Consider the following 54,866-nt stretch of genomic DNA (forward strand, 5'->3'; position numbering starts at 1 on the left):
AGCTTTTGTTGAACTCATCACTTCTTGTAATTTTGCTTTTTGTTCACTACGCTGATCTTCCATTTGCATACGTAAAGCTGTGAAATTCTCATCACTTGATTGAACTGATACATTGCCCTCTTTTTTACTTGTTTCTTTTTTTGCATTTTCTTTTTTGTCTGTTTCTTTATTTGTTGTTTCCTTGCTTGTATTTTCTTTTTTCGGAGTTTCTTTAGGCGCTTCGTTTGTTACTGCTTTATCAGTACCTTGTTTTTCTTGTCCAATCTTTTCACCTGTTGCCGGCGATGCTGTATTCATTTTGTCAGGAGTTGTCACGTAATACACAGATAGTACAACAACTAAACTTAACATCGTTAATAACCAAACTGTTTGTTTTTTTAACACTTTATTTCCTCCCTATCAATTTTTCGGTGAAACTGAAACGCGATGGGCCGGTACATCTAGCAGCCTTATCACAGCTTCTTTTACCATTGCTTTAACTTGTATATTATCCACTCCCTTTGCTACGACAAGAACACCACGTACTTTCGGCTTCTCTGTTCGTAAAACAACAGGAGTTTCTTTATCCCCTTCACGTATAATGACAGTCTTTTCATCAAGAGACTCGTCCTCTACTTCTCTCTTACCGCCTGTTTTATCTGTTTCACCTGTTGTTTGTGAGCGTTTCACTGTATTTTTTTCTAAAATTTTTTCTTCAGATGAATCTAAATTCACTTTAATCGTTACGTCTTTTACTCCTGCTATTTCTTCTAAAGCAGTTTTTAATTCTTGTTCATACGCTTTTTCATATTTTTCTACATTTGACATATTATCATTATTTTTTTGTCCAAAAGTTGGTACATCTTTTTCCTGGTTTTGAGTTTTTTGTTCTTTAAATACAGGTACTTCTTCTTTTTTACTTGAAAAAAAACTACTAGAAAACATAAGCAAAATTCCAAGTATGAGTAGGACAAGTAAGAACTTAGGTGTTACCTTTCTTCCCTTCTCATTACTTTCTTTTTCATCTCCATTCAATAAGTTTCGAAAAAATGAGAACTTCGAATTTTTATCTTTATTGTCCATTTACTCTACCTGTCCTCCCTTCCATTTGAACTTGGATTTGTTTATTCTCTAGTTGCCACCTGCTTGAAAAGAAGTCTTTCATTTCTACATTCGTTTCCTCTACTTTTTTCGGTGGTTCTTTCGTGTTAATTTCAACTGGTTTTACTGTTTCGATTGCATCATTTTTACTACGTTCTTTTTCTTTTAACGTCACAACAACAGATTGAATATCTTTCGCTGACTTTACTTCCGCTGTGCTTTCCGCTGCGACTATTTGTATTTCAGAGACTGACATACCATACTGTTTCTCAAACTCTTTTCCTACTTCTTTTTTCATTTTGGTAGCCATCTCTTCTAAACTATATGCACGTGTTAGAGCTTGTATTTCTTTTTTCTTCGAATCTATTGAATTTTTTACAGATCCTTCTGCTACGTACTTTTCTTCATTAAAATTTGCAATTACTTCATTTACATCTGTCTGCAATAGTTTAAAAAGGGGTGTTAAAATTAATACGACTAACAAAAGACTTACAACGAATTTAACGTATTTTTGCAAATTCGAATTTGGAAGAATAAGATGAAGCATTGTCGCTAAGAGCAAAAAAACGATAATATTTCTGATCCACTCTGTAACAAATTGCATACTCTTCACCTCCTACCGCATCATAAGTGTAATATTCCCCGCAGCAATAATAATTGTAATACTTAAAAAGAACATAAATGATACGATAGCTAAGCAAGCAAATACGTAAATGATGCTTCGTCCAATAATGTCTAAGCATTGAATAATTGCTCCGCCGCCAACCGGTTGCAATACTGCTGCTGCGAATTTATAAATAAATGCGATACAGAAAATTTGAATCGCTGGAAAAGCAACAATTAAACATAAAATGACGAGCCCAATAATTCCGACTGTGTTTTTCAATAATCCTGATGCGCTAATAACAGTATCTGCCGCTTCTGTAAACATCCTTCCGACTACTGGAATGAAGTTCCCTGTTACAAATTTAGCAGTTTTCACAGCTATTCCATCAGCAACGGCTGTTGCTGTTCCTTGTACAGATAATACTCCTAAAAAAATCGTTAAGAAAATACCGATAATCCCAACGCTAACGTTTTGCAGAAGCTTGGACAATTTCGTCACTTTATATTGATCACTCATTGTACTTACAATACTTAATATCGTTGCCAGTAATAAAAGCGGTAGAACGATATAATTCATAAGAAGCCCGCTTGTATTCATTAAGAAAATGATAATCGGATGAAAGAAAGATACAGATACAACCCCGCCACCAGTCGCTATAAGCGCCAATAAAATTGGCAATAGCGCTAATATGAAATCTACCATTGTTTGTATCGTTTCTCTTGCATATGTCATAACGACATAAAAACTATTTAAAGCAAAAATAATAAGTACCATATATACAACAGCATCAGCAATTTTACTTACACTACTTTTTGAAAAAGCGGATTGCAGTGATTGCAACAATGCACTAAAGATTGTGAGCATAATGAGTGTGCCAAGCAGTTTTCCATTAGCTGCAAGCTCATGAAATAAATATTTTAATAACCCTATCATCCACTCTTTTAGAGAGAATTCTTTTTCTCCCTTTACAAACTCCATAAAACTCCCTTTTTGACTCTCTGGCAAATAGCCTCCATATTTTGTAACAAGCCCGTCCCAAAATTGCTTCACATCTTCAATTCCGAGCTTATCCAATTGTTGATCAACGACGTTTGTTTCTACAGGAGAAGCTTGTACAACAACCGGTAAAGAAAAGAAAAGGAAGCAAGCAAATAGCAGCTTAGCTCCAAACCTCCTCAACATTCACTCCCCCTTATCCCGTCGGTAAAAATCCGAGAATAGTTTCAATTACAACCGTCAAAATAGGAATTGCCATAACGAGAATTAAGATTTTCCCAGCAAGTTCAATTTTCGAAGCGATGGCACCTTGACCAGCATCTTTTGTAATTTGAGCTCCAAACTCGGCAATATAAGCAATTCCAATAATCTTTAGTAACGTTTCCACGTAGACGTTACTAACTTTCGCTTCACTCGCTACTCTCTCAATCATTTGTAAAATAGAATGAATTTGATCGATTAAAATAAGAAACATCACGCTACCTACGAACACAATAAATAAAGATGTAATACTAGATTTATGCTGGTTCAAAACAGCAGCTAAAAACGTAGCAACGAGGCCTAATCCGACAATTTGTATAATTTCGATTCGAACCGCCTCCTTTACTGGAAGAGAAAGACACTTTTAATCTTGTCGAATAGCGTATTAATTAAAAATGCAACATGAAATAAAATGACGACAAAACCGACAAGGATAACCCAATTTGCAATATCCTCACGCTTCAATTCTTTTAGTACAGTATGAATGAAAGCTAAAACAATGCCGATTCCGGCGATTTGAAATATTAATCCAACATCAATGGACATCGCCTTTCTCCCCCCTATAGCAGTAAAATTACAATTAGTAGCCCTGCTAGTACCCCTAAGCTCTTAATCATTTTTTCGTATTGCAGTTGTAAAGCTTTCGCTTCCTCTTCTTCTCTCTCCAAATGTGTAATACATAAGCGAATATGTTTTTGTTGTGATTCACGATCATGTTGCCCGAGCGTTTCACCAAATTGCTGCAGTATTTCATACTCGGTTTGTTGAAAAGCCGTCAACTTCCAATTCTCTTTCAAACTATCTATCCAAGCTTCCCTTACCGTTTGTTCTCCACTTTCTAGTTTTTTAGCGAAACTTTGAAATATCCAATTTAATGGCTTTGGCATTTGTTTAACTAATCGCTCGGCAGCCTCAGATAAAGGTGTGTGTCCATACATAATTTCTGCCTCTAATGATTGAAGTGCTGATTTTAATAACCTAATTTGCCTCGGCCTCTCACTGTATCTTTTAGCGTACGAAAACCCGAAAAAGGTGCTGACCGCAACGATTAACACTGCACCAAATATTTTCACCATACGCCCTCAGCCTTTCTATTTGATAACACTGGTTTTCCATATTTATCTTTCACCTGCATAACCGTTCCTGGACCCCTCGCTTTTGACAACTCCACAAACCTATCAAATATACCAAGCTCTAGCACTGCCTTGAGCGATGGACGTCTCACAACATCCTCATAGGAAAATCCGTGTGCGCTTATAAAAAGCTGAACACCTGCATGCACTGCCTCCATAATTGCTTCACTATCTTCTTTACGGCCAATTTCATCTACGATCAAAATATCAGGACTCATAGAACGAATCATCATCATCATTCCTTCTGCCTTTGGACATGCGTCTAACACATCGACTCGGGTACCAAAATCATATTGCGGGATTCCTTTCACACAGCCAGCAATTTCTGAACGTTCATCAACGATCCCCACTTTACAGGAAGGAATTTCCGAAGCACTTACCCCTTGACTCATGCAACGTGCTACATCTCTTAAAAGTGTCGTTTTTCCCGTTTGGGGAGGGCCAATTACCATCGTGTTTAACCACCTTTTTTCATACAAATATGGCAAAAGCGGTTCAGCAATCCCTATTTTTTGACGAGCAATACGAATATTAAAGGAAGAGACATCACGAATCATTTTCACTGCGCTTTTTTCTGTAATGACTTTTCCTGCTAACCCGATTCTATGCCCCCCGCGAAGCGTCACATACCCACGTTTTAATTCCTCTTCCATCGTATAAATTGAGAATTGACTTAATTTATTCAATAAGTAAATAGCATCCTCTGCAGTAGTGATATAGTCATAAAAAAACACCTTTCCGTGTGCAATACACTCTAGCGGCCTTCCAATTCGAACACGAATTTCCTCTAAAGCATCGTATTGCTTACATTCTTCAATTAAGTACTTCATCGTTTTTGGTAAAACTTCTAATACCTCTTTCATCGGCTTCTCCCCACTATACTCGACTTACTATTTCAGTAATGCGATAAAAATACAGCAAATTCCAAGCGCTAGAAAAAAGAGCTTCAAGAAAGAAATTTCACTTGCTACACTCGCTATCCCAATTGTCATTGTTAAAATTAATACGGTAGGTCCAACAAACGCCAACATACCATTTATAAACAACGCTTTCTTCGCATCATTCACATAAAGCATAAGCAAAGCAGCAAATATCTCCGCACTACCTGAAAATAATCGAAGTGCCCCCATAACAAGCACGGATGTTTCCATTGCCGCTAGCCACTGTTTCATTCTTCCACCTTCTCCCGTAACAGTTACTAACTTCGTATTCTAAAAAAGAATATATTTGTACAACCATATGCAGAGGTTGTCTATTTCAGAAGTAAAAACATAATTTTTCTCTAAAGTCTGAATTAGAATCTGAATATTTATATTATTTTATGGTATATTATGGTATATTTAGTTTGAAAGGGGTTTAAACCATGCAGCACGTCACTTTATTACCACTAGATTTATGCTATACAAATGTGATTTTCGAGCTATCAAGTGATCCACATATAAAAAATGCATTGGGGATAACGGTATAAAACATCGAAGACACGAAAACATTTCTTCTTTTCGCAATAGAAGAAGAGCGTCAAAAGAAATCCTTATCGAGAATGATTGTGAATGAAGAAAATGAAATAATTGGCCTCACCACACTTAAACATATTAATAATGAAAAAAAGCAATCTCACATTGGTAGTTGGATTGGCTATCCATACTGGGGAAAAGGCTATAACGAGGCTGCTAAAAAAGAAATCTTTAAAATCGCCTTTTTAGACTTACAACTTTCCTACGTATTTGCTGGTGCTAAAACGAATAATATCCGCTCACTAAAAGCACAAGAAAAACTACCCTATATTTCATTGCATGTGGAAAACAAGTTTCCAGACGAACACGCTGCACTAGAGAAAGAAGTAAGGTCACCTTGCTCTCTGCATGTCGTGTCACGTGAAAATTTTTTAAACTGGTTGAAATTACAGAATGAGGAGGAAAAATATGAAGGCATTGAAAATTAGTTTAACCGTTGTAGTAGAATTAGCTCTTATTTATCTTTTTTCATTATTAGTCGGTTGGTCATTTATAGAGACCTTTTTCCTTGGTAGTTTAGCAATATTTGCAATTATGTGGTTAATTATTATGAGTAACCATAGAAATAACATTACAGATCACGCAATAAGCAAAACATTAACTGGCGTTGAGACTGGCGAAATAAAACCATTTCAAATTGTTTTGACTCCATCTATTATGGGTACTCTTTCACTTGTTTTAGTCAGTTTTATAGTAACAGCTATTTACTATCTACCCTATTTCCTATAAAAAAACACTCGTGAATTATCACGAGTGTTTTTTTACTATGCACGAGAAACGTATTTACCTTCACCAGTGTTGATGATAAGCATTTCGCCTTCGTTAATGAAGATTGGTACTTGTACAACAAGACCAGTTTCTAATGTAGCTGGTTTTGTTACGTTAGAAGCAGTATCACCTTTAATACCAGGCTCTGTTTCTGTAACTTGTAATTCAACTGTGTTTGGAAGTTCAACACCAAGTACTTCGCCTTGGTAAGTCATAATTGCTACTTCCATGTTTTCTTTTAGGAATTTAAGCTCGCGCTCGATTTGTTTTTCACCAAGTTCGATTTGCTCATAAGTTCCGTTATCCATAAATACGTGAGCCTCACCGCTTGCGTATAAGTATTGCATACGACGGTTTTCGATGTGTGCTTTTTCTACTTTCTCACCTGCACGGAATGTTTTCTCTTGAACAGAACCTGTGCGAAGATTACGTAGTTTAGAACGAACGAATGCAGCACCTTTACCTGGCTTTACGTGTTGGAAATCAAGTACTTGCCAAAGGGCATTGTCCACTGAAATTGTTAAACCTGTACGAAAATCGTTTACTGAAATCATGTAAAAAAATCCTCCTGTGTATTACAAAATAATAAGTTCTTTTGGTGATTTCGTAATTACTTCATTACCTTCACTTGTCACAATGATATCATCTTCAATACGTACGCCGCCAATACCTGGAATATAAATACCTGGCTCTACTGTTACAGCCATACCTGGTTCAAGTACTGTATCAGAACGGAACGCTAAACCTGGTGCTTCATGGATTTCAAGACCTATTCCATGACCAGTAGAGTGTCCAAAGTATTCACCATATCCTTTTTCCGTTATGTAGTCACGCGTTAGCGCATCAGCCTCGCGACCTGTTAAACCAGCTTTAATACCGTTCACACCACGTAGTTGTGCTTCTAAAACGATATTATAAATTTCTTTTAATTTATCAGATGGTTCACCGACTGCAATCGTACGAGTAATATCAGAACAATATCCTTTGTAATAAGCGCCGAAGTCTAATGTAACGAAATCTCCTGTTTCTATCACTTTTTCAGATGCCACGCCGTGCGGTAATGCCGAACGAAGACCTGAAGCAACGATAATATCAAACGAAGAAGATGTTGCTCCTTGTTTTCTCATGAAAAATTCAAGTTCATTTGACACTTCAATTTCAGATACTCCCGGGCGAATGAATGATAGAATATGCTCAAAGGCAGCATCTGCAATCTGTGCAGCTTCCTTTAATATCTTAATCTCTGAATCAGTCTTTATCAAGCGTAACTTTTCTACAAGTCCAGAAGTCGGGATAAATTCAGCATCAATCGCTTCCTTATGCACTGAATAAGAACTATATGTAAGAGTATCTTGCTCAAAACCAAGTTTTTGAATTCCAAGCTCTTTCACTTGCTTTGCCACTTCATCAATGATCAATCCTGCGTGCTGTACAACCTCATATCCAACCGCTTGTTTACTTGCCTGCTCGACGTAACGGAAATCTGTAATAAATTGAGCACGATCTTTTGAAATAAGAACAACGCCTGCTGTTCCTGTGAAGTTAGCCATATATCTACGACTATGTTCATTTGTTAACAAAATACCGTCAATGCCAGCCTCATCAAATGCACTTCGTAATCTTTCAATTTTCTCCATTACTTTATGCCTCCCTCAATTTCTCCATTAATGCAAATAATGCTAACTTATAGCCATAAAAACCAAATCCTACAATTTGACCTGCACAAACAGCTGCCGTCACAGATTCATGACGGAACGATTCACGCTGATGAATGTTAGAAATATGTACTTCAATAACAGGAATCGAAATGCTCGCAATGGCATCACGAATCGCATAGCTATAATGCGTAAATGCTCCCGGATTTAAAATGATCCCTTCATATATATCTTCCGCTTCATGAATAATGTCGATAATGGCACCTTCATGATTCGATTGGAAACATTCTAACTCCACTCCCATTGTTTCTGCTTCTTGCTTCATATCTGCTTCAAGTGTCGCTAGCGTGCCCTTTCCATATACATTTACCTCACGAACACCGAGGCGATTTAGGTTAGGACCGTTTACGAGGAGTAACTTTTTCATATTCTTAAAACTCCTTAATATTAAATATCTATACAATATTTTAACATAGGAGTTACTTATTTGAATAGTTCGTCTTCTCTTACCCTTCTTGTTCTGCTTTATTGCTATTTACTGCGTAAGAAACAGAATATGCTATAAACACACCATACAATATAAAAATACATATTGTCGTCACAATTGTCTCTTTTGGTAAATGGAGCGCACTTTTAATAACAGGAGCCATTAAACCCATCCCCAAAAATAGTAGTGCCCACCAAAATAGCCCATAAATAATTCCCGCTATAATCCCTTCAAACTTCGCAAAAAATGCTTTATACAAAAAGGCGATCAAAATTGAAAGAAGTCCCATACACACTATTCCGAACACATTGCCCCATACCCCCTCTTTCCAACTTCCAAACGCAAATGGTAAAAGGAAATAATTCGGTCCCGCCTCCGTGAATGAAAATATATGAAGGAAATACCAGATCCCGCCCCAAAAGATTCCACCAAACAAACCAATCTGCACAAAATTCCTTGTTCCTAATTGTTCTTGACTCACATCGACACCTCCGCTCAATAGTATGCCCGAAACTATTTTGAAGCATGTTTAAATCCTGCGAAATTTGTCCATAAAAAGAATAAGAAATGTCCGACTCTCATAACATTTTCCCTTGTCATCTACTTGTATTTGCCGATAAAATAAAGGAAACTCGGTGATTGTCTTATTTCAAAACGACAGAACCCAGTATGACAATTGCCTCTTTTTCTACATAAGAGAGAAACAAATACAGGTTGGTGTTAACATGGCAGAAGAGTCAAAACAAATATATGGCGGGCAAGCGGTCATAGAAGGAGTTATGTTTGGCGGTAGAGAATATACTGTTACAGCGGTTCGTCGTAAAGATAAATCGATTGAATTTTATCGATTACCACGCGTTCGTAATAAAGTACTATCTACCCTAAAAAAAATTCCATTTTTACGAGGGATTGCCGCTATTGTGGATGCAAGTGCGAATGGAGCAAAGCATTTAAACTTCGCTTCAGAACGATTTGACGTCCACCCAGAAGATGATGAACAAATTGCAAATAAAAAAGAAGAACAATCAAAATTAACGATGGTATTAGGAGTTGCAGCTGTTGGCGTTTTATCTTTTATATTCGGTAAAGTCATTTTCACAGCAGTTCCTGCACTATTAGCTGAATTAACGAGACCGATTTTCCCATCTCATACTGGGCAAATCATTGTCGAAAGTGTCATTAAGCTCATGCTATTATTGAGCTATATATACTTTATTTCTTTAACCCCACTTATTAAGCGGGTATTTCAGTATCACGGTGCAGAGCATAAGGTAATCAATGCTTACGAGAATAACCTTCCTCTGACTGTAGAAAACGTTCAAAAGCAAACTCGTCTCCATTATAGATGCGGCAGTAGCTTTATTATATTTACAGTCATTATTGGAATGTTCGTTTATTTCCTAGTCCCTACAGATCCTCTTTGGGCACGAGTTATAAACAGAATTTTATTAATTCCAGTTGTACTTGGTATTTCTTTTGAAGTATTGCAATTTACAAATCGATTACGAGACATTCCCGTATTACGCGTACTTGGATATCCTGGATTATGGCTACAACTATTAACAACGAAAGAACCAACAGATGATCAAGTGGAAGTAGCAATTGCATCGTTTGAAGAATTATTACGTTTAGAGAACAAACAATAATTATTTAAAAATGGTGTTCAACTCCTTTCCTCATCGTTAATATACTAATTTCAATATATGTTTTTAGGAGGTGTCCCTTATGAACGGTCGTTCGTTTACTTTCGCTATATTTGTGCTTATTATCGGATTGGCAATATTCGGCCTTGTTTCATCTGTTATTACAAATCCCATGGGTGTATTAAGAAATATCGGGTACATGTTACTTGTTGTCGGTATCTTTTACTTGCTATACAAGATGTTTACAAATTCCAGTGGTTCCGCAAATTCGCAAAGCTCATATAAGCGTGCGGCAAAACAATCGAACCGCAAACATGGGAAACAAAATGTAGCACCCCTAGGCAATTCTTTCTTTAAGTCAAATACTTCTAATGACAAAAGTAAAAAAGGGAATTCTTCCACTTTGAAACGAAAAAGAAAACAGTCTCATTTAACTGTCATTGAAGGCAAAAAAAGCAAAAAGAAAGACCGTGCTTCCTTTTAGGAAATACGGTCTTTTTTTATACTTTGAAGCACTTCTTTTAAACTTTTCTCTCTCATACTTTCAATTCGAAGATGATGATTTTCAAACGGTAAATTCCGTGTCACATCATTAGGTACCACAACGCACGTTAATCCCGCTGCAACTGCTGCTCTCAATCCATTTAATGAGTCTTCAAATACAACAGCTTCAGATGGCTTAATTCCTAATTCTTCTATTGCAACTCGATAAAGAGCTGGATCTGGTTTTACCTTCTCAACATCTTCTCTCGTTTTAATTACTTCAAAATATTCTCGAATTTGTAGCTCTTCTAAAAAATGAATAACCCATTCTCTAGAAGAACTAGAAGCTAGTGCGATTTTTAATCCCATTTCTTTCGCTTCTTCTAAATATTCTTTTACCCCGTCACGAGCTTCTGGTATTCTCATTTTCTCTTTATGTAAAGTTGCCACTTTTTCTTTTAATACACTTTTGTTAAACTTCTCTTTTAATTGATCATTTAGATATGTATAAAGTACCTCATCTGTTGTTCCAATGCATTTCGCAAATTCCTCTAAAGGTAGTTCCCCGCCGTATTCACGAACAGCATCTCTGAAAGAGTGAAACCATATCGTTTCTGTGTCCACAATTAATCCATCAAAATCAAAAATAATTGCTTTCATAATTCTCCCATCCTTTTCGAATTGAAATAAAAAAGGAAACGCCATACGTTCCCCTTAATTACTTTTCTCTTCATTTGCTCTTTGAACACCGCGAAGTGTTTCCACTCGGACTGTATCTTGTTCAAAGTATTGCACTAAATCACCAATGCGATCAATCGCTTCCCAACTTAAATGATGTTCAATTCCTTCTACATCATTGTAAATTTTACTTTCATCCACACCGATAATACGCATAAATTGCTCTAGCAAGTCATGACGATATACGAGACGTTCTCCGATTTTTTTACCTTTTGTTGTTAATACAAGCCCTCTATATTTTTCATAAATTAGATATTCATCTTTGTCTAATTTTTGCACCATTTTTGTTACAGAGGATGGATGTACACTAAGCGCTTCAGCAATATCAGATACGCGGGCGTAACCCTTTTCATCAATCAACAAATAAATTTGTTCAATATAATCTTCCATACTAGGGGTAGGCATCGGTTTCCTCCATCCAAGTTCATTTTGCTTATTCCGTACGAAGCAATCAATAAAATGATACACCAGAAAGAATAACGTGACAAGTTGAAAACGAGCCTAAATATATAAAACAAAAAAGAATCTGTATTTGCATACAGACCCCCCTTAAGTAAAATATTGTATTTCTGCATTAGGAAAAAATTCATTTATATAACCTCTTATCGTTTCTTCCAATACTGCTGCATCATCCTTTTTATATACATATTTTCCGATGCCATATCGTCCCCATTTATACTTCCGCTTCTCTTCATCCATTTCAAGCTTCGTATTTGGATAACGCTCTTGAATAACCTTTTTCGCTGGTTTCGTAAAACGATGCTGAATTAATTCAAACGTTAAATTTGGTATCGTCATATCTTTCAGCGCATTGTACAGTCGCTCAAATAGTTCACGATATCCTTCTTCCCATCCTTCATGCATATAAAGTGGCGCGACTATAAAACCAGGTGGATAACCTGCACCTGCTACTTTACGTGCCGCCTCAATTCGCTCCTCAAATGGCGATGTCCCTGGTTCAAAATTTTTAATTACATATCGTGAATTTATACTAAACCTGAAACGAGTTTTCCCATTATGCTTTGCATCTAATAAATGATCAACGTGCGAATATTTCGTGACGAAACGTAAGCGTCCATATTCACTTTCTCCAATGAATTCAATCGCCCGCTTTAATGCATGTGTTAAATGATCAATCCCAACAATGTCTGATGTACACGCTGCTTCAAATCTTGTTATTTCAGGTGCCCTTTCATCCATATATTGCTTTGCCTTCTCAAATATTTCATCAAGATTGACATACACACGAACGTAAGGCTTACTCCCAAGTGTTGTTTGCAAATAGCAATAATGACAATGTCCCATACACCCTGTTGCGAGCGGAATTGCATATTCAGCTGACGGTTTTGACGTATCAAACTTTAGCGTCTTCCTTACTCCAACGACAAGTGTAGCCTTTGCATTACGATACTTTTGCAAATCATTTTCTCCTGGCAAATTTCTAATTTGATTATGTGATGTCGTTTCACGAATTTCTAATCCCATCTTCGTAAACTTCTCATAAAGCTCTTTTCCAAGCGGATATTCAAGTGCCTTTGGTTCAAAGTAAACGAGTTTTGGCATAAATGGTTTCATATGCTTCCCTCCCTCTCGTTAGTATGGGAAACGTTGAAAAATTAACACGCATTAAAGTTTTCCACTTCAGTAACTTGCGTTGCAAGTTACTGAATGTTATAATTTGGATAACAGCTACCTTGCAACGCAAGTTACCTGAGTAAAAGGTGGTGAAATCATGCACAGCCAAATGTTAAAAGGTGTACTAGAAAGTTGCATCCTATACATCATTTCACAAGAAGAAGTGTACGGATATGAACTGAGCACAAAATTAAATAAACACGGATTTACATTCGTAAGCGAAGGAAGCATATATCCGTTATTGTTACGTATGCAAAAAGAAAAATTGATTGAAGGAACATTAAAAGCCTCCTCACTCGGTCCAAAACGAAAATATTATCACGTAACCGATAAAGGATTAGAGCAGCTTGAAGAATTTAAACAAAGCTGGGGAATGGTTTCAACTACGGTAAATAACTTATTACAGGGGGAGTGATAGGGATGAATGCACAAGACATGATTGAATTGAATAATAAAAAACGTGAGCTTCTAACACCTGAAAATGAAGTTGCTTATAGCGATATGTTAGTTTATCTTCGTTTATCTAACGTGCCAGAGCAACAAGTAGAAGAACTATTACTAGAAATATTAGACCATCTCATCGAAGCACAAACAGAAAACAAAAATGCTTATGACATTTTTGGTGATGACTTACAATCTTATTGTGATGAACTCATATCGGCTTTGCCGGTTCAAACAATGTTAGAAAAAACTTCTTTAATCGGCTTTGTTATTAGCTTACTTCTCGCTATACAGTTTGGAATGGACACCATTGCTTCTCTTTTCGTTTTCTTTTTTGAAAAGAACACCGAAATAATAAGTCCACCTTTTAGTATCCTTGGAACTACTTCGTCTGTTTCAATAATTATACTAGGTATACTATTTATTTTATATTTATTAAAGCGTTACTCCTTTAATCAGAAAATGAATTGGAAAAGAAGAATTCTATTTGGATTCGCATTTGCTACTCCATTTTGTTCCGCTGTATTCTTAAATATTTATTTCCAAAAGCAACCTTATCTCATTTATCATCTAAACTTTTGGCAAAATGCTTTAATTGCTATCTTATTTTTTATTTTATATAAATTACTATATAAAAAATCAAATTTTTAACAGCCCTTCAAAAGGCTGTTTTTTCTTCTGTCTAATTTTACAAATTGAAAAATTTCATAAAGAAAATAAGAAAAATGCAAAATAATTAAAGTTAATTGTTGACGTGATGCTTTTATTATCGGTATCATAAATCTTCGTGAGCAATTATTTTTCGTTATACGATTTTTTTATTATTACTGAATTTTTGAGAGGAGAAATTAGATGTCAGTTAAGAAGAAAACGCAAGTACGCACCGGCAAAATGGTACGTGAACTAATGTTAGCAGACGAAGATGTAAATGCTTCGCTAATTATGGTATATAGTGAAAACGGTGTAAACGCAGAAATTAAAATCGAGGGCTTAACGCCGAAATGTAACGAAGAATTATTTTTGAGCGGAAACGTGGATTGGAACAAGAGTGTTATTTATAAAATTGTTGATTTCACTGGAAACGCTGAAGTTGGTAAAGTTACATTAACAGCGATGAACAAAAACAATGTTTCTCTAGAAATTGAACGCGTTATGTGGAGTAAAGAAAATAAAGAAGCTGCCGAGCAAGAAGAAACACAGGTAGAAGCAGCACCGAAAAAAGAAGTAGTTGTAGAAGCTCCAAAAGCAATTACACCTGCTCCTAAGCCTGTTACGCGTGTGGAAACACCTGCTATGGCACCTAAGCCTACTCCGGTACCGACACCGAAGCCAGTAAGCGTAGAAGCAGCTGTAGAACTAGTTACTCCAGCGCCTGTGAAAAAAGCGGTCCCTACTCCAGTTACAAAGCAAGAGACAGCACCGGTTGCTCCTGCAAAACCGAAGCAGCCTGCTTTGACTGAAACAAATTCAAAACTACAAGAAAATTATGTTAAACTCGTGAAAAAGACAATTGAAGTTTGTCAAGATTACGAGCTTGGCATCGACATAGATGATTCTATTGAAAGCTTAAAAGAAGAACTACAAAGCCAAGGTATTAGCGTTACATTTGACAAAGAAATTATGGACGTTGTAAGTCGCCTTCGTTCTTTACAAGATAAAGGAATCAAAGTAGAAAAAGTACTTAATTTACTATAAAAAAAATAAGAGATGGCAATTGCCATCTCTTATTTTTTATAATTCCACTCATTACTTTCATACTTTTCTTTCGCTAACGTTTGAACTTCATGTAACTGTTCTTCTGTTAATTCATATGGAACAAGTTCTACATCCAATCCTTTTTCAAAGCCAACTTCAAACGCTTTAATTAACTGTTCTATCGTAAATGTACGGTCTGTTAATTCATTAATTGCTACTGCTTTAGAAGAGAACATACTCTTCATGCGTTCCTTCACACGTTCATTTGGGAATAAAAATAGATCATATAGTTCATCTAAATCAATTTCTAATGGAATCGATCCATGCTGTAGAATAACACCTTTTTGACGTGTTTGAGCACTACCAGCAATTTTTCGTCCTTCCACTACAATTTCATACCAAGATGGTGCATCAAAACATACGCCGGAACGTGGATTTTTTAAATTTTCACGATCTGCTTCTGTTTTTGGAACTGCATAATATGCTTCTAACCCTAATGCCTTAAAACCATCTAATAAACCTTGCGAAATAACACGATACGCTTCTGTAACTGTTTTCGGCATATTCGGGTGATCTTCAGACACAATAACACTATACGTTAACTCTTTGTCATGTAGTACACCCCTGCCGCCTGTTTGACGACGAACGAATCCATATTTCTTTTCGTTAACTACATCCATATTAATATCTTTTTCAACACGTTGAAAATACCCAACTGTTAATGTTGGTACTTCCCATTCATAAAAACGAATTGTTGGTGGCATTTTCTTTTCACTTTGCCAATTTAATAAACATTCATCTAACGCCATATTAAATGCCGGTGAACATTGACCAGAGTTAATATAACACCATTTTTCTTTTCCCATCCTGCACCTCATATAACCAATTATTTTTCACATTCTCTAGTCTACCAAATTCGACAAAATTTGTGAAAGAATACGAAATTTCTTCTTATATGCAAATGAATCTGTTGCATAAATACATAAGGGCATTATAATATTGAAAGTAGGATAAGAAAAAAGGGAGCGATAGAATCGTGTCAACAACTTGGATTATTTTATTAGCCGTAATCGTAGCATTTATCGGCTACACTGTATGGATGTACTTCTATCAGAAAAAATTAATTAAAACTCTTACAGAAGAAGAATTTCGCGCTGGCTACCGTAAAGCACAGCTTATCGATATTCGTGAAGCAGACGAATATAACGCAGGGCATATTTTAGGTGCACGTAACATTCCGTTATCACAAATTCGCCTTCGCCATAAAGAACTTCGTCAAGATCAACCTGTTTACTTATATTGCCAAAGCGGATTCCGTACAGGTCGTGCAGCGCAATACTTAAAAAAACAAGGCTACAAAGATTTCTACCAATTACAAGGTGGATTTAAATCTTGGACAGGCAAAATTAAAAAGAAATAATAACATACAAAAAACTAGCTGAATAAATCAGCTAGTTTTTTCATTTCATCTTATTCGCAATGTATAATAAATTCTGCTTGATTACCTTTTCATCGTTCTCTTCTACATTCCGATACAGCACTTGATATTCAATTCCTTTCTCTTTCCATATAAGCGTAGCAAATTCGTCACCACGTTCATAATCATCTTTATTTTTAAAATAAGCAGACGTTCCATTATTCAGTTTCATTTGTTCTTGAAATCGCTTCTCTTCCACAAGATCCGGAAAACTATAAGGAAAGTTCGCGACATTTAACTCAATATACTCATTTCTACCTGGCTCTTTCTGTTTATATTTAATCGTTAAGACAGTGTTCTTTTTCCCAAGCGTTCTTACTTCCCCCTTCACATCACTTGTAATGTCGTACGGTAAAAACGTTGGAACTTTAAACTTCACCGGAAAATATTTTGGAAGTTCCTTTAGCGGAATAGGATCTGTAACACGATCCATAGCTCCTCCCGTTGTTCCCACAAAGTGTTTTTCTTCTTGCATCGTTTGCTGAAACGAACACGAACTAAGCACGAAACTAGAAAACACGAAACAAATGATTCTTTTTTTCAATTTGTTTCCGCCCTTTCATACCGCTCTCTTAACGAACGAAGCGTTGATATTCTCTTCATATTCGCTTCGTCACCAAACTCCACCTTTGAAAACTTTCCACGTTATTCTCACACATTTTGACAACACTTTTTGCAAACAAAAAAGACCCCTATCATTCTTACGCCCAAGTGAAAAGGTTACGCGAATAAAAAGAAGTCTTATTAATACCATAGTTTGTGAAAAGCTTTTCAGGTCAAGATTTTTTCTTTCTTATTATTTTCCCTTTATAATAAGGGAAAGAGGTGATACATATGGCCAATATAAAACAAATTGCTAAAACTGCTGGTGTATCGATATCAACTGTTTCTCGTGTCCTGAATAATCACCCTTACGTAAAAGAAGAAAAGCGTAAGCGTGTTCTAGATGCTGTTGAAGAATTAAACTACGCAAAAAATATAAATGCTGTCCATTTAATAAGAGGGAAAACATATACAATTGGCGTTATGCTTCCTTTCATTAACCTCCCCTACTTCAGTACGATTATTGAAGGAATCGGAAACGAAGCGTTATTAGCTGGGTATCATATTAATTTATGTCAAACGAATTACGATAGCATTGAAGAAATTCGTGTTCTTGAAATGATGAAAATGAAACAATTTGATGGGATGATTATTTGCTCCCGAACGAGCTCTTGGGAACAAATCGAACCTTTTGCAAAATTTGCCCCTATTATTTCATGTGAAAAAATGAAGCATCCCCTCATTTCATCCATCTACGTAGATCATTATGAAGGTTTCCGTCTTGGTACTGCCTATTTACTAAGTAGAGGCCATGAAAAAATCGGAATTTGTTTAGCAAGAAAAACAAGTGTAAATTCCATGGAGCGCGAAAAAGCGTTCGCCGATACACTTCGTAACGAAGGGAAAACGTTGCATCCTGAATGGATTTTCCACCAATGCTATACAATGCAGGACGGAGCACAAATACTCCATCGTATTTTAAATATGAAAAATCGTCCAACTGCTATTTTCACAGCGAACGATCAAGTTGCAGCTGGTTTATTAACAGAGGCTCGAAAACATGGTATTCGAGTACCTGAAGACCTTGCTATCCTTGGATTTGATAATCATGAAATTTCAAAGGCATTAGAAATTTCCACAATTGAACATCCCGGTCTCGCAATGGGCTCACATGCTTTTTCTTTATTCCATAAGCAGATCCAAAGCGAGCAAATTGTCGGCAGTGCAAAAGAACTTTCATTCCATTTAATTGAGCGAGAGACTGTCTAAAAAGAGCGTTACTTATAACGCTCTTTCTCAGCTCTTCACCTATTGACTTTATATTTCCCATCTCATATAATGAACCTAACGAACGGTAGGTAGGGGATGAAAATGACAGCAAACCGCATTAAAGCTGTAGCACTTTCTCATTTCGCACGCTACGGCTATGAAGGAACTTCATTGGCAAATATTGCTCAAGAAGTTGGGATTAAAAAACCATCGATTTACGCACACTTTAAAGGAAAAGAAGAGCTATATTTCATATGCTTAGAATCTGCTCTTCAAAAAGATTTGCAGAGCTTCACAGGCGATATCGAAAGCTTTTCCAATTCGTCCACTGAAGAATTGCTTTTAAAATTATTAAAAGGGTATGCAAAACGATTTGGTGAAAGTGAAGAATCAATGTTTTGGTTACGAACTTCTTATTTTCCGCCTGATGCATTTCGCGAGCAAATTATTAATAAAGCAAATGTACACATTGAAAACGTCGGAAAACTTTTATTCCCTGTATTTAAAAGAGCAAGCGAACAAGATGAGCTGCATAACATTGAAGTAAAAGACGCCTTAGAGGCTTTTCTATGCTTACTCGACGGTCTTATGGTTGAACTATTATACGCAGGTTTAAATCGTTTTGAGACACGTTTAGACGCTTCTTGGAAAGTATTTTGGCGCGGACTTTCAAACTGACGGATTGCTCCTTTGCAATGCGTCGTTTTTAAGCCCTTTACCTAACGACTGGTAGGAAGGAGAAATGACATATGGCATGGATTTATGTAATCATCGCTGGTATTATTGAAATATTTTGGGTGATTGGACTAAAAAAAGCAGAGGCACCACTTGAATGGGCTGGTGTTGCTCTATTAATTACAATTAGTTTCGTCTTATTATTTAGAGCTTATAAAGATTTACCTGTCGGCACTGTATACGCAGTCTTTACAGGAATCGGAGCTGGCGGAATCGTTCTTACAGAGATTTTCATCTTCGGAGAACCTTTCTCTATCGTAAAAGTTTTATTAATCGGTTTAATCTTCTTCGGAGTAATTGGTTTAAAACGAGTAACAGAAGAAAAAGAAGCGAAGGAGGCCGCATAAAATGGCTTGGGTATTTTTAATTCTAGCTGGTATTTGTGAAATTATTGGTGTACTCTTTATGAAAGTAGCCACTGAAAAGAAAGGCTGGGCACCAAAAGTTATTTTAATCGCTAACTTCGGCGTAAGCTTCTTCTTCTTATCTCTTGCGATGAACACATTACCGATGGGAACTGCTTACGCAATTTGGACTGGAATCGGAACTGCTGGAAGTGCACTTCTAGGCATTCTCATTTTCCGAGAATCAGCGGATTGGCGTCGTCTTGCTTTCTTAAGCTGTATTCTATGCGGCGCTGTTGGCTTAAAACTATTAAGCTAACGTGAGGTGAATGTCATGTGGAAAGAAAAAGGAAAGAAAATATTAGCATGGATCACACTGGGTATCGTCATTCTATTACAAATAAGTTTTCATATAATAGAATCATTGTTTCATAAAGTATTATCCATTCTCACATTCCTTCCTAACATGACACTTGAAATTATATCAATTGTTTGGTCCATTATCGCCTCCATTGCAATCGTCATTATATGGAGTATCGCCAAACTATGGAATAAGTTATTAAAAAAGGACAGTACTTCTGAAAAAGAGTAACTGTCCTTTTTTATATTCATTCAGACTTTCTGTAGAAGTTAGATGTGATAAGACAAAACAGACCAACTATGGCAATACTTATACCAACCCTTTTATGTAAACTTGGAAATAACGGTGGTATATCCGAGTAAACATTTGCTAATATGAGACCGATTGAAAATAAAAATATTCCTATTCTATATAACCATTTTCTTTTGTTCATCATTCTCCCCTCCTAACATTTTTCATACACTCCTTTCTTTTGGACATACTACCTAAAAAAAGGAGTGAATAATATGCAAAATTCTATACATAAGCAAATCCTATTTTTATTTTTCCTATTTCTTATTCTCGTTATCGTTTTCAGCTTTATATTACATACTCCAAAAGATGTACCAAATAGCGTTTCTTTTTATAAACTACTGCTCTCGTATTGTCGTTATTGAAGAAGGTGCCTTTTTTAAGGCACCTTTTAAAATTCTCTTTTTTCATATATTTTTACTGAAACGAAGATAGATATTATGAACATGCATATTGAACTAATGAATAACAAGCTGTTATATAGTTGAATTTGTTCTAAGTTGATTTGAAACAAAGCTTCTAAAACAACTATCGGTGCCATGAATATTACTATCGTAATGAAAATGGATTTCTTATACCCTAGCCAAAAGGCTATTGGTAAAACAAAGCTTAAATACAATAAAATAAAGCTAATACTAGCAACCATTGTCGTTTCAATAAATTCAAATAAGTTAACCCCGCTCTTCATTCCTATCGTGAAACAACCGACCGTTACACTTATAAAAAGAATAATTATTGCTACTATATATTTCGCATACACAATTTGTTTTCTCAATATTGGTAAACTATTTACTATAACTTCACTCTCATTTTTACTATCTGCTTCAAATGTTTTTACTGTTGCCCCAATTGTAATAATTACTGACATAATTATGAACAGATTTTCCGTATCTGTTAAGGCCATATAAAAGAAAACAGGATACAGTATGTACCAAATTAAAAATTTCCATTGAATGATGAAATCTTTTAAAATTAGTTGCTTGATCATGTATTACCCCTCCTAATATGAAAATGCCCCTTCTATAACTCTGCCTCCTGAAACATTTTCATTGAGAGGAACATTGATATGAATATACTTACTAACACTCCAATACTAAGAACACCCATTGCTAGTGTAGCCTCTTGAGAGTGGAGTACTTTTAACATAATTGTTTTATCACCAAAAATATTGCACATAAGACCAATCATACCCATTAAAGGAAAAAGCATAATCAAATTTAAGACAGTAATAACTTTATATCCCCCAATGTAATTAGTCGGTATCGTTACTGCACAATAAATCAAAGTTGCTACTATTGCTGAAAATATTACATACCCAGGCATAACTATATCTCTGTTCAATAAAATATTTCCTAATATTACGACTATAAAAGTTACACTCAAACCAGCCATAATAAATAATGTGCTTGAAATATATTTAGCTATAATTATCTCTTTTCTCGTTATAGGCAAACTCACTAACACTTTTTCTGCTTTACTTTTCTCGTCATAATAAAAAGAAATATATATAATCGTACTACATGTTATAAATACTCCTATTGCAATCCCCATTGGTTCGACGGAATTCTTAAAAATAGATAAAATAGGGATTAAAAAATAGAAAGGAAACATCTTCTTCTGTAAAAAAAACTCCTTCAAAATCAATTGTTGCATATAAATTCTCCTCTCTATAAATCACGCGTTTCATAAATTTTAATTGTAAGAAACATAGAAACGATATAGACACTAGCTAATATCATTCCTCCAACTATAAATACACCAATATGTACTGGATTCATAATCCACTCACTGAATGAAGATGTTGTTTCATTCAGCCCATCACTAATAAATATCCAAAGAATTACACCCACTCCTATTGATGCTGCTGATCCTATACTTCTTACTACCTTCGATTTTGTACCATAATAACTAGGGAAAAACGTGACAACAAAAAATGTGGCATAAACAGCTCCATTTATGACTTCATACCATGGAATTTCAATGTATAGATTAGGATGATATACACCGATATCACTAATAACCACAATACCCCTTATAAGAAAAACAACTAACATCGTAGAGAGAATGGCACCAACAATGAATATTGCACAGGAAATATATCTAGCAATTATGATATCCTTTCGACTTACCGGTAAACTATTTATAACAATGTCACTTTTATTTCTTTCATCCATAACGGTTAACGTCATAACCGATGAAAAGGTTATAAATAGACAACTCATTGGAAATAACAATTCACCACTTGCATCTAACATAAAGAACAAAAGGGGCATAACAAGATTCACTAACCAAATTACCCGAAAAAAGAACAAATCTTTATATACGAGCTGACGCATAGGCATCTCTTCCTTTCGCGGTGTAAACGATAATATCGTCTAATGTAGGCTTTTCTATTACAACCTCATTTCCAAACCAATCTATAATTGCTTGTTTATCCTTCGCTAAACCTTCAAAACCAAACTTATTTTTTCGTAATCCAACAAATAGTTCTTTTCCTTCTCGGTCTAATAAATCATTACTTCCTTTTACGATTACGTAGTTCTCCATTAAGTCGTCTTTTTCACCAGTAAATATAATTTCTCCATCGTTGATAAACGTAATATAATCTGCGATGCGCTCTAAATCTGTTGTAATGTGCGTTGAGAATAATACGGATACTTCATCTTCCATTACAATTTCTTGCAACATATCAAGTAATTCACTTCGAACAACTGGATCTAACCCTGCTGTCGGTTCGTCCATAATAATAAACTCTGCGTGGTGCGAAAGTGCGATGGCAATCGCAAACTTCATTTTCATCCCTTTAGATAGCTCTTTAATTTTTTTATACTTTGGAACTTGCAATCTATGTATATACGATTGATACTGCTCTTCGTCCCACTTTTTATATAACGGTGCAATAATACGCTTCATTTGTTCACACGTTAAATCTTCGTAATAATGATTTTCATCATATACAAAGCCGATATTTTGTTTTATTTCCTTTTCAGCTTTCTTATTGTCCTTGCCAAAAATTTTTATATCTCCGTTATCTTTTTTAATTAAATTCATAATCATTTTGATTGTCGTACTTTTCCCAGCCCCATTCGGTCCGACAAACCCCATAATATATCCGCGTGGTAACGTAAAACTTATATTTTTCACTGCGAAACCTTCATAACTTTTACAAACGTTTTTTAACTCTAACATCTCTTATTCCCCCTTATATAAACACGCAATCATCTGCTGCAATTCTTCAAGTGAAAGCTGCAACACTTTACTTTCTTTTACGATTTCTTCAGCCTTACTTTCCAATAGACGTAGCCGCTGTTCTTTTAATAGTGCATTATTTTTACGTGAAACATAAGTCCCCTTCCCAGCAACAGTTTCTATATATCCTTCTTTTTCAAGCTCCTCGTACGCACGCTTCGTTGTAATTACACTAATTTGCAATTCCTTCGCTAAGCTACGAATAGACGGTAATTGATCTCCACCCTTTAAAACACCATTTAAAATAAGCTGGCTTAATTGTTTTCTTATTTGCACATAAATAGGGTCTTGGGAAGAATTCGAAATAATAATATTCATGTTTTCCTCCAGTGTGTGTATATACTGTATATACCTTATATATACAGTATATACACATCATCCTATTTTTGGCAAGAAAAAAAGACCAACATTTTCCTGTTGGTCTTTCGTATATGTATCACTTTTCAAAGCGATCTAACATCTCGTCTCTCATTCCGAAACTTACTACTGCAATTCCTATATACATAAACAGAAGGAATGCCGGATGAACCGTGTTGTACCAGCTGCTGTCAACGATTAAGTAAATCGTTAATGCGACAACAAGAACAAACGCTAAGATAAACATATAAAAGTGTCTTGTACTACCCATGATAAACTCCTCTCTTCTCACTTCACCATTCAACAGTTTATTTTATCGAATAATTCGATATGACTCAAGGTTAACTTTCTGTTATGTAATCAAGTTCTACCTTTACAATGTCCTCACATGCTATTGAAATGATTGTTCCTTGTTTATCAATCGCCGTCACTTCTCTATTATCCATTACACGATTTGCTACTCTTTCTAACACTTTTCCTTGGTCTCGATAGCAAAATTCTTTTACATCTTTAATTGTTTCTCCATTTTCTAAATGGTATACCATTCTATAACATCGATATCCCACACTTTCACCCCCGTCTTGTTCGTTTTTTCACATATACATAAAAATGAGTAATCTTTGCCTCATCACATCTTCTTAATTTCAATAAAATTCTAACAAAAATAAATACTTTTATCAAACCGACTTTTTCAACAAAACTACCTATAAAACTACACCTTTACACCATTAGGAAACAAAAAATATATTTTTTTAACATTTTCTTCACTATTTCTGTATAAAGTGAAACTTTAATCAGTGGGGATTTTTGTTCATCCCCACTGATTATTAGTTGAACCAATCGGGCATTTACGGACAGTTTATCTCCCACCTGGCTTCTTTGCACCAGCTAAGTTTTGAGTTGGGAGTTTACTGTCCGTTAATGCGGGACAAATTATCCATACAAAAAAAGAACCCGCCTCAGCGAGTTCTTCTTTTGTTATTCTAATCAAACTTGTACAGGAGCTGGCTTTGCATAACGTAAAACTGGTTTACGTGCAGCCATCGTTTCGTCTAAACGTTTAATGACTGTCGTATGCGGTGCTTCTTGTACAACTTCTGGATTTTCTTCTACTTCTTTAGCGATTTGAATCATCTTATCAATGAAACCATCTAATGTTTCTTTTGATTCTGTTTCTGTCGGCTCAATCATAATACATTCTTCCACATTTAATGGGAAGTAAATTGTTGGTGGATGGTAACCAAAATCAAGCAGACGTTTTGCAATATCTAATGTACGTACACCAAGTTTCTTTTGACGACGACCTGATAATACAAATTCATGCTTACAATGTCTATCGAATGGAAGATCATAGAATGGCGCTAATCTTCTCATCATATAGTTCGCATTTAATACAGCATACTCCGTTACTGCACGCAAACCATCTGGACCCATAGAGCGAATATACGTGTATGCACGAACGTTAATTCCGAAGTTACCATAGAATGGTTTCACACGACCAATTGCTTCTGGGCGGTCGTAGTTGAAGTGATAACCACTTTCCGTTTTCTCTAAAATCGGTTTTGGTAAGTACGGAATTAAATCAGCTTTCACACCTACTGGACCAGAACCTGGGCCACCACCGCCGTGAGGACCTGTAAATGTTTTATGAAGGTTTAAATGCACAACGTCAAATCCCATATCTCCTGGGCGTGCTTGGCTTAATACCGCATTTAAGTTTGCACCATCATAGTATAATTTACCGCCTGCATTATGGACGATTTCTGCCATTTCTAAAATATTTTCTTCGAATAGACCTAATGTATTAGGATTTGTTAACATAAGTGCTGCTGTTTCTTCGTTTACAACACGTTTTAAGTCTTCTAAGTCAACAAGGCCATTTTCATTTGATTTTACTGTAATTGTTTCAAAACCAGCTACAGTTGCAGATGCTGGGTTCGTTCCGTGAGCAGAGTCAGGTACAATTACTTTCGTACGGTTAAAGTCACCATTCGCTTCATGGTATGCACGAATTAACATTAAACCTGTCCATTCTCCGTGTGCACCAGCTGCTGGTTGTAAAGTAACAGTATCCATACCTGTAATTTCAATTAAATGCTCTTGTAAGTCGTACATTAATTCCATTGCACCTTGTACTGTCTTTTCATCTTGCAGTGGATGAATATTTGCAAATCCTGCGAAACGAGCTACACTCTCATTAATTTTCGGATTATATTTCATCGTACAAGATCCAAGTGGATAGAATCCAGAATCAACACCGTGGTTACGGTTTGAAAGTGCTGTATAGTGGCGCATAATATCAAGTTCAGATACTTCTGGTAGCTCTGCATCTTCTACTCGAATATAATCGCTCTCAAACACATCTTCTAGTTTCACTTCTTCTACATCTAATTTGGGTAAGCTATATCCTATGCGTCCTTCTTTACTCACTTCAAAGATAAGTGCTTGGTCTTGGTTCTTCATTGGATAGCCCCCATTTCGTTTACAAGTGTGTCAATTTCCTCTTTTGTACGAAGCTCAGTTACTGCTACAAGCATATGGTTTTCATACTCTTTATAATCACGGCCTAGATCGTAACCACCGATAATATTCTTTTGTAATAATGCATCGTTTACTTCTTTCACTGGACGTTTGCAATCTACAACAAACTCATTGAAGAATGGTCCAGCAAATGTTACTGTGAAGCCTTTCGCTTCAAATTGACGTTTTGCATACTGTGCTTTAGAAATGTTTTGACGTGCCATTTCTTTCACACCTTGTTTGCCAAGTGCCGTCATTGCAACAGAAGCTGCTAATGCATTTAACGCTTGGTTTGAACAAATGTTAGATGTCGCTTTATCACGACGAATATGCTGTTCACGTGCTTGTAACGTTAATACAAATCCACGTTTACCATCTGAATCTACAGTTTGTCCAACAAGACGTCCTGGAATTTTACGCATAAATGCTTTCGTTGTTGCAAAGTAACCACAGTGCGGTCCACCAAACTGCGTTGGAATACCGAATGGTTGTGCATCACCGATTACAATATCAGCACCAAATTTCCCTGGTGGTGTTAATGCGCCTAATGATAATGGATTTGAAGAAACGATAAATAATGATTTTTGTTGATGAACGATTTTTTCAATATCAGCTAATTTTTCAACTTGTCCGAAGAAGTTTGGATATTGAACGATTACACAAGCAACTGTATCATCTACTTCACTTTGTAATACGTCTAAATCTGTTACACCATCTTTATGATTAATTTCAACAACTTCAAGATTTTGACCTTTTGCATACGTTTCAAGTACTGCTCTTGATTCTGGATGAACCGCGCTAGATACAAGAATTTTCTTTTTGCGAGTATGGCCAGCTGCTAACATTGCCGCTTCAGCTAAAGCTGTACCCCCGTCATACATAGAAGAGTTTGCTACATCCATTCCTGTTAATTCACAAATCATTGTTTGGAATTCAAAGATTGCTTGTAATTCCCCTTGTGAAATTTCCGGTTGGTATGGTGTGTAAGCTGTATAAAATTCTGAGCGAGAAATAACATGATCTACAATTACTGGAGCATAATGATCGTATACGCCTGCTCCTAAGAAAGAAGCGTATTCTTTTAAGTTAGCATTTTTACTAGCCATTTGAGATAGCTCTTTTAAAAGCTCTGGCTCTGATTTTGCTTCTTTAATTTTTAAATCCCCTTTAAAACGAACACTCTCTGGAATATCAGAGAATAATTCATCGATCGTTTGAACGCCGATCGTTTGTAACATTTCTTTTTTGTCTTCTTCTGTCATTGGAAGATAACGATGCAACATGAAATCTACCCCTCTCCCCGTTACTTTGAACGTTTGTAAAATGGTGTTGGAACAACTACTGCTTTGACGCGTTTATTACGAATTTCAATTTCTACTTCTGTATCAACTGCTGCGTATTTTACATCAACTAGTGCTAAACCAATGCTTTTCTTTAACGTTGGAGATTGTGTACCACTTGTTACTTCCCCAATTTTTTCTTCACCAATAAATACAGGGTAATGCGTACGAGGAATTCCACGTTCGATTACTTCGATGCCGACTAATTTACGAGGCGCACCGTTTTCTTTTTGCTCTTTTAACGTTGCTTTTCCAAAGAAGTCTGCTTCTTTATTTGTTTTTACCGCAAAGCCAATTCCAGCCTCAATCGGTGTAATATCTTTTGATAATTCTTGTCCATAAAGTGGTAATGTTGCTTCGAATCGAAGTGTATCACGAGCACCTAAACCACATGCTTTTAAGCCCTCTTCTGCTCCAACTTCAAGAAGTTTCTCCCAAAGTTTTGCAGCATCTTCACTCTTACAGTAAATTTCGAATCCATCTTCACCTGTATAACCTGTACGAGATACAAGTGCTGGAATTCCATCTACAAGAATATCGTTTTTAAATTTAAAGAACTTAATTTCTTTCAAATCTTCTGACACAACTTTTTGTAAAATGCCTTCTGCTTTTGGTCCTTGAATTGCAAGCTGTGCAACTTCACTAGAAACATTGACTACTGTCGCATCGCCAATTACATGACTTGCTAACCATTCGTAATCTTTCTCGATATTTGATGCATTGATTACTAATAAATAGTCTTCTTCACCACGTTTGTAGATTAATAAATCATCTACTGTACCACCATTTTCGTAGCACATAGCTGTATATTGTGCGCCCCCTACCTTTAAGGTAGATACGTCATTTGTAACAACACGTTGTAAAAATGCTAAACTATCTACACCTTTTACTTCAACTTCTCCCATATGAGACACATCGAACAAACCTGCAGCTGTACGTACAGCTTCGTGTTCTTCTTTAATGCTTGAAAATTGAACTGGTAATTCCCAACCACCGAAGTCGATTGTTTTCCCACCATACTTCGCGTATACATCAAATAACGGTGTACGTTGTAATGTAATCATGCTCTCTCCCCCTTATGCTTTGACAAATCAATAAAAGTTGCTTCCCTTTTCTAAACATTTTCATTCTGAAAAGATAGGATATACGGAATCTCATTATATTTTTTTATGAAAGCGTAAATAAAAAATCACTTTCTTGGATAAAATACGAAAGATTCCACACATTTCACACCATTATCCTAACATCATTCGCTATATTTCATCAATATTCTAGCATAAAAAATAATTTAGAATTTTTTATGTTAAAACACAATAAATACAGCTTTTGAGATTTAATACTTTATTATTGTCTATCATATAGCCTTTAATAACGATAATTATGCCTTCTTTTAAGGCAAATCATCATACATTAAAAAATAATTACTTTAGTTTATAAAAGGTGGGAGAGTCGTAATGAATGTCGATATTTCCGTAGATCGGACGTGGCAAAACAATTTTTTAAATAGAATTGATGAAGATGGTCCTTGGACAAACTGGGATTTATATCACTTAGCTTATGAAACAGAAAAATCGTTACTTGTTCCTACTTTTGATGGACTACAAGCACCGAAACATTTATCCCATTTCACACCGCTTCCGCATCAATTAGAAGTCGCTCAAAATGTAATTGAACAAATGAATGGTAAAGCGATTCTAGCAGATGAAGTAGGTCTTGGAAAAACAATCGAAGCTGGACTTATTTTGAAAGAATACATGGTCCGCGGGCTTGTGAAAAAGGTACTTATACTTGTCCCAGCTTCTCTCGTATCACAATGGGCATACGAGCTGAATACAAAGTTTTTCATTCCCGCTGTAGCACAAAAGAAAAGCTACTCGTGGGAACAAGCTGACGTAATCGTATCATCAATTGATACTGCGAAACGTTCACCACATCGCGATATCGTGTTGAACTTAGAATATGACCTTATTATTATCGATGAAGCACATAAACTGAAAAATAATAAAACAAAAAACTATGAATTTGCACAACGATTAAAAAAGAAGTTTTGTTTATTACTAACCGCTACTCCTGTTCAAAATAAGATTGATGAAATTTTTAACCTTGTTTCTTTATTAAAGCCAGGACATCTAGGCAATCAATCAAACTTTGAAGAATATTACGCTTCCAAAAATCGTTCAGCCGAATCAGATGAAGACTTAAAAGCTCTCATTAACAAAGTAATGGTGCGAAATAGACGACATAATACCGGTATCGATTGGCCGAAGAGACATGTACGTACAATTTTTGTTGAGTTTAATGAACAAGAACAAGCTCTATATAATGATATCGAAAATTGGCGAGGACAAGACGCCTTCACATCTGCTTTCTCATCGTTAACGTTAAAACGGGAAGCGTGTAGTAGTCGTGAGGCTGTTTACTATTCATTGAAAAAGCATGTAGAAAAAAGACAGAAAGAAAATGAACATTATATAAAAGATCCACATATCGATGTGCTAATGGACAAAATTAATCATATTCCTTTCAACTCGAAAGCAACTAAAGCTCTAGAGCTTATAAAAGAAATTGACGATAAAGTCGTCATTTTCACGGAATACCGAGCATCACAGATGTACTTACAATGGTTTTTACAACAACACGGTATTTCTTCTGTCCCATTCCGCGGCGGATTTAAACGCGGGAAGAAAGATTGGATGAAGGAACTTTTCCAAAATCGTGCCCAAGTGTTAATTGCAACGGAAGCTGGCGGAGAAGGCATTAACTTACAGTTTTGTAGCCATATGATCAATTATGATTTGCCATGGAATCCAATGCGTCTTGAGCAAAGAATCGGACGTATTCACCGTCTCGGTCAAAAGAATGATGTTCATATTTATAACTTAGCTACAAAGCATACTGTTGAAGAACATATTCTGAAACTGTTATATGAAAAAATCAACTTATTCGAGCGTGTTATCGGTGAACTCGATGAAATTTTAACGAGAATTAATATGAAAAACATCGACGCGCACATTCAAGAAATTTTCGCGCAATCAAAAAGCGAAGGTGAAATTAGAATTAAGATGGAAAACTTAACATCTATTATCGACTTTGCGAAACGAAATGAAGCTGAGGTGCAAGGCTATGCAGCAACATGAAATTCATAATTACTTATACAATTTCTTTGAGGCGAATAACTGTGAAATTTTAGAACGTTCTCCTCATTTATTAGATGTACAGTTAACAATTGAGATGGATAAATTATTAATGAATCGCCCTTTTTATTGGCACTATCTTGAGAAAACAGGAGGCGTACCGAATCCGATGCGCCTTACTCTTATTACAAATCCAGAAAATAAAGAAAATGATGGTGAGCTTATTCACTACGGTTCACCACGTCTACATCAAATTTTCCAAACGACAAAAGAATTAGGCTCATACATACGTTTATATGAGGATGTAAGACATAATGGAGCAACACATACACCGCTCCACCCTTGGCTCGGTATTAATATAAAAGTTTCCTATCAATGTGATCGAAAAAAAGACATCCTTCACTCGATTGGTATTCATCTCATTTCTGGAACAATGATGGCAAACTTTCATGAAACATTAACAAACATTAAACTTACACCAAAAATACCTGATTTTTGTTTTACGCTCTCGCCCATCATTAAACCTCAAAGCGGTTTACAACGCATAGAAGACGCTTTAAAAAATATAATTGCAGAAGATGACCATACGTGGGCAAAAGAAGCAAGAGTGCGTTGGAATCATGATTTAGACCTTTTAAACCGTTTTTATGAAGAAAGTGACGAACTTCCTGAGAGCTATGAAATTGAAAAACAAGCTCTGCAAGAACAGTATGAACCACGTATTACAGTGCAAATTATTAACGGTGGACTCTTTTATGTTACCGCGAATCATTTTCTATCAAAATAAAGCTCCTTCTGCTTTAGAAGGAGCTTTATTTCGAGTTACTCTCTATCCTCATTACGCTCTTGTTGTTTTTGCTTTGCCATGCGTTTTTGATACGCACGATCCTTCGCGCTCACATGATTTGCATCAGTTGGAAGATTTTCTTTCGAACGTCCAATTCCATTGCTCATCTTTCCCACTCCTTTTTACGTTTTTCAGAATACATGTTTATTTTCAGCTAGAGTTACAATCCTTATACAAAAAAATAAGAGCAGCCATTGGCCACTCTTACTCGCTCACATATTTTTGAAACATATCATGGATGCCTTTATTTACTAGGTTCGAGATCTGCTCGTCAGATTTATTCGGATAACGATCACGCAATCTGATAGATGCCTTCACCATTAAATTTTCTAATACAGAACGGCCACCTTCTCCATAAATAATTTCAGCATATTTAACAAGCCTTCCATCCTCTACTGTTGCTGGATTATGATTGAAGAAAAATTTACTCATTGTCTCCACCTCTCTCTTTTGATAACGTTTACATTTATATAGATTATTTATGTTATTTATTTCACAATATTGTATGCATGTATATTTAATTAGTTTCATTATAAAGCAACATATCGATAGTAAATATGTGATTTTCCGTCCATTTTGTGAACAAATTAAAAATGAAAGCGTTTCCTTTATTATATACTAAAAAAACTTACTACGCTAGGGGCAATTTTTTTCAATCTACTACCCCCTCGAAAATTGATATATTTTTTCTTTTCCCATTAAACCTTATACAATTTTCAGAAATTATATTATAAAATATATGTATGACTTAAGGAGGCTTTGTATGAATCAAAATAAAAAAGCTATATTAGATCTTGTCTTTTATCTCGTAATCCCATTCCTCATTTGGAAATTTGCAAAACCTTATATCGATCCTTATTACGCGATGTTACTTTCCTCTGTTCCGGGGATTATTTATACACTGTATACCTTTAAAAAAGAAAAACAGTTTAACGTAACAGGGTTCTTTATTTTAATTACACTCATTTCTAATACAACGGTAGATCTATTATCTGGATCAGCTGAACGAATGTTATGGAACGATGCGTATTATCACATCGTACTCGGCATTATTGTTATATGTACAATTTTTATAAAAAAACCACTTATGTTATATTTCGCAGCAGATATTGCAGCGCTGCAAGGCCATGATCGCGATAAAAGTCGTGAGCTTTATCGTGATAGTCGTATATATCCAGCACTGCAATATTTAACGTTATTTTTCGGGCTACAATTTATATTAAAAAGCTTTTTAAAAATTTATTTCATCTCTGTTTTTGGTGTAGATGGCTATGGTGAAATGAGAGCGATTATGACCGCTGTCGGATGGGGCATTTCTATTTGTATCGGAATAGGATTTGTATGGGTGAACAATAAAATACATGCCGTTACGGAAGAACAAGAATCCGTGCAGTAAACAAAGATGCCCTAGTGTATTACGACACTAGGGCATCTTTATTTTGCTAGACATATGACTAAAATTTAACTTGATTTTTTTCTTTTACTTTTTACATTTCGATAAAACAAAGCAGCACTCAGCGGCATAACACCAAACCACTTATTCATAAATGGCTCTTTTTCAGCACGGCGTTGTTCTTTCTTTTGTTTTCGATCTTCTTTTGGAGCATCCATATACGACACAAACTGCTGCGTCACAAAGCGAACATAATCATTAGTAGACATATTATCATCACCTCTACTTGATTAGTATGTCCACTTTTTTATACATTAATCTTTTCCTTTAATTCATTCATAATTTGCTTTACAGACTTATTTGTCGTATCGATATGAATATGAGCCTCTTCATAATAAGCTCGGCGTAATTCAAATTTCGTTACAAATGCATCTATATCTTTCTTTTGAAATAGTGGACGTGTCGTATCTTCACGAAGCCTTTCTGCAATTACATGCGGATCACAATATAAATACACGACAGTTCCGTTCTCTTTCATCCACTTGCGATTTTCTGCTCGTTCAATAATTCCCCCACCAGTTGTAATAATGACATTATGGACTGGTAGCGAACGTAACATTTCGCTTTCATATTCCCGAAAAGCCGTTTCGCCTTCTTCGGCAAAAATATCACGAATTGCCTTCTCTTGCTTCTCTTCGATTTTTTGATCAGTATCTACAACATCCATTTGAAGTTCTTGACTTAACGCTTTTCCAATTGTTGTTTTCCCTGCTCCCATATAGCCGGTTATGTATATAGATTTCATTTTCTGTCCTCTCAATCGTCATTTATTAATTGTTATTATAACGAAAGATGCTACTTTGTTTAATAAAAAAACGTTTTGTTCTTATACTATGAAGAACAAAACGTAACATTCGCTTTTACTTATAAGTACCTCTTCTCACCCACTGCGTTGCAATCCATTTCTCGCCTTTCGTTACAGGTGCCCCTCCATGTAACGTAAGCTCATTTAGTGATTGATCTTGATAAAAATACTCAAAGTATACTGCCATTCCTTTTCTAGGATGTACAGAAAGATTTAATTTCGGGAAGTACGTTTCCCCGCCTTCTTCTACATCATTTAAGTACATTACAAGCGTACTAATACGATTGTTAGCAGCTGATCTACTATGTTCCGCAAAATAATCATAGTGTGCTTTATATTGTTGATCCACTTCATAATTTAAAATGTGCAATCCTTCACCATGCGACGCAGGAACATTCATGATAGATGAAATTCGTTTTTCAATCTTTGAAGTAAGTTCATTGTCTTCCAAAAATGCACCGCTACTTGTTCGAATATCATTTACATCACGTGATGAACCAACTTTAGAACGCTTCATTTTATTTTTAGACATTTTAATTAATTCATCACACTCTTCATCACTTAGTACATTTGCTAATACGACAATAAGAGGTTCTTCGAATTTTGAAATAATGTGTATTTCTCTATCTTCTGTCATAATCGTATTTCCTTTATGATCAAAAATAGTTTGTTCCTTATTTTCACCTATTTGATTGTTGTTTGTCATTTCCCTATTCTCCCTAAAAATAATGATTGGATAGCATGAATATATCATATTCTTTCTACCTTTCTCTTTTTTGAGAAAATTTAAACTTTTAATCATTATATTTATCCATTTCTTCTAAAAAATCAATTTAATTTACAATAGGAAACCTTGATTTATTTACATATATTTTACATATTATCCTTCTATCCAATCGACTATTTTCCCATCCTTTTTTCTATACCGAAAACCTACCGTATAGAAAGCTTCCTGTTTGAGTGTGCACTGCAACGTAACGAGAATTAAATCATTTTCAAAGACATAATTTCCACTCGCTTCTCCCTTTTCATACTGAAAGAAAAATGTACCTTCTTTTTCTTTTTGCTGTAAATCTTTTTTTATATCTGTAATAGATCGGTTAAGTAATTCATCCAATAAAAACTTTTGTTCTATTTCTATATAAAATTTTTTATCTGTAAACAACATATTTGTTTCGTATATAAAAAAAGAAGTTAATAAAATAAGAAAGATAATCGTTCCAGGCATTGTAAATCCATTTTGCTTTCTCATACGTTTATTCCTATTTCGCTATATCGCATAACTACACCTTCATATATTTTCCCACTAGTATCTTTCACATTTATAATGAGTACATGAGGTGTTAGTTTGTAAGAAACCGTTCCAATATTTTGTAAAACAACTTCCCTCCCGCGCCTATTTACCTTTCTTATAAGACGACTATTCTCTTTTTCATACGATACTTCACTCCCATTACGCGATCGGAATCGTAAAATACTTTCTCCATTTTCAAATGCTAGCTGTTCTCCAGATGATACTTCACGAAACTCCAATTGCATTTGCCCTAAATACACATCCCACTCCCAATCATTTAACCCTTTCGACTGTTTATTTTCCATTTCAATGAAATGTAGGCGGGGAAAGAGCAAAAAAAATATTGATAATAGAAACAGACATACAATCATTTCTATTAATGAAAAACCAAATTCTAATTTATTTTTTCTCCTACATAAAAGCATTGTTCCATCATTCTGTCTTTCACATCTCTCCACACAGTACAAACTTCATTGCCTCCCCAATATGTGTAATACACAATTCCATTTATATTCTTTTCTATTATTCGCTTGTCTTCATTTCCATACATATATATAGCTGCTTCTTTTTTTAATAATCCAGTTGCCTTATAACGAATTTGTATATTTTTTCTTTCTTGCATAACTAATACTGTTTGCGGTAGTAGTAACGATACAGCCATCATTAAAACACTTAACGATACAATCATTTCAGCCATTATGGATCCTTTTTGACATTTCACGATACGTAAATCTCCCTCTTCCAAGCTGAAATACAATTTCATATTTATAATTTCGATACGAAATTATAATCGTACCACCTCTATTAATATTTCCACTTGGATTATATGTCATCGGATTTGGAAACGTATGCAAATCAATTTGTATATCTTCTTCATACTCTCGCTTGACGATATAATACTTTGTACCTGACTCTTTTATAGCATACATATTTCTATCTTTATGCCAACGTAATGTATAGTGCTTTTGACGGTTTATCGCTAATTGCTGCATATACAAAATATCATTTGAAAACTGTCTCAAAAATTGTTCAACTTTTTGTCGCTCGTATAAGGAATGAACACTAAAATACGTAACTATACTTAATACAGAAATAGCAAATAAAACGAGTAACATTTCTAAAAAAGTAAACCCCTGTTGTTTCACAATGCCCTAATTGATACTGCGCCATCATCTGAAATATGAATAGATTCGCCATTCGGGCACTTATCAGTTGTAATATACTTTTCATCTGTCAGTTCTTTTAACGATGGAATTTTATTATGTTGTAATTGATATACTTGTATTTGCGCTTCTATAGATTTCACGTAAGCTGCACAACCTTTTCCTTGGACCGATGAGCGCTGTGTAACTACATTCGGAATAATTAATAGTAATAATATAGTTATGACAACCATTACTAATAGCATCTCTAACAGAGTAAACCCTTCCTCATTCTGCATACAAATGCCCCCTAAATAGAATTCATTATTTGAAACATCGGCATAATCATCGCTAAGTACATAAGGACAACGATTCCTCCAATACATGTAAATAAAATAGGCTGAATGATAACTAACATATGTTTAATTTTCCGTTCCATCTTTTCCATAATAAGATCGCTATAGTCACCTAATTCAATCCCTAAATTGCCGTTTGCTTGTCCATGCGTAATAACATAAGAAAGTTCTTTCTCGTAATACCCACTTTTAGCAATGATAGATTGTAACTGTTCTCCTCCAATTAATTGTCTTTCAATCCGGCTCGCTTCATATTTAAAGAACGGATGATATCTTTGCTCCATCATTATTGTTAAAGCTTCACATACTGATAGTCCACCATTTAATAAACCACTCAACTGAGTAGCAAAATAATGTGAATGCTTTAAAATAAGAAATGTTTTGATGAGGGGAATACGAAGCATAATTTTTACCTGTCTAATATGTGGAAGTTTCCTAAAATACAACATGTATAAAATACCTCCAATAATAACAGTTAAAATAGCGGTTAAAATAATGTAAGGTAGCAGTTTTATTGCACTTAAAATTTTTTCTGTAAGTAGTGGTGTATTAGAACCGAACGAACTATAAACCATTTCAACCTGAGGTAATAAAATGAGTTTAAAAATAAAGAGCATGATTAGTAGAAAAAACATCAAAAACATAGGATAATGCATTATTTTCATCATGTCTCTCCTATACTTATCTTTCTTATAAAGAAGTGCACTTCCTTGTTGCAAAGCAAAAGAAATATCACCATGTTGCTCGGCATAAAATAAATAACTTAACATGTCCTGATGAAACTTTAACTGATGAAAAGAATCGTGTAGACTTTTCCCATCTTTTAACCCCTCAATCATGCGCTGCAATTGTACTTTCTTTTCTACAGGTAATTGAAACTGTAAAAATTCTAATGCTTGTAAAAGAGAGTAGCCTTTTTCTAATAATTCTCCTAAACGTTTCAACAATACTACTTGATCACTTAAACTCCAAGTTTTCTTAAACATAAACATCTTCTTCTAAAAAACCTAAAGCATATCCTTTTCGTATTGACGATTCTAAAGTCTCATGTTTGTAAGTAACACATTCTCCACCAGCTTCTTTAAGCGCTTGTTTTAACTCATATCCATATAGTAGCTCATATATGCTAGCCTGCCTTACTTGCCTCATTGATTTACATAAAGTTGAGCACTTTCCTCTGCAAAACGGACACTTCAATTCGACAAGTCGCTGTGCAGCTACAGCCAATAAAGACTGTTCAATCTCTTGCCTCGTTATACCATAATCCATGAAGCGAATGATTGCTCCTTTCGCATCATTCGTATGCAGTGTTGTCATTACTAAATGTCCTGTCAAACTTGCTCTTATAGCTATTTTTGCTGTTTCTTCATCACGGATTTCACCGACTAAAATAATATCTGGATCATGACGTAAAATAGCCTTTAATCCTGTTTCATATGTGAGACCCGCTTTTTCATTTATTTGAATTTGTAATACATCGTCACTTCTTTTTTCAACCGGATCTTCAAGTGTAATGATGCGACGTGTTTTCTTTTTTCTAATTACCTCTAATAATGCATACATTGTCGTCGTCTTCCCAGATCCAGTCGGTCCAGTAAACACAAGTAGCCCCTGTGAATAGCGTAAAAACGAGAGTAGTTTTGCTGCCGTACTTGGAAATAACGAAAGATGTGATAAGGGCTGAACAGATGCTTGTAAATGAAGGCGAATAACGAGACTTTCTTGATATACTGTTGGAAGTGTTGAAAGGCGTAAATACACTTCTTGTCCATCAATTTGCAAATACAACGAACCATTCTGTGGCTTCCGTTTCTCGCCTATGTCCATAGATGCTAAAAATTTGAAATGTGAGACAAGTTTTTCTCCAAACTCCTTTTCAATACACTGTCTCGTCATTAAATCTTTTCCTATACGTAGTTGAACCGCTACATCCTTCTGCCGGGGCACAATATGTAAATCTGACGCTTGTACCCTACACGCTTCTTTTAAAATTGCATTCGCAAAAATTTCAATCCCATTCATCACTTTTCCCTCCTCACTATGTATATAGCATGAAAACATGCGCAATAAAAATTTGGACTTTTGTATTTTCAATAGAGGAAAAAGGAAAAATATGTTTGTGAAATTATGAACAATTTCCGAATTATTGTCTGAAATTACCTATACTCATGTTTATCTGTATTATAATGTTATTATCTTGGATAAAGTGATAAAGGTGGAGATCCTCATGGAACAAGCTTTAAAAATTACAGGTGTATTATCTGACCCAACTCGTTATTACATTTATAAATATATTTCGCAAAAACATAGTTACGTAACGGTACAAGAAATTGCAGATGAGTTTGACATTCATCCAAACGTAGCGCGTTTACATTTATCTAAACTAGAAGATGTTCATATGCTAAAATCGGAAACGAAGAAAACTGGAAAAGGCGGACGACCGAGCAGATTGTATGTCTTATCTGAAGATGTTATCCAATTACAATTTCCATTCCGTGATTATCAATTGTTAGCAAGAATCGCATTTAATTCTTTACTTAGTCTTGGCGCTGCTGGTGAAAAAGCGCTATACGAAACAGGAAAACAATTCGGAGCTGAATTAATGCAACAACATATGCAACGTTTAAATGTGAGTGAAGATGCTTTAACAGTGGAACAAAAAGTTCAAATTGCAAAAGAAGCTTTCTCAACAGCTGGCTTATCACCTGCATTTGAATTAAGTGCAGATGGAACAAAAATTTTCTATGATGTACACAATTGTCCATTTAAAGAAGTTGCTGTTCATCATCCAACTGAAATTTGTAACATGCACGGAGATATGATGAAAGGGATTTTTGAAATCCTATTCCCTAACATGGAATTAACTCGAAATGATAGTCTATTAGATGGATGTAAATCTTGTAATTATAAACTAACAATTTAATTTTTCATATAAAAAGAAGCCAATAATAATTGGCTTCTTTTTATATGAACGAATATTTACAATAGTAAGAAAAATAAACTATAATGAGGTGAGGTTTACTTTTTTTAGAAAAGGAGGGAGATGGCATGGAGCGCATGTTTCGCGTTCTCGGCTTTTGGACTGGAATTTTCTCGGTTATGTTTTACGTAGGGGATATGCAACCGGCCGCACTACTATTTTTAGGACAAACAGGTTTCTTCGTACTTTTAAGCTATTTAAAATTAACAGAGCGTATGTATATATACGTATTTGGGGCATATTTAACTGTTTTCTTCATAGGATTTACATACTACACGACATTCTTACTTGTGCCTGGGGCTGGACATTAAAAGATGGCATTTTGCCATCTTTTTTTTAATTCCGGAATTTCCTAGTTGACTTATAGGTTTTATTACCTTATATTCTATATAACAGATTGGAATTAGGGGGAATCAACATGAATACACTGCTTGTCGGAATTAACGTTGCAGTCATGCTCATCTTAGTTGGCGTATTATATTATATGCAACGTAAGCATGTATCTTTTAATAAACGTGTATTTACCGCTTTAGGAGTCGGAATTTTATTCGGTCTTATATTACAATTTATTTATGAGCCAACTTCTAAAGTAATTATTGAATCAAATACTTGGTTTGGCTTAATCGGTAACGGTTATGTAAAATTACTTCAAATGATCGTTATGCCACTTATTTTAGTATCTATTATTTCAGCATTTACAAAATTACAGTTAACGAAAAACCTTGGTAAAATTAGTGGCCTTATTATCGGTATTTTAATTCTTACTACAGGAATCGCTGCAGCTGTCGGTATCGCTGCAAGTGCAGGATTTGATGTATCTGCAACCGGCCTACAACAAGGTGATGCAGAATCTGCTCGTCTGAAACTAGTTGAAGAAAGATTTACTTCTATTGAAAAGACAACAATTCCAGATAAATTATTAGAGCTATTACCTACAAATCCGTTTCTTGATTTAACAGGCGCTCGTCCAACATCAACAATTTCTGTCGTAATATTTGCAGCCTTTATCGGCATTGCCTTTATAGGTGTAAAACGAAAATATCCAGAACAAGCAGAGCTATTTAAGAAGATGCTTGATGCTGTATATGCAATCGTAATGCGTATGGTAACATTAATTTTACGCCTTACTCCATACGGCGTATTAGCTCTTATGGCAAAAACAGTTGCTGGTAGCGACATAAATGCTATTTTAAAACTTGGCAACTTCGTGTTAGCGTCTTACGTAGCACTTATCGTAATGTTCGTTATCCACTTATTATTAATTGCGCTATCTGGTTTAAATCCAATTCAATATTTAAAAAAGGTGTTCCCTGTATTAACATTTGCATTCACATCTCGCTCTAGTGCTGGTGCGATGCCATTAAATATTGAAGCGCAAAAAGAAAAGCTTGGTATTTCCGAAGGAATTGCAAACTTCGCAGCTTCATTTGGGGTATCTATCGGACAAAACGGTTGCGCAGGTATTTATCCAGCAATGCTTGCAATGATGGTCGCTCCAACTGTAGGAATTGATCCATTACAACCACAATTTATTTTAACTTTAATCGCTGTTGTTGCTATTAGCTCATTCGGTGTTGCTGGAGTTGGTGGCGGCGCAACATTCGCAGCTTTAATCGTACTATCTACAATGAACTTACCAATCGGTATTGTTGCTCTAGTTATCTCGGTTGAGCCATTAATCGATATGGGGCGTACAGCTCTTAACGTAAGTGGCTCTATGACAGCAGGTCTTATTTCAAGTAAATGGCTTGGTGAATTAGATCAAGATACGTACAATCAAGATGATACAAAAACTGGTGAAATTGCTTCATAATGAAAAAAGACGCTAACATACAATTGTTAGCGTCTTTTTTATTCCGTCCCCTCTTTATAGATTTTATCTTGAGAATTATCACTCTAAGTATTCTTCTAGTTGCTCTTTTAACTCTTCCTCAATCTCATAACAAGATTCATCAGCGAGTTCCCCTACTTTCTTACTCCCCAAAATGTTTGATTGAATTGGCATTCCTAAAAAGATTCTTTCACATTTCCAAATTGGAATATTATGAAATCAAATCAGCTCTTTTTCTTCATCTAATATAGCTATAGCAACTGATGAATAATAACCCACCTCAAAGGGATTCTCTTTTTCTCTTGCAAATCCCATATCTAATTCCATGTGTTTTTCTATGTATAAATGTGAATACTCTTTATGCAGTTTAAGTGATATTCGCTCTATTTCCTTCTCCATACATTGAATGTTCTCTTTTAACTCCAACGTAAACTCCTGTTCTTTATATTTCATTTTCGCCTCCTTAAACATAGAAAAAGAGAATACAATAACATATCCTCTTTCCTCAAATATATTTCATTATCTCACAGCCCGTCCTTTTCACAAATAACCATTTTGTTCGCACCATTTATGAAATTGTCCTACGTCTACTCCAACTAACACGATATCCTTTAGCTCTACATCAATGACTTGTTCTCCAATTACAATAGCAAACTGCGATGCTAATTTTGTCTCATTTTTCTTTACAATTCCAATTCGGTTCCGATGCGGTCCATCTTTTATATATGCTTTTTGTCCTACAATATCAAAGTTCAAAATTCTCACCTCTTTTACTGCGCTCAAATTGGAAATACGATCTCCACCTCGGAAAATTTCCTTTCATTGCACTATTTCTCTATATATATGACGAAACAATAAAAGAGTCCTTCCTTCTTTACAATTATTTTTTCTTTGTTTCATTTTTGTGATTGAAACGTAAAGTTTATAATAAAATACACTTGGAAGCGCTTTCTATGTAATTTTTTATGTTATAATATATAAGTAGAACTTCGTAAAGAGGGTTAAAAAATGAATACAAAAATGATTAAAAAAGTAATTGAAGCATTAAAAGTATATGGCTTTCAGGATGTATCATTCTGTGACAAAACGAGGCAATTTTTATTTCATAACGAAACCGATATTATGAGCGGCTATGCAGAAATAACATATAGTAGTCAATTTGAAAAATTCAACGTACAAATTCATCCAATTGAAACGCATCACCAAGCAGAGTTACAAGAGATTGAAAGACATATACAAGCTTGTATAAGAAAAGTGGAATATTTAAACGCACTTCTTACCGGGCAGACAAAACTAGATGATAAAATTATTATTATGTAAAAAAAGAACGTGATCCAATCACGTTCTTTTTTCATTATACGTTCATCTTTTCCTTTAGTTGTAATCCTGTAACAGATTCTAATACATCCATCGATTCTCCAAATGTCATATCAAAAATTGTCTTGTCCTCTATGTATGGAAACTGTCTGAAACGCTTTTCTAACACCTTCACAGCATCTGATGTAAAGTTTGCACTATCAATGCCAAATTCTGTTTCAAGAAGAACGATCCAATCTAACACATGAAAACCTAATCCATTGACGAATGAAATCAATTTTTCTTCTGGGTTTGAAGATAAGAATACTTGGCGTTCCATCTCACTAAAAAGTTCTTCTCCTAAGATTTCAGCTAACTCATCATCATGTTCACGTTCAACAAGTTCTTCGTAGCCGTAATCATCCACAAGCTCTTCTACTTCTTCACTATCCTGACAAAGCAATTGACTAAGAAGTGCCTCTTTCTTAAATTCACTATTTTGTACGACTTCTAAAAAGCTCGTTTCCCATCCATTTTCTAATTTCATATTATGTACTCCTTTATATACGTTTCTTATCATCACTGTACCCAAAAGATCACTTTTATAACCTTTTAGGTAGTTACTATTATTTCACATGATTCATAACATAAGATGCAAACTCAGCTACATCTCCTTCAAAAATATTTATTTCTGGCAAGTGATAGAACGTTGTTTGGAGCAGGTTTCCTGCATGATATACATATATCGTTTTCTCTAGTGCAATCGCCATTCCAAACTCTGTATGGCTCCCGTTTCCGCCATCTAATATAAGTAAAAATACATCCGCTTCTTTTACAGCATTTTGTTCTGCCTGACCAATTTCTCTTAATTGTTCTTCATTTGCTGCTTTTTCGTTTTTGGTCCAATCATATGTATGGTGCCATCCTGCATGTTTCAGTTCATTTGCTACGGAACGTACAAGATGTTTATTTTGGAAACCTGAGGCGATATAAAAATTCATTTATATACACTCCTTCATTATGTATGGGGAAACTCCTTTTTAGCGTTATTTGTTATAGCTACAATAAAGAACAACTTCAAAAAAAATCCCCATCTTTAAAACTTATTTGCGTTTAAATGATGGGATGCTTCATGGTCTTCTTTTATTTTTTGTTTTTTATAACTTTCATCAGCTAACATTTCTAGTTCAGCTGTTATCTCTGACTTTTCAAGCTCTCTTTCTTGCGAAAATTTCCTTGAAATATAAACAATAACACTACCAACGTACAACACAAAGCATATAATAAGTGCAGTATTTTCATAGAGACTTAGCTCCAACACAGTCACTCCTAATCCATTCGTATTTTCACGCCTCATTAATTGGAATTTCCCTATTAACCCATTTGTTATCCCGCTATTTGAGGGCAGTAAGACTCCCTCCTCAAAATTCAGTAACAGTAAAGAAGTTAGATGTGGGATGCACCCAACTGATTAAAGTTTCACTTTATTGTAACATAAAAATATCAATTCTTGGAATCTTTCACCCTACTAAAAGAGGCATGATTGTTTCATCATGCCTCTGAAATATTTTGAATGATTGTTTTAATTGCTTCTTTTCCATTATATTTTTTTAGTGCTGTTTTATACTTCTCATTATTTTGATTTAATTCTTCGACATACTTTATAAGAGATTTTACATTTACATCTTCTTCATATAATACGGAGGCATATCCTTGTCTTTCAAAGGACTCTGCATTTAATATTTGATCTCCACGGCTTGCAAATTTCGATAATGGAATTAAAACCATCGGCTTTTGTAATGTTAAAAATTCAAAAATTGCGTTGGAGCCCGCGCGTGAAATAACAAAATCTGTTACCGCTAATATATCTGGCAGTTCTCCATGTACATATTCAAATTGTCTATATCCTTCTTTATTTTGTAAACTTTCATCAAGGTTACCTTTTCCGCAAAGGTGAACAATTTGATACTTTTTAAGAAGTTCTGGTAATGCTTCTCGAGCCGTATCATTAATTTTTTTCGCGCCCAAGCTGCCTCCCATAATCGTAATAACTGGCTTTTTACGTGAAAAACCTAAAAACGCTAAACCTTTTTCACGATTTCCCTTCAGCACTTCTTCACGTACAGGAGACCCCGTATATATTACTTTTTCTTTCGGTAAATGTTTCGCTGCTTCTTCAAATGTAACAAATATTTTCGAAGCAAAACGAAGCGCAATTTTATTTGCTAGTCCTGGCGTCATATCAGATTCATGTAATAAAACTGGTACTCTATTTAGCCATCCGCCAATTACGACTGGTACAGATACGAAACCGCCTTTTGAAAAAATCACATCTGGTTTTAGTTTTCGAATTCTTACATACGCATCCATAACACCCTTCATTACAAGAAAAGGATCTTTTATATTTTTTAAATCAAAATAACGACGTAGCTTTCCACTCGAAATACTATAGTAGGGAATGCCTTCCTTTTCTATAATCGTTTTCTCAATACCTTGGTGAGAACCAATATAAGAGATATCCCAGTTGTCTTCCTGTAAATATGGGATAATGGCTAAATTAGGTGTTACATGTCCTGCCGAACCGCCACCTGTAAAGACTATTTTCTTCATACGTCTCCCCCTTCTAGACTATAATACACTAAAATATCTTGCCTCAGGGTGAGAAAATACCATAGCCGTTACGGACGCTTCTGGCTCCATCATGAATCCTTCTGTTAATGAAATACCTATTTCCTCTGGATGAATTAAGCGAAATAGCTTTTCTTGATCTGCAAGTTCTGGACACGCCGGATAACCAAATGACACTCGTATTCCTCTATATTTCGTACGGAAACGTTCTTCCATCGTCAGTTCAGGTGAGTCCGGAATGCCCCAGCGGTCACGAATGAGCATATGTGTTTTTTCAGCAAGTCCTTCCGCTAATTCAAGCGCTAACGATTGAATGGCATGACTACGTAGGTAATCACCTTTCGCCTTCCACTCTTCAGCAATATCCCGAACTCCTTCCCCAACCGTAACAGATAAGAAAGCAACATAGTCCATCTCATCTCCTATTGGGCGCAAATAATCACCTAAAGTACGATAGGGAGCCTTTCCTTGTCTAGGGAATGTGAAACGCTCTATAACACGCGTATGATCTTCTGGATCATATATTACAATGTTTTGTCCGTCGCTTTGCGCTGGGAAAAATTGATACACTGCTTTCGGCTTTAACCAAGATTGTCCTTCCTGCAATAATTCATCTATTAAATCATTTAATTCATGTGCTCTCTTATCTCCCTCTTTCAAAAGCTTCTTCACATTTCCTTTTAATCCAAGGTGATGCCCAAGTAGCATTTGTCTATTCAGAAATGGTGCGAGATGAAGGGCGGGAACATCTCGTAATACAATTCGTTTTGTTGAATCAGGCACCATAACCTCTGATTTTGGTAATGGCTCAATTACTGCTGGAATTTCTACTTTCTTCTCCTCTTTTTTTACGATATGAAGATGACGTTCTTTTTTATCCTGCTTCATCTTCTCACGCTCTTCTTCTTTTTGAAGCTTATTAATAATATCGAGCCCCGTCATCGCATCACTCGCATAACAAACGAGTCCTTTATATGATGGTGAAATCCGATTATCTGTAAACTTTCTCGTTAACGCTGCACCACCTACAACAATGGGCACATCAATATTTGCCGCTTTTAAATCTTCAGCAGTCGTTACCATTTGTTGAGCTGATTTTACTAATAAACCTGAAAGGCCTATAATGTCCGGCTTCTTTTCTTGTACTTCTTGAACAATTCGATCCGAACGTACATTAATTCCTAAATTAATAATCTCATATCCGTTATTCGCTAAAATAATTTCAACGAGATTTTTCCCAATATCATGCACATCACCTTTTACTGTTGCTAACAATACTTTCCCTTTTTTCGCACTATCACTAGATTCCATATGTGGCTCTAAATAGCTTACAGCGGCTTTCATACTTTCGGCACTTTGCAATACTTCAGCAACAATAAGTTCATTATTATTAAATAGTCGTCCTACCTCGTCCATCCCTGTCATAAGCGGACCGTTAATAATATCAAGAGGTTTTCTTCCTTCTTCAAGTGCAAGACTTAAATCCTCGTGTAATCCTTGTTTCGTACCTTCTACAATATAATTTGCTAGTCTTTCATCAAGCGTTAACGTTTCTTGCACAACGACATCTTTCTTTTTAGCAACTCGGTAAAAGTTTGTAAATTCTTCTAACGTCTCTTTCGTCGTTTCAAACAGTAATGCATCTGCAAGGCGTTTTTCTTCCTCTGGAATCGACGCATAGCGTTCTAATTTTTCCGTATTCACAATCGCGTAATCTAATCCTGCTTTCGTAGCATGATATAAAAAGACTGAATTTAATACTTCACGTCCAGCCGGTGGTAAACCAAATGATATGTTACTTACACCTAAAATCGTTAAACACTCTGGTAACGCTTCTTTAATAAGGCGAATTCCTTCTATAGTCGCTGCCGCTGAGCCAATATATTCTTCATCACCTGTCCCTACTGGAAACACAAGTGCATCAAAAATAATATCTGACGGGCGTATCCCATACTTCTTTGTAAGTAATTCATAGCTTCTTTTCGCAATTTCTATCTTTCGTTCCGCACTAACCGCCATACCGTCTTCATCAATTGTTCCTACAACTATAGCGGCACCATACTTTTGAAGAAGCGGTGTCACTTTTTTAAATCGTTCTTCTCCATCTTCTAAATTAATTGAATTAATAACAGCTTTTCCTTGAATATAAGTAAGAGCTCGCTCCATCACATTTTCATCTGTTGAATCAATCATAATCGGTACTTTTAAAACTTTCGTAACTTCTGCTAAGAAGTTTTCCATATCTTCTATTTCATCGCGATCAGGATCTGCCATACAAATGTCAATAATATGAGCATTTTTCTTCACTTGCGCTCTTGCCACTTCAGCAGCCTCTTCAAATTTCCCTTCTGCTACTAAGCGTTTAAATTTACGTGACCCAATAACATTCGTTCTTTCACCTACAAATAACGGTCTCATAGACTCATCATATTGCAGTGCTTCTAATCCACTAATTCCATGTCCTTCTCTCTCATGATGGTCACGAGGCCTAAGAGATGCTAGCGCGGATTTCATTGCTTTTATATGTTCTGGTGTCGTGCCACAACAACCACCAATAATATTAACCCATCCTTCTTCAGCAAATCGCTTCACCTTTTCAGCAAGAGAAGATGGAGATTCATGGTAATGTCCATCTTCATCAGGAAGACCTGCATTTGGATAACAAGAAATGTAACACTCCGATAAATCAGATAGTGAACGAATATGGTCCCTCATAAACTCCGGACCAGTCGCACAGTTTAGCCCAACAGATAATGGTTTCATATGTTCTACTGATAAATAAAAAGCTTCAATTGTTTGCCCAGCCAGAGTCGTTCCCATTGGCTCAATCGTTCCTGAAATCATAATAGGAACCGTTTTTTTCAGTTCTTCAAAAGCGGCTTGAATTCCAATATAAGCTGCTTTCACGTTACGCATATCTTGACTCGTCTCAACGAGTAATACATCAACTGCTCCTTTTAATAATCCTCGTGCCTGCCTTGTATAAGCCTCAATCAATTCTTCAAAAGTCACACCACCTGTAACACTAATTGCTTTCGTTGTTGGTCCCATCGCTCCCGCAACATATACTTCCTTCCCGCTTTCTTTAACAGCTTGCTTCGCCAAAAGTGCTGCCTTTTCATTTAGTTCTTCATCTAAATGAGACAGATCATAATCACTTAGTACAATATTCGTTGCCCCAAATGTATTTGTTTCAATAATATCCGCTCCAGCTTCAATATAAGCTTTATGAATCTTTAAAATAACGTCTGGTCTTGTTTCCACTAAATATTCATTACAGCCCTCGTACTCTTCTCCTCCGAAATCTTCAGCAGTTAAATCCTCTTGCTGAATCATTGTCCCCATTGCACCATCTAATATTAAAATGCTATTTTTTAATTTTTCTTCTATACACTTCATCAATTAATACCTTCTTTCACTTCTTGCTTTTCTCTTACATATTTAACAAGATGTTCTGTAATTTCATACTTTAAAAATGGTGTAATAAGATAAATACCATTAAAATATTTCATCGCTGCGTCGACCAATTCTTGTGAAATGCGGATCCCTTCCTCAATTGCTGCCTCTTTCGTTTCATGTCCATCCATTCTCTCTCTTATTTCTTCAGGAAGAGTAATACCCGGCACCTCAAAATGAAGAAAATCTGCATTCCGCTTACTTACTAACGGCATAATTCCAATAAAAATAGGTTGTTCCAAATGCTTTGTCGCTTCATACACTTCTTCAATTAACTTGATATCGTAAATTGGCTGAGTTAAAAAATACTCCGCTCCAGCATCTATTTTTCGTTCCATTCGCTTAACCGCTGCTTTTAAGTGCCTCACGTGAGGATTAAATGCGCCGCCTACAGAAAACCTTGTCGCCGGTCCAATTGATTTCCCTAAAATTGAACGTCCATCGTTCATTTCTTTAATCATTTTAATAAGCTCAATAGAGGATAAATCATATACAGAAGTGGCACCGGGAAAATCACCAACGCGCGCTGGATCACCAGTTAAAGCTAACACTTCTTCCATCCCTAACGCCGATAAACCTAACAAATGAGATTGTAGTCCAATGACGTTATGATCTCTACACGTTAAATGCGTCAATACTGGGATATCATGCTTCGTTAATAACGCACCCATCGCCATATTAGAAACACGAGGCGATGCTAATGAATTATCTGCTAGAGTAATAGCATCTGCTCCCGCTCTTTTTAACGCTCTTGCTCCTTCAAAAAAACGCTGTGTATCTAACGTTTTCGGTGGATCTAATTCCACTACAACTGTCGTTTGTTTTTTCGCTTTCTCTGCTAGAGTGACGTGAGCCTTCGAACGTTTCTCATGCGTATGAACGACTTTCGGCCTTTGAATCGTGTCTTTTTCTATTACAGGGGTAATATTCGCAACAGCGCGCTTCATACTTTGAATATGTTCTGGAGTCGTACCACAACAACCACCCAATAACCGAATACCTTGCTCAATAAATCTCGGTGTCATCGCTTCAAAATAAGCTGGGCTTCCCTCATATACGTAACGTCCATCCACATAATTCGGGAGGCCTGCATTTGGGTATGCTGATAAATAGCCATTTTGAGGAATCGATATCATTTTGAAAGCTTCCGTCATATGAAGCGGCCCTAGTTGACAATTCAATCCAACAACATTTGCACCGTAATCTATAAGTTGCTTTAATATTTCATTGACATCATTTCCATTTTGAGTCGTACCTGCTTCATGTAACGCTAATTGCGCAACAATTGGAATATTCGTTTGCTTACGCAATACTTTAACGGCATGAAGTAATTCAAATTCATCGTAAAAAGTTTCTAATAGTAATCCATCAACCTGTTCTTCTAGTAAAGCCCCTGCCTGTTCAAGTAACATAAACTCTCTTTCCATATCAGTCGTTGTAACAGCTCCGATATGTTTCATACCACCAATTGTTCCTAAAATTGCATTTTTATCTGTCACAGATGCTTTCGCTAGTTTTACTGCCGCTCTATTAATTTCTGTAACTTGATTTTCTAAACCATACATACGTAATTTCGCCTCATTTGCTCCATACGTATTCGTTTGAATTACATCTGCTCCAGCAGCTACATATTGTTTATGAATCGATATAATTAAGTCTGGATCAGATACATTCAATTCTTCAAAGCTACTTTGCAAACCATGTGAATGCAATAACGTCCCAACCGCACCATCACCTATTACAATTCCTTTTGATAATAAATCTAGTAATTTCACGACTCTCCCTCATTTCTATCAATATAAAAACCCCCTCTTCACTTTGAAGAGGGGGACATAATCGTTCCTCCTCTTATTATGCAAAACATTCGTTTTGCAGGTATTAGCACCGTTTCAAACATTTCGTTTGAAGGTTGCCGGGTTTCACAGGGCCTTTCCCTCCACCGCTCTCAATAAGAGTTGTCTTTATTATTTTATTTATGTAGCTAAAAGGAAATGCGTTCCCCTTTTAACAATGTTTGTTAATTTTTTAATAAATTTAGCATGCACAAAAGTAAAAGTCAATGACACTTGCGGAAAAATAAAAATTATTTAAAATAAAGTTGCAATTCAGTTATATTTTATTGTAAAGTTAAAAACATAATAAAAATTTCATACGAACATTCTTATCTAGAGAGGTAGAGGGACTGGCCCTGTGACGCCTCAGCAACCATTAACATTTTGTTAATAAGGTGCTAATTCCAGCAAATTGTGAAAGATTTGACAGATGAGAAGAAGACTCTATTCAAACCGAAAGCCTTCTTCTTAGAAGGCTTTTTTTATTTTATATTCACTTAATGTTTCAATTTAAAAAGGAGGAATTTTCATATGTCAACAATCGAAACAAAACTAGCACAAATCGGAAATCGCAGTGAAACTACAACCGGAACGGTTAATCCACCAGTTTATTTCTCAACCGCTTATCGTCACGAAGGAATTGGTAAATCTACTGGCTTTGACTATTCACGAACTGGCAATCCAACTCGAGGTCTTTTAGAACAGGCGATCGCAGACTTAGAATATGGCGAACAAGGTTATGCCTGTAGTTCAGGGATGGCGGCTGTTCTCCTCGTCCTTTCTCTATTCCGCTCTGGAGACGAACTTATTGTATCTGAAGATTTATACGGGGGAACGTATCGATTATTTTCTGAGCATGAAAAAAAGTGGAATGTTCGATGTAGATACGTAAATACACAGTCTATTAAACAAATTGAGCAAGCTATCACAACTGAAACGAAGGCTATTTTCATAGAAACTCCAACTAATCCATTAATGCAAGTTACTGATATTGCTGCTGTCGCAACTGTAGCGAAAAGGAACGGACTACTCCTTATTGTAGACAACACTTTCTACACACCTTATATACAGCAACCATTAACAGAAGGTGCTGACATTGTACTTCATAGCGCAACGAAATATTTAGGGGGACATAACGATGTACTAAGCGGGCTTGTCGTTGCAAAAGGAAAGGAACTTTGCGAGGAAATCGCTCATTATCATAATGCATCAGGTGCAGTTTTAAGCCCATTTGACTCATGGTTATTAATTCGCGGTATGAAAACGTTAGCGCTTCGCATGAGGCAACATGAAGAAAATGCGAAAGCAGTTGTTGCGTATTTAAATGATGAAGACGGGGTGACAGATGTATTTTATCCAGGAAGAGGCGGCATGATCTCATTCCGCCTTAAAGATGAAGCTTGGATTAATCCATTCTTACAATCTTTATCCTTAATTACATTTGCCGAAAGTCTTGGTGGTGTAGAAAGTTTAATGACTTATCCAGCAACGCAAACACATGCTGATATTCCTGAAGAAATTAGAACAGCAAACGGCGTATGCAATCGTCTTCTTCGATTCTCAGTTGGCATTGAAAATAGTAACGATTTAATTCAAGACTTAAAGCAAGCAATTAAACTCGTAAAAGAAGGTGTAAGAATATGAGCTATTCTATAGATACACTCTTACTACACAACCAATATAAACACGACTCGCAAACAGGCGCTGTGAACGTTCCTATTTATAACACATCAACTTTTCACCAGTTTGATGTAGATACGTTCGGAAAATATGACTATAGCAGGTCAGGCAATCCAACTCGTGAAGCTCTTGAAGATATCATTGCTTTATTAGAAGGCGGAACAAAAGGATTCGCCTTTGCATCAGGCATTGCAGCGATTTCCACTGCATTCCTCCTTCTTTCACAAGGTGATCACGTACTCATTTCAGAAGATGTGTACGGAGGCACTTACCGAGTGATAACTGAGGTACTCTCCCGTTACGGTGTTTCACATACATTTGTTGATATGACCAATTTAGAAGAAATAAAACAAAACATTAAACCAAATACAAAGCTCTTTTATGTAGAAACACCTTCTAACCCACTTTTAAAAGTGACAGATATTCGCGAGGTTTCTAAACTCGCAAAATCTATTGGGGCTCTTACTTTTGTTGATAATACATTTTTGACACCACTATTCCAAAAACCACTTGAACTTGGAGCTGATGTCGTTCTTCATAGTGCTACAAAATTTATTGCTGGTCATAGTGATGTTACTGCCGGATTAGCAGTAGTAAAAGATTCAGAACTCGCTCAAAAGCTTGGATTTTTACAAAATGCATTCGGTGCTATTTTAGGACCTCAAGATTGTTCTCTCGTACTTCGCGGTCTAAAAACATTGCATGTACGCCTCGAACATTCAGCTAAAAATGCCAATAAAATCGCACATTATTTACAAGAACACTCTAAAGTAAAAAATGTCTATTATCCGGGATTACAAACTCATCTCGGATTTGATATTCTACAATCTCAAGCAACATCAGCTGGAGCGGTCTTATCGTTTACTTTGCAGTCAGAAGATGCACTCCGCAAATTTTTATCAAAAGTAAAATTGCCTGTTTTTGCAGTTAGTTTAGGAGCTGTAGAGTCAATTCTTTCTTATCCAGCAAAAATGTCACATGCAGCACTGTCGCAAGAAGCTCGTGATAAAAGAGGAATCTCTAATTCATTACTTCGGTTATCAGTCGGTCTTGAAAATGTTAACGATTTAATATCCGATTTTGAAAATGCCCTTTCTTATGTAGAAGAGCCTGTAAATGCATAGAGAAAAAGAAGATATGAGATTAGGTTTTCATATCTTCTTTTTATGCGGTTTAGCTATATTCATTTGAATTTCTTCTTTTCTTATAGTCCATAAAAAATAAAAGTATATCATCTATTTCTAAATAATGGATTAATTGATATATTAAGAAATAAAAAGGGGTGAAAATAATGGATACTTGTGCAGATATTTTAATCGTTATCGATTTACAAAATGGCGTATGTTATAGCGAGGAGCATTTATTTGATTTACAGAACTTACTAAAAAAAGTAAATAAAAGAATTTCTTCATATAGAAAATTAAATAAACCAATCCTTTTTGTTCAACATTGTGATGATGATTTAGTACCCGAGAAAGAACTTTGGGCTATTCATACCGATCTAGATGTTCAAGAACAAGATTTTTTTGTAAGAAAAACACATGCAAATTCATTTTATAAAACAAACTTAAAAGAAATTTTAGATCAATTATCTGTAAATCGCATTGAATTTTGTGGCGCCCAAACAGAGTACTGTATGGATGCAACGATTAAGTTTGCCCACGGACTAGGATACGAAAACTTTATGGGACAGAAAACAACCTCTACGTTGAATAATCCTTTTATGTCCGCAAAAGAGACAATTGATTTTTATGAGAACATATGGAATCACAGATTTTTAACGTTGCTAAAAGATGAATTTTAGAATAAATGACTAATGACTTGATCATCCTAAGATTTATCAGCCGTAATCAAATATTTCATTATCACCATAAAGAAGCGAATGACATTCAGCTTCTTTTCTTTTAACCTGTTTTATATTCTATATATATCATTATAATTCCTTTGTCATATTATTTTAAAAATTTCGTATATTCATTTGAAAGAATAAGAAAATCATGATAAAATTGTGTTACAAATATATCTATATCTTTCAATTTTTAAAACGCATCGAAATTTTCACCCAAAAATGTCATTTTACAAAAACATGCTAATTTACCTATTTTATTTACATCCGGGTCTCTTTTCTTACAATTTCTTTACTTTAGGACTTTTTTTCTGCAACAACTATTTTCTTTTCTTTAAATTTTTGGTATGTATAGTATGGTATAATAGCTCACACGGAGGTGGAAAAGAACATGTTAGAAACCTTTCAAAAAGAATTAGAACTATATGAAAGTAATGCAGAATTATTAAAAGTGCTAGCTCATCCTGTTCGTTTATGTATCGTAAAAGGATTAATCGAGCGCGGTCCAAGCAACGTTTCTACAATGTATACTGGCTTAAACATGCCACAATCTACAATTTCACAGCATTTAGCAAAATTAAAAAGCGCTAAAATCGTTTCTAGTGAAAGAAAAGGATTGGAAATTTATTACAAAGTAGAGAATGAAACAATCATTCAACTCGTT

At 35.5% G+C, this 54,866-nt stretch carries 72 protein-coding genes, 2 pseudogenes and 2 riboswitches (1 of these 76 running past the window's edge); of the genes and pseudogenes, 25 read left to right on the top strand and 49 right to left on the bottom strand.

From position 1 onward, the window contains the following. From MR107_RS13395 to MR107_RS13435, 9 genes are all read right to left on the bottom strand, one after another. Positions 1-384, bottom strand: a 384-nt coding sequence (locus MR107_RS13395) for a SpoIIIAH-like family protein (protein ID WP_242292436.1), incomplete at its 3' end; no start/stop codon positions are given. A 15-nt stretch (positions 385-399) separates the two neighbouring features. Then, complete coding sequence (gene spoIIIAG, locus MR107_RS13400; RefSeq protein WP_000368880.1) at positions 400-1,062, bottom strand: stage III sporulation protein AG; 663 nt, start codon at positions 1,060-1,062, stop codon at positions 400-402. After that, positions 1,052-1,684 carry a stage III sporulation protein AF gene (gene spoIIIAF, locus MR107_RS13405; RefSeq protein WP_001161052.1) on the bottom strand — a complete coding sequence of 211 codons (633 nt, stop codon included), beginning with the start codon at positions 1,682-1,684 and terminating at the stop codon, positions 1,052-1,054. The genes spoIIIAG and spoIIIAF overlap by 11 nt, the downstream gene beginning before the upstream one ends. A gap of 12 nt (positions 1,685-1,696) precedes the next feature. Then, a complete protein-coding gene (spoIIIAE, locus tag MR107_RS13410; protein ID WP_000946110.1) occupies positions 1,697-2,869 on the bottom strand; it encodes a stage III sporulation protein AE in 1,173 nt (390 codons plus the stop codon). A gap of 10 nt (positions 2,870-2,879) precedes the next feature. Further along, positions 2,880-3,263, bottom strand: coding sequence for a stage III sporulation protein AD (gene spoIIIAD / locus MR107_RS13415; RefSeq protein WP_077393170.1), 384 nt, complete (start codon positions 3,261-3,263; stop codon positions 2,880-2,882). Positions 3,264-3,286: 23 nt separating this feature from the next. After that, entirely contained in the window at positions 3,287-3,490 is a 204-nt protein-coding gene (gene spoIIIAC, locus MR107_RS13420) for a stage III sporulation protein AC (protein WP_000020914.1), read from the bottom strand. 14 nt (positions 3,491-3,504) lie between these two features. Then, complete coding sequence (gene spoIIIAB / locus MR107_RS13425; protein ID WP_242292437.1) at positions 3,505-4,020, bottom strand: stage III sporulation protein SpoIIIAB; 516 nt, start codon at positions 4,018-4,020, stop codon at positions 3,505-3,507. Next, positions 4,014-4,940: a stage III sporulation protein AA gene (gene spoIIIAA, locus MR107_RS13430; RefSeq protein WP_000665905.1), complete on the bottom strand. Its 927-nt coding sequence runs from the start codon at positions 4,938-4,940 to the stop codon at positions 4,014-4,016. The genes spoIIIAB and spoIIIAA overlap by 7 nt, the downstream gene beginning before the upstream one ends. Before the next feature lie 27 nt (positions 4,941-4,967). After that, positions 4,968-5,249 (bottom strand): YqhV family protein, encoded by a 282-nt coding sequence (locus tag MR107_RS13435; protein WP_000816050.1) that lies wholly within the window; start codon positions 5,247-5,249, stop codon positions 4,968-4,970. A gap of 191 nt (positions 5,250-5,440) precedes the next feature. Between MR107_RS13435 and MR107_RS13440 the strand changes: the two are divergent. Both MR107_RS13440 and MR107_RS13445 read left to right on the top strand, forming a co-directional pair. After that, positions 5,441-6,019, top strand: a pseudogene (locus MR107_RS13440) (GNAT family N-acetyltransferase). Beyond that, positions 6,000-6,320, top strand: a complete 321-nt coding sequence (locus tag MR107_RS13445) for a hypothetical protein (RefSeq protein WP_000645572.1) — start codon at positions 6,000-6,002, stop codon at positions 6,318-6,320. The pseudogene MR107_RS13440 and the gene MR107_RS13445 overlap by 20 nt, the downstream one beginning before the upstream one ends. Positions 6,321-6,355: 35 nt before the next feature. Here the strand turns inward: MR107_RS13445 and efp are convergent, their stop codons facing one another. The 4 genes from efp to MR107_RS13465 all read right to left on the bottom strand — a co-directional run bounded on the left by efp (position 6,356) and on the right by MR107_RS13465 (position 8,982). After that, positions 6,356-6,913 (bottom strand): elongation factor P, encoded by a 558-nt coding sequence (efp, locus tag MR107_RS13450; RefSeq protein WP_000626516.1) that lies wholly within the window; start codon positions 6,911-6,913, stop codon positions 6,356-6,358. 21 nt (positions 6,914-6,934) lie between these two features. Further along, positions 6,935-7,996 (bottom strand): Xaa-Pro dipeptidase, encoded by a 1,062-nt coding sequence (pepQ, locus tag MR107_RS13455; RefSeq protein ID WP_000411040.1) that lies wholly within the window; start codon positions 7,994-7,996, stop codon positions 6,935-6,937. A 4-nt stretch (positions 7,997-8,000) separates the two neighbouring features. Further along, on the bottom strand, positions 8,001-8,441 hold the full coding sequence (gene aroQ, locus MR107_RS13460; protein ID WP_000735140.1) for a type II 3-dehydroquinate dehydratase: 441 nt from the start codon (positions 8,439-8,441) through the stop codon (positions 8,001-8,003). 79 nt (positions 8,442-8,520) lie between these two features. Further along, positions 8,521-8,982: a YqhR family membrane protein gene (locus MR107_RS13465; RefSeq protein ID WP_000076880.1), complete on the bottom strand. Its 462-nt coding sequence runs from the start codon at positions 8,980-8,982 to the stop codon at positions 8,521-8,523. 244 nt (positions 8,983-9,226) lie between these two features. Here MR107_RS13465 and MR107_RS13470 point away from each other — a divergent pair, with 244 nt between their 5' ends. Next, entirely contained in the window at positions 9,227-10,147 is a 921-nt protein-coding gene (locus tag MR107_RS13470; protein WP_000807121.1) for a DUF1385 domain-containing protein, read from the top strand. Positions 10,148-10,226: 79 nt separating this feature from the next. Next, entirely contained in the window at positions 10,227-10,628 is a 402-nt protein-coding gene (locus MR107_RS13475) for an SA1362 family protein (protein WP_001014463.1), read from the top strand. Here the strand turns inward: MR107_RS13475 and MR107_RS13480 are convergent. The 3 genes from MR107_RS13480 to splB all read right to left on the bottom strand — a co-directional run bounded on the left by MR107_RS13480 (position 10,625) and on the right by splB (position 12,940). Continuing rightward, on the bottom strand, positions 10,625-11,287 hold the full coding sequence (locus MR107_RS13480) for an HAD family hydrolase (protein ID WP_025687934.1): 663 nt from the start codon (positions 11,285-11,287) through the stop codon (positions 10,625-10,627). The genes MR107_RS13475 and MR107_RS13480 overlap by 4 nt on opposite strands. Positions 11,288-11,341: 54 nt before the next feature. After that, positions 11,342-11,770: a transcriptional regulator MntR gene (mntR, locus tag MR107_RS13485; protein WP_001143085.1), complete on the bottom strand. Its 429-nt coding sequence runs from the start codon at positions 11,768-11,770 to the stop codon at positions 11,342-11,344. Between the two features lie 144 nt (positions 11,771-11,914). Continuing rightward, entirely contained in the window at positions 11,915-12,940 is a 1,026-nt protein-coding gene (gene splB / locus MR107_RS13490) for a spore photoproduct lyase (RefSeq protein WP_242292438.1), read from the bottom strand. 157 nt (positions 12,941-13,097) lie between these two features. On the opposite strand from splB, the gene MR107_RS13495 reads away from it, so the two are divergent. The 3 genes from MR107_RS13495 (at position 13,098) to MR107_RS13505 (ending at position 15,136) form a co-directional block, all read left to right on the top strand. After that, a complete protein-coding gene (locus MR107_RS13495; protein WP_242292439.1) occupies positions 13,098-13,415 on the top strand; it encodes a PadR family transcriptional regulator in 318 nt (105 codons plus the stop codon). Between the two features lie 5 nt (positions 13,416-13,420). After that, positions 13,421-14,092 (top strand): DUF1129 domain-containing protein, encoded by a 672-nt coding sequence (locus MR107_RS13500; protein WP_142292877.1) that lies wholly within the window; start codon positions 13,421-13,423, stop codon positions 14,090-14,092. Positions 14,093-14,293: 201 nt separating this feature from the next. Next, entirely contained in the window at positions 14,294-15,136 is an 843-nt protein-coding gene (locus MR107_RS13505; protein ID WP_000111900.1) for a hypothetical protein, read from the top strand. A 29-nt stretch (positions 15,137-15,165) separates the two neighbouring features. On the opposite strand, the gene MR107_RS13510 is transcribed toward MR107_RS13505, so the two are convergent. Next, complete coding sequence (locus tag MR107_RS13510) at positions 15,166-16,002, bottom strand: lipoate--protein ligase family protein (protein ID WP_000514081.1); 837 nt, start codon at positions 16,000-16,002, stop codon at positions 15,166-15,168. Positions 16,003-16,172: 170 nt separating this feature from the next. Here MR107_RS13510 and MR107_RS13515 point away from each other — a divergent pair, with 170 nt between their 5' ends. Beyond that, the gene (locus MR107_RS13515; protein ID WP_000108653.1) at positions 16,173-16,556 is read left to right on the top strand and encodes a rhodanese-like domain-containing protein; all 384 of its coding nucleotides are present in this window, start codon (positions 16,173-16,175) and stop codon (positions 16,554-16,556) included. A 40-nt stretch (positions 16,557-16,596) separates the two neighbouring features. On the opposite strand, the gene MR107_RS13520 is transcribed toward MR107_RS13515, so the two are convergent. After that, entirely contained in the window at positions 16,597-17,133 is a 537-nt protein-coding gene (locus MR107_RS13520) for a DNA polymerase III subunit delta (protein WP_226368616.1), read from the bottom strand. Positions 17,134-17,447: 314 nt separating this feature from the next. Between MR107_RS13520 and MR107_RS13525 the strand changes: the two genes are divergently transcribed. The 5 genes from MR107_RS13525 (at position 17,448) to MR107_RS13545 (ending at position 20,096) form a co-directional block, all read left to right on the top strand. Then, the gene (locus MR107_RS13525) at positions 17,448-18,425 is read left to right on the top strand and encodes a LacI family DNA-binding transcriptional regulator (RefSeq protein ID WP_001273985.1); all 978 of its coding nucleotides are present in this window, start codon (positions 17,448-17,450) and stop codon (positions 18,423-18,425) included. 96 nt (positions 18,426-18,521) lie between these two features. Further along, positions 18,522-19,103: a TetR/AcrR family transcriptional regulator gene (locus MR107_RS13530; protein WP_002005730.1), complete on the top strand. Its 582-nt coding sequence runs from the start codon at positions 18,522-18,524 to the stop codon at positions 19,101-19,103. A 71-nt stretch (positions 19,104-19,174) separates the two neighbouring features. Beyond that, positions 19,175-19,507: a DMT family transporter gene (locus MR107_RS13535; RefSeq protein WP_000312339.1), complete on the top strand. Its 333-nt coding sequence runs from the start codon at positions 19,175-19,177 to the stop codon at positions 19,505-19,507. Position 19,508: 1 nt separating this feature from the next. Beyond that, complete coding sequence (locus tag MR107_RS13540; RefSeq protein WP_000312623.1) at positions 19,509-19,823, top strand: DMT family transporter; 315 nt, start codon at positions 19,509-19,511, stop codon at positions 19,821-19,823. A 15-nt stretch (positions 19,824-19,838) separates the two neighbouring features. Continuing rightward, positions 19,839-20,096, top strand: a complete 258-nt coding sequence (locus tag MR107_RS13545) for a DUF3975 family protein (protein WP_000265370.1) — start codon at positions 19,839-19,841, stop codon at positions 20,094-20,096. 16 nt (positions 20,097-20,112) lie between these two features. On the opposite strand, the gene MR107_RS13550 is transcribed toward MR107_RS13545, so the two are convergent. The 11 genes from MR107_RS13550 to gcvT form a co-directional block, all read right to left on the bottom strand. Then, complete coding sequence (locus MR107_RS13550; protein WP_002164431.1) at positions 20,113-20,301, bottom strand: hypothetical protein; 189 nt, start codon at positions 20,299-20,301, stop codon at positions 20,113-20,115. A gap of 246 nt (positions 20,302-20,547) precedes the next feature. After that, positions 20,548-21,144, bottom strand: coding sequence for an ABC-2 transporter permease (locus tag MR107_RS13555; RefSeq protein ID WP_046392992.1), 597 nt, complete (start codon positions 21,142-21,144; stop codon positions 20,548-20,550). A gap of 32 nt (positions 21,145-21,176) precedes the next feature. Continuing rightward, the gene (locus MR107_RS13560) at positions 21,177-21,809 is read right to left on the bottom strand and encodes an ABC-2 transporter permease (RefSeq protein WP_242292440.1); all 633 of its coding nucleotides are present in this window, start codon (positions 21,807-21,809) and stop codon (positions 21,177-21,179) included. 14 nt (positions 21,810-21,823) lie between these two features. Further along, positions 21,824-22,492 carry an ABC-2 transporter permease gene (locus MR107_RS13565; protein WP_001249554.1) on the bottom strand — a complete coding sequence of 223 codons (669 nt, stop codon included), beginning with the start codon at positions 22,490-22,492 and terminating at the stop codon, positions 21,824-21,826. Further along, positions 22,473-23,345, bottom strand: coding sequence for an ABC transporter ATP-binding protein (locus tag MR107_RS13570; RefSeq protein WP_242292441.1), 873 nt, complete (start codon positions 23,343-23,345; stop codon positions 22,473-22,475). The genes MR107_RS13565 and MR107_RS13570 overlap by 20 nt, the downstream gene beginning before the upstream one ends. A gap of 3 nt (positions 23,346-23,348) precedes the next feature. Beyond that, positions 23,349-23,723: a GntR family transcriptional regulator gene (locus MR107_RS13575; RefSeq protein WP_242292442.1), complete on the bottom strand. Its 375-nt coding sequence runs from the start codon at positions 23,721-23,723 to the stop codon at positions 23,349-23,351. Positions 23,724-23,841: 118 nt separating this feature from the next. Further along, positions 23,842-24,033, bottom strand: a complete 192-nt coding sequence (locus MR107_RS13580; RefSeq protein WP_000535933.1) for a hypothetical protein — start codon at positions 24,031-24,033, stop codon at positions 23,842-23,844. Between the two features lie 70 nt (positions 24,034-24,103). After that, on the bottom strand, positions 24,104-24,307 hold the full coding sequence (locus MR107_RS13585; RefSeq protein ID WP_000262496.1) for a DUF3929 family protein: 204 nt from the start codon (positions 24,305-24,307) through the stop codon (positions 24,104-24,106). Positions 24,308-24,749: 442 nt separating this feature from the next. Then, on the bottom strand, positions 24,750-26,225 hold the full coding sequence (gcvPB, locus tag MR107_RS13590) for an aminomethyl-transferring glycine dehydrogenase subunit 2 (protein ID WP_000795703.1): 1,476 nt from the start codon (positions 26,223-26,225) through the stop codon (positions 24,750-24,752). Next, positions 26,222-27,565 carry an aminomethyl-transferring glycine dehydrogenase subunit 1 gene (gcvPA, locus tag MR107_RS13595; protein ID WP_075677895.1) on the bottom strand — a complete coding sequence of 448 codons (1,344 nt, stop codon included), beginning with the start codon at positions 27,563-27,565 and terminating at the stop codon, positions 26,222-26,224. The genes gcvPB and gcvPA overlap by 4 nt, the downstream gene beginning before the upstream one ends. 20 nt (positions 27,566-27,585) lie before the next feature. Then, positions 27,586-28,686, bottom strand: coding sequence for a glycine cleavage system aminomethyltransferase GcvT (gcvT, locus tag MR107_RS13600; RefSeq protein ID WP_075677893.1), 1,101 nt, complete (start codon positions 28,684-28,686; stop codon positions 27,586-27,588). Positions 28,687-29,076: 390 nt separating this feature from the next. Here gcvT and MR107_RS13605 point away from each other — a divergent pair, with 390 nt between their 5' ends. Both MR107_RS13605 and MR107_RS13610 read left to right on the top strand, forming a co-directional pair. Continuing rightward, positions 29,077-30,759: a DEAD/DEAH box helicase gene (locus MR107_RS13605; RefSeq protein ID WP_001100040.1), complete on the top strand. Its 1,683-nt coding sequence runs from the start codon at positions 29,077-29,079 to the stop codon at positions 30,757-30,759. Beyond that, on the top strand, positions 30,746-31,543 hold the full coding sequence (locus MR107_RS13610; protein ID WP_242292443.1) for a YqhG family protein: 798 nt from the start codon (positions 30,746-30,748) through the stop codon (positions 31,541-31,543). The genes MR107_RS13605 and MR107_RS13610 overlap by 14 nt, the downstream gene beginning before the upstream one ends. A 35-nt stretch (positions 31,544-31,578) precedes the next feature. Here MR107_RS13610 and MR107_RS31365 read toward each other — a convergent pair whose 3' ends face one another. Both MR107_RS31365 and MR107_RS13615 read right to left on the bottom strand, forming a co-directional pair. Beyond that, the gene (locus tag MR107_RS31365; protein ID WP_000064668.1) at positions 31,579-31,710 is read right to left on the bottom strand and encodes a hypothetical protein; all 132 of its coding nucleotides are present in this window, start codon (positions 31,708-31,710) and stop codon (positions 31,579-31,581) included. 97 nt (positions 31,711-31,807) lie between these two features. Next, complete coding sequence (locus MR107_RS13615; protein WP_000032702.1) at positions 31,808-32,035, bottom strand: hypothetical protein; 228 nt, start codon at positions 32,033-32,035, stop codon at positions 31,808-31,810. A gap of 73 nt (positions 32,036-32,108) precedes the next feature. On the opposite strand from MR107_RS13615, the gene MR107_RS13620 reads away from it, so the two are divergent. Then, positions 32,109-32,225 (top strand): hypothetical protein, encoded by a 117-nt coding sequence (locus tag MR107_RS13620; RefSeq protein ID WP_001987222.1) that lies wholly within the window; start codon positions 32,109-32,111, stop codon positions 32,223-32,225. Between the two features lie 141 nt (positions 32,226-32,366). Then, entirely contained in the window at positions 32,367-32,999 is a 633-nt protein-coding gene (locus tag MR107_RS13625; protein ID WP_001073111.1) for a VC0807 family protein, read from the top strand. A gap of 65 nt (positions 33,000-33,064) precedes the next feature. On the opposite strand, the gene MR107_RS13630 is transcribed toward MR107_RS13625, so the two are convergent. The 10 genes from MR107_RS13630 to comGA form a co-directional block, all read right to left on the bottom strand. After that, positions 33,065-33,265, bottom strand: coding sequence for a YqzE family protein (locus MR107_RS13630; protein ID WP_000106083.1), 201 nt, complete (start codon positions 33,263-33,265; stop codon positions 33,065-33,067). 38 nt (positions 33,266-33,303) lie between these two features. Then, a complete protein-coding gene (locus MR107_RS13635; protein WP_000836660.1) occupies positions 33,304-33,801 on the bottom strand; it encodes a shikimate kinase in 498 nt (165 codons plus the stop codon). Positions 33,802-33,916: 115 nt separating this feature from the next. Continuing rightward, positions 33,917-34,567: a 2OG-Fe(II) oxygenase gene (locus MR107_RS13640; RefSeq protein ID WP_242292444.1), complete on the bottom strand. Its 651-nt coding sequence runs from the start codon at positions 34,565-34,567 to the stop codon at positions 33,917-33,919. A gap of 174 nt (positions 34,568-34,741) precedes the next feature. Then, positions 34,742-35,113, bottom strand: a complete 372-nt coding sequence (comGG, locus tag MR107_RS13645) for a competence type IV pilus minor pilin ComGG (RefSeq protein WP_001231316.1) — start codon at positions 35,111-35,113, stop codon at positions 34,742-34,744. Next, complete coding sequence (comGF, locus tag MR107_RS13650) at positions 35,110-35,580, bottom strand: competence type IV pilus minor pilin ComGF (RefSeq protein ID WP_000923101.1); 471 nt, start codon at positions 35,578-35,580, stop codon at positions 35,110-35,112. Before comGF ends, comGG begins: the two co-directional genes overlap by 4 nt. After that, positions 35,550-35,852, bottom strand: a complete 303-nt coding sequence (locus MR107_RS13655; RefSeq protein WP_000829469.1) for a hypothetical protein — start codon at positions 35,850-35,852, stop codon at positions 35,550-35,552. The genes comGF and MR107_RS13655 overlap by 31 nt, the downstream gene beginning before the upstream one ends. Continuing rightward, complete coding sequence (comGD, locus tag MR107_RS13660; protein ID WP_000813141.1) at positions 35,845-36,300, bottom strand: competence type IV pilus minor pilin ComGD; 456 nt, start codon at positions 36,298-36,300, stop codon at positions 35,845-35,847. The genes MR107_RS13655 and comGD overlap by 8 nt, the downstream gene beginning before the upstream one ends. Next, complete coding sequence (comGC, locus tag MR107_RS13665) at positions 36,297-36,596, bottom strand: competence type IV pilus major pilin ComGC (protein WP_001178687.1); 300 nt, start codon at positions 36,594-36,596, stop codon at positions 36,297-36,299. Before comGC ends, comGD begins: the two co-directional genes overlap by 4 nt. Before the next feature lie 11 nt (positions 36,597-36,607). After that, positions 36,608-37,645 (bottom strand): competence type IV pilus assembly protein ComGB, encoded by a 1,038-nt coding sequence (gene comGB / locus MR107_RS13670; protein ID WP_302851171.1) that lies wholly within the window; start codon positions 37,643-37,645, stop codon positions 36,608-36,610. Beyond that, on the bottom strand, positions 37,632-38,675 hold the full coding sequence (gene comGA, locus MR107_RS13675; RefSeq protein WP_001013170.1) for a competence type IV pilus ATPase ComGA: 1,044 nt from the start codon (positions 38,673-38,675) through the stop codon (positions 37,632-37,634). The genes comGB and comGA overlap by 14 nt, the downstream gene beginning before the upstream one ends. 205 nt (positions 38,676-38,880) lie before the next feature. Here comGA and MR107_RS13680 point away from each other — a divergent pair, with 205 nt between their 5' ends. The 3 genes from MR107_RS13680 (at position 38,881) to MR107_RS13690 (ending at position 41,446) form a co-directional block, all read left to right on the top strand. Beyond that, on the top strand, positions 38,881-39,576 hold the full coding sequence (locus MR107_RS13680; protein WP_000434125.1) for a helix-turn-helix transcriptional regulator: 696 nt from the start codon (positions 38,881-38,883) through the stop codon (positions 39,574-39,576). A 125-nt stretch (positions 39,577-39,701) separates the two neighbouring features. Continuing rightward, entirely contained in the window at positions 39,702-39,944 is a 243-nt protein-coding gene (locus MR107_RS13685; protein ID WP_000440716.1) for a DUF2626 domain-containing protein, read from the top strand. 107 nt (positions 39,945-40,051) lie between these two features. Next, positions 40,052-41,446, top strand: a complete 1,395-nt coding sequence (locus tag MR107_RS13690; protein ID WP_001094345.1) for an L-cystine transporter — start codon at positions 40,052-40,054, stop codon at positions 41,444-41,446. A gap of 78 nt (positions 41,447-41,524) precedes the next feature. On the opposite strand, the pseudogene MR107_RS13695 reads toward MR107_RS13690, so the two are convergent. Continuing rightward, positions 41,525-41,917: pseudogene (locus tag MR107_RS13695) on the bottom strand (hypothetical protein). Between the two features lie 87 nt (positions 41,918-42,004). Then, entirely contained in the window at positions 42,005-42,220 is a 216-nt protein-coding gene (locus MR107_RS13700) for a DUF3912 family protein (protein ID WP_001008327.1), read from the bottom strand. A 252-nt stretch (positions 42,221-42,472) separates the two neighbouring features. Between MR107_RS13700 and MR107_RS13705 the strand changes: the two genes are divergently transcribed. Next, positions 42,473-42,784, top strand: a complete 312-nt coding sequence (locus tag MR107_RS13705) for a hypothetical protein (RefSeq protein WP_001093239.1) — start codon at positions 42,473-42,475, stop codon at positions 42,782-42,784. 34 nt (positions 42,785-42,818) lie between these two features. Here the strand turns inward: MR107_RS13705 and MR107_RS13710 are convergent, their stop codons facing one another. The 6 genes from MR107_RS13710 to MR107_RS13735 form a co-directional block, all read right to left on the bottom strand. Then, positions 42,819-43,307 (bottom strand): hypothetical protein, encoded by a 489-nt coding sequence (locus tag MR107_RS13710; RefSeq protein ID WP_000764267.1) that lies wholly within the window; start codon positions 43,305-43,307, stop codon positions 42,819-42,821. A gap of 79 nt (positions 43,308-43,386) precedes the next feature. Continuing rightward, entirely contained in the window at positions 43,387-43,761 is a 375-nt protein-coding gene (locus tag MR107_RS13715) for a nucleoside 2-deoxyribosyltransferase (RefSeq protein WP_242292445.1), read from the bottom strand. A 95-nt stretch (positions 43,762-43,856) separates the two neighbouring features. Next, the gene (locus MR107_RS13720; RefSeq protein WP_001250699.1) at positions 43,857-44,117 is read right to left on the bottom strand and encodes a DUF3966 domain-containing protein; all 261 of its coding nucleotides are present in this window, start codon (positions 44,115-44,117) and stop codon (positions 43,857-43,859) included. Positions 44,118-44,311: 194 nt separating this feature from the next. Continuing rightward, positions 44,312-45,370, bottom strand: coding sequence for an undecaprenyldiphospho-muramoylpentapeptide beta-N-acetylglucosaminyltransferase (gene murG, locus MR107_RS13725; protein ID WP_000724776.1), 1,059 nt, complete (start codon positions 45,368-45,370; stop codon positions 44,312-44,314). An 18-nt stretch (positions 45,371-45,388) separates the two neighbouring features. Then, positions 45,389-48,787, bottom strand: coding sequence for a methionine synthase (metH, locus tag MR107_RS13730; RefSeq protein WP_000649674.1), 3,399 nt, complete (start codon positions 48,785-48,787; stop codon positions 45,389-45,391). Then, positions 48,787-50,619, bottom strand: coding sequence for a bifunctional homocysteine S-methyltransferase/methylenetetrahydrofolate reductase (locus MR107_RS13735; RefSeq protein WP_000770352.1), 1,833 nt, complete (start codon positions 50,617-50,619; stop codon positions 48,787-48,789). Before MR107_RS13735 ends, metH begins: the two co-directional genes overlap by 1 nt. A gap of 70 nt (positions 50,620-50,689) precedes the next feature. After that, positions 50,690-50,799: riboswitch (SAM riboswitch) on the bottom strand. 203 nt (positions 50,800-51,002) lie between these two features. Next, positions 51,003-51,113: riboswitch (SAM riboswitch) on the top strand. 94 nt (positions 51,114-51,207) lie between these two features. Here MR107_RS13735 and metI point away from each other — a divergent pair. The 4 genes from metI to MR107_RS13755 form a co-directional block, all read left to right on the top strand. After that, positions 51,208-52,320 carry a cystathionine gamma-synthase/O-acetylhomoserine thiolyase gene (metI, locus tag MR107_RS13740; protein WP_000103897.1) on the top strand — a complete coding sequence of 371 codons (1,113 nt, stop codon included), beginning with the start codon at positions 51,208-51,210 and terminating at the stop codon, positions 52,318-52,320. After that, positions 52,317-53,480 carry a cystathionine beta-lyase gene (metC, locus tag MR107_RS13745; RefSeq protein WP_242292446.1) on the top strand — a complete coding sequence of 388 codons (1,164 nt, stop codon included), beginning with the start codon at positions 52,317-52,319 and terminating at the stop codon, positions 53,478-53,480. The genes metI and metC overlap by 4 nt, the downstream gene beginning before the upstream one ends. 167 nt (positions 53,481-53,647) lie before the next feature. Beyond that, a complete protein-coding gene (locus MR107_RS13750) occupies positions 53,648-54,160 on the top strand; it encodes a cysteine hydrolase family protein (RefSeq protein WP_000379155.1) in 513 nt (170 codons plus the stop codon). A 433-nt stretch (positions 54,161-54,593) separates the two neighbouring features. Next, positions 54,594-54,866, top strand: partial view of an ArsR/SmtB family transcription factor gene (locus MR107_RS13755; protein WP_000894377.1) — the 5' portion only. Its footprint extends 18 nt past the window's final position; 273 of the gene's 291 nt are visible here — the first part of the coding sequence; the start codon lies at positions 54,594-54,596; the stop codon falls past the right edge of the window.

Origin of the sequence: Bacillus cereus group sp. BfR-BA-01441, assembly GCF_022663075.1 — a bacterium.
Lineage (GTDB): Bacteria > Bacillota > Bacilli > Bacillales > Bacillaceae_G > Bacillus_A > Bacillus_A cereus.

What these genes read in the sequence shown, in the direction of transcription:
- MR107_RS13550 (WP_002164431.1), bottom strand. Translation starts at nt 20,301, where the DNA reads ATGATGAACAAAAGAAAATGGTTATATAGAATAGGAATATTTTTATTT.
- MR107_RS13690 (WP_001094345.1), top strand. Translation starts at nt 40,052, where the DNA reads ATGAATACACTGCTTGTCGGAATTAACGTTGCAGTCATGCTCATCTTA.
- aroQ (WP_000735140.1), bottom strand. Translation starts at nt 8,441, where the DNA reads ATGAAAAAGTTACTCCTCGTAAACGGTCCTAACCTAAATCGCCTCGGT.
- MR107_RS13655 (WP_000829469.1), bottom strand. Translation starts at nt 35,852, where the DNA reads ATGGCTGAAATGATTGTATCGTTAAGTGTTTTAATGATGGCTGTATCG.
- MR107_RS13475 (WP_001014463.1), top strand. Translation starts at nt 10,227, where the DNA reads ATGAACGGTCGTTCGTTTACTTTCGCTATATTTGTGCTTATTATCGGA.
- MR107_RS13560 (WP_242292440.1), bottom strand. Translation starts at nt 21,809, where the DNA reads ATGCAACAATTGATTTTGAAGGAGTTTTTTTTACAGAAGAAGATGTTT.
- efp (WP_000626516.1), bottom strand. Translation starts at nt 6,913, where the DNA reads ATGATTTCAGTAAACGATTTTCGTACAGGTTTAACAATTTCAGTGGAC.
- MR107_RS13680 (WP_000434125.1), top strand. Translation starts at nt 38,881, where the DNA reads ATGGAACAAGCTTTAAAAATTACAGGTGTATTATCTGACCCAACTCGT.
- comGC (WP_001178687.1), bottom strand. Translation starts at nt 36,596, where the DNA reads ATGCAGAATGAGGAAGGGTTTACTCTGTTAGAGATGCTATTAGTAATG.
- spoIIIAE (WP_000946110.1), bottom strand. Translation starts at nt 2,869, where the DNA reads ATGTTGAGGAGGTTTGGAGCTAAGCTGCTATTTGCTTGCTTCCTTTTC.
- MR107_RS13685 (WP_000440716.1), top strand. Translation starts at nt 39,702, where the DNA reads ATGGAGCGCATGTTTCGCGTTCTCGGCTTTTGGACTGGAATTTTCTCG.
- MR107_RS13620 (WP_001987222.1), top strand. Translation starts at nt 32,109, where the DNA reads ATGCATGTATATTTAATTAGTTTCATTATAAAGCAACATATCGATAGT.
- MR107_RS13535 (WP_000312339.1), top strand. Translation starts at nt 19,175, where the DNA reads ATGGCATGGATTTATGTAATCATCGCTGGTATTATTGAAATATTTTGG.
- comGA (WP_001013170.1), bottom strand. Translation starts at nt 38,675, where the DNA reads ATGAATGGGATTGAAATTTTTGCGAATGCAATTTTAAAAGAAGCGTGT.
- comGF (WP_000923101.1), bottom strand. Translation starts at nt 35,580, where the DNA reads ATGCTTTTATGTAGGAGAAAAAATAAATTAGAATTTGGTTTTTCATTA.
- MR107_RS13605 (WP_001100040.1), top strand. Translation starts at nt 29,077, where the DNA reads ATGAATGTCGATATTTCCGTAGATCGGACGTGGCAAAACAATTTTTTA.
- murG (WP_000724776.1), bottom strand. Translation starts at nt 45,370, where the DNA reads ATGAAGAAAATAGTCTTTACAGGTGGCGGTTCGGCAGGACATGTAACA.
- spoIIIAF (WP_001161052.1), bottom strand. Translation starts at nt 1,684, where the DNA reads ATGCAATTTGTTACAGAGTGGATCAGAAATATTATCGTTTTTTTGCTC.
- MR107_RS13500 (WP_142292877.1), top strand. Translation starts at nt 13,421, where the DNA reads ATGAATGCACAAGACATGATTGAATTGAATAATAAAAAACGTGAGCTT.
- splB (WP_242292438.1), bottom strand. Translation starts at nt 12,940, where the DNA reads ATGAAACCATTTATGCCAAAACTCGTTTACTTTGAACCAAAGGCACTT.
- comGG (WP_001231316.1), bottom strand. Translation starts at nt 35,113, where the DNA reads ATGAGAAAGCAAAATGGATTTACAATGCCTGGAACGATTATCTTTCTT.
- MR107_RS13575 (WP_242292442.1), bottom strand. Translation starts at nt 23,723, where the DNA reads ATGAATATTATTATTTCGAATTCTTCCCAAGACCCTATTTATGTGCAA.
- MR107_RS13555 (WP_046392992.1), bottom strand. Translation starts at nt 21,144, where the DNA reads ATGATCAAGCAACTAATTTTAAAAGATTTCATCATTCAATGGAAATTT.
- MR107_RS13585 (WP_000262496.1), bottom strand. Translation starts at nt 24,307, where the DNA reads ATGGTATACCATTTAGAAAATGGAGAAACAATTAAAGATGTAAAAGAA.
- MR107_RS13525 (WP_001273985.1), top strand. Translation starts at nt 17,448, where the DNA reads ATGGCCAATATAAAACAAATTGCTAAAACTGCTGGTGTATCGATATCA.
- MR107_RS13565 (WP_001249554.1), bottom strand. Translation starts at nt 22,492, where the DNA reads ATGCGTCAGCTCGTATATAAAGATTTGTTCTTTTTTCGGGTAATTTGG.
- metC (WP_242292446.1), top strand. Translation starts at nt 52,317, where the DNA reads ATGAGCTATTCTATAGATACACTCTTACTACACAACCAATATAAACAC.
- MR107_RS13545 (WP_000265370.1), top strand. Translation starts at nt 19,839, where the DNA reads ATGTGGAAAGAAAAAGGAAAGAAAATATTAGCATGGATCACACTGGGT.
- MR107_RS13625 (WP_001073111.1), top strand. Translation starts at nt 32,367, where the DNA reads ATGAATCAAAATAAAAAAGCTATATTAGATCTTGTCTTTTATCTCGTA.
- MR107_RS13750 (WP_000379155.1), top strand. Translation starts at nt 53,648, where the DNA reads ATGGATACTTGTGCAGATATTTTAATCGTTATCGATTTACAAAATGGC.
- MR107_RS13640 (WP_242292444.1), bottom strand. Translation starts at nt 34,567, where the DNA reads ATGACAAACAACAATCAAATAGGTGAAAATAAGGAACAAACTATTTTT.
- MR107_RS13505 (WP_000111900.1), top strand. Translation starts at nt 14,294, where the DNA reads ATGTCAGTTAAGAAGAAAACGCAAGTACGCACCGGCAAAATGGTACGT.
- gcvT (WP_075677893.1), bottom strand. Translation starts at nt 28,686, where the DNA reads ATGATTACATTACAACGTACACCGTTATTTGATGTATACGCGAAGTAT.
- MR107_RS13615 (WP_000032702.1), bottom strand. Translation starts at nt 32,035, where the DNA reads ATGAGTAAATTTTTCTTCAATCATAATCCAGCAACAGTAGAGGATGGA.
- MR107_RS13710 (WP_000764267.1), bottom strand. Translation starts at nt 43,307, where the DNA reads ATGAAATTAGAAAATGGATGGGAAACGAGCTTTTTAGAAGTCGTACAA.
- gcvPA (WP_075677895.1), bottom strand. Translation starts at nt 27,565, where the DNA reads ATGTTGCATCGTTATCTTCCAATGACAGAAGAAGACAAAAAAGAAATG.
- MR107_RS13705 (WP_001093239.1), top strand. Translation starts at nt 42,473, where the DNA reads ATGAATACAAAAATGATTAAAAAAGTAATTGAAGCATTAAAAGTATAT.
- MR107_RS13720 (WP_001250699.1), bottom strand. Translation starts at nt 44,117, where the DNA reads ATGAGGCGTGAAAATACGAATGGATTAGGAGTGACTGTGTTGGAGCTA.
- MR107_RS13510 (WP_000514081.1), bottom strand. Translation starts at nt 16,002, where the DNA reads ATGGGAAAAGAAAAATGGTGTTATATTAACTCTGGTCAATGTTCACCG.
- gcvPB (WP_000795703.1), bottom strand. Translation starts at nt 26,225, where the DNA reads ATGAAGAACCAAGACCAAGCACTTATCTTTGAAGTGAGTAAAGAAGGA.
- metH (WP_000649674.1), bottom strand. Translation starts at nt 48,787, where the DNA reads ATGAAGTGTATAGAAGAAAAATTAAAAAATAGCATTTTAATATTAGAT.
- MR107_RS13610 (WP_242292443.1), top strand. Translation starts at nt 30,746, where the DNA reads ATGCAGCAACATGAAATTCATAATTACTTATACAATTTCTTTGAGGCG.
- MR107_RS13480 (WP_025687934.1), bottom strand. Translation starts at nt 11,287, where the DNA reads ATGAAAGCAATTATTTTTGATTTTGATGGATTAATTGTGGACACAGAA.
- metI (WP_000103897.1), top strand. Translation starts at nt 51,208, where the DNA reads ATGTCAACAATCGAAACAAAACTAGCACAAATCGGAAATCGCAGTGAA.
- MR107_RS13715 (WP_242292445.1), bottom strand. Translation starts at nt 43,761, where the DNA reads ATGAATTTTTATATCGCCTCAGGTTTCCAAAATAAACATCTTGTACGT.
- MR107_RS13435 (WP_000816050.1), bottom strand. Translation starts at nt 5,249, where the DNA reads ATGAAACAGTGGCTAGCGGCAATGGAAACATCCGTGCTTGTTATGGGG.
- MR107_RS13580 (WP_000535933.1), bottom strand. Translation starts at nt 24,033, where the DNA reads ATGGGTAGTACAAGACACTTTTATATGTTTATCTTAGCGTTTGTTCTT.
- pepQ (WP_000411040.1), bottom strand. Translation starts at nt 7,996, where the DNA reads ATGGAGAAAATTGAAAGATTACGAAGTGCATTTGATGAGGCTGGCATT.
- MR107_RS13530 (WP_002005730.1), top strand. Translation starts at nt 18,522, where the DNA reads ATGAAAATGACAGCAAACCGCATTAAAGCTGTAGCACTTTCTCATTTC.
- comGB (WP_302851171.1), bottom strand. Translation starts at nt 37,645, where the DNA reads ATGTTTATGTTTAAGAAAACTTGGAGTTTAAGTGATCAAGTAGTATTG.
- MR107_RS13570 (WP_242292441.1), bottom strand. Translation starts at nt 23,345, where the DNA reads ATGTTAGAGTTAAAAAACGTTTGTAAAAGTTATGAAGGTTTCGCAGTG.
- MR107_RS13630 (WP_000106083.1), bottom strand. Translation starts at nt 33,265, where the DNA reads ATGTCTACTAATGATTATGTTCGCTTTGTGACGCAGCAGTTTGTGTCG.
- spoIIIAB (WP_242292437.1), bottom strand. Translation starts at nt 4,020, where the DNA reads ATGGTGAAAATATTTGGTGCAGTGTTAATCGTTGCGGTCAGCACCTTT.
- MR107_RS13445 (WP_000645572.1), top strand. Translation starts at nt 6,000, where the DNA reads ATGAAGGCATTGAAAATTAGTTTAACCGTTGTAGTAGAATTAGCTCTT.
- MR107_RS13495 (WP_242292439.1), top strand. Translation starts at nt 13,098, where the DNA reads ATGCACAGCCAAATGTTAAAAGGTGTACTAGAAAGTTGCATCCTATAC.
- MR107_RS31365 (WP_000064668.1), bottom strand. Translation starts at nt 31,710, where the DNA reads ATGAGCAATGGAATTGGACGTTCGAAAGAAAATCTTCCAACTGATGCA.
- MR107_RS13635 (WP_000836660.1), bottom strand. Translation starts at nt 33,801, where the DNA reads ATGAAATCTATATACATAACCGGCTATATGGGAGCAGGGAAAACAACA.
- MR107_RS13540 (WP_000312623.1), top strand. Translation starts at nt 19,509, where the DNA reads ATGGCTTGGGTATTTTTAATTCTAGCTGGTATTTGTGAAATTATTGGT.
- spoIIIAG (WP_000368880.1), bottom strand. Translation starts at nt 1,062, where the DNA reads ATGGACAATAAAGATAAAAATTCGAAGTTCTCATTTTTTCGAAACTTA.
- mntR (WP_001143085.1), bottom strand. Translation starts at nt 11,770, where the DNA reads ATGCCTACCCCTAGTATGGAAGATTATATTGAACAAATTTATTTGTTG.
- MR107_RS13470 (WP_000807121.1), top strand. Translation starts at nt 9,227, where the DNA reads ATGGCAGAAGAGTCAAAACAAATATATGGCGGGCAAGCGGTCATAGAA.
- spoIIIAC (WP_000020914.1), bottom strand. Translation starts at nt 3,490, where the DNA reads ATGTCCATTGATGTTGGATTAATATTTCAAATCGCCGGAATCGGCATT.
- spoIIIAA (WP_000665905.1), bottom strand. Translation starts at nt 4,940, where the DNA reads ATGAAAGAGGTATTAGAAGTTTTACCAAAAACGATGAAGTACTTAATT.